Source organism: Alteriqipengyuania sp., assembly GCF_964222115.1.
Lineage (GTDB): Bacteria > Pseudomonadota > Alphaproteobacteria > Sphingomonadales > Sphingomonadaceae > Alteriqipengyuania.
Genome location: NZ_CAXQBM010000086.1, coordinates 1 through 41,486 on the forward strand (window position 1 = coordinate 1; position 41,486 = coordinate 41,486).

A 41,486-nucleotide genomic window follows, 5' to 3' on the forward strand; every position below is an offset into this window, starting at 1 on the left:
GCCAAAGCCAACAATCGCCAAGAAAGAAGCCCCGGCCCGGATCAAGTCCGGGCCGACGAGGGGAGTGTGGCGAGGAACACCCCTACCGCCCCCGCAATTCCTCCCGCACATGCACCCTCACCGAGACCGCCCTGCCCAGCAGCACCTCCTCGTTACGCATCTGGCGCAGCAGCCACGCAGGATCGGGCGCAGCGCGCTTCCCGATGCGGCCTGCATCGACATGCGCCTGCCACGCATCGAACGCCTCGCGCTCGGTCAGCGTGGGGTTGGCCGCGAGATCGGGATGTTGTGGCGTGGGTTTGGACATGGGATGCCTCTCGGGTTCGTGGGTGCGGGGCCGGGGAGGCTAGTGGGGGAGAGGGGTGTAGGACAGCGAGATACATATAGTCCGTCGACTCAAGAGTATCGCAATGTATTGGCTATGGGGTGAGCAAAAATGACACCCTTAAGGGAATCGGCCTAAAACTCCGGGCTGCAAGAGAGGCGGCCGGCCTCTCGCAGGAGGGGTTAGCCGAAAAAGCAGGCCTAGATCGGACGTATATCGGGGGCGTCGAAAGAGGGGAAAGGAATATCTCAATCCTCAGCCTTAAAAAAATAGCAAACGCGTTGGACCTCTCACTGAAAGCCGTTTTCGACGATGATTAGCCCTCAGGATTATCACCTTGCGATCGGCCAATCGTTACGCGAAGCGCGACAATTAGCCAATATTTCTGTGAGCGATCTCGAGATAGAGTTTGATTTGGCGCCTGGCTGGGTAAACGAGTTCGAGGTCGGACACGCAATTCCGAAGGAATTGCTGTTGCCAATGCTCAATTATCTAAATGTTAACTTCGATAGTTTTTTTTCGAATATTGATGGCGCGTTCGACAAATCGATATCTCGAATCTTCTACGCAGAAGAGAACGGCGCCGATTTGATCCTCCGCTTCCCATATGGGTCTCATGACGCCACCTATAGATTGCCAAACGCATCTATGGATGAATTCAACGAATTGATGGGGTTATTTCGCGCTCAACTCATATTGGCGAAGCGTGAGGCGGTCGTTCAAACGTTTCTTAAGGCCGTCAATCTGTGGCCACACGCTAATCCATCTGATGTTTGGTGGTTCTTGGTAAGTCGCGCATACCTTGATATTTTGAACCACCCTGCTGGCAACGCACGTTTGAACCTCGAACAGAGTTGGAAGCGCACTGGTGGCTGGGCACTAGAAGAGATCGTTGTACGTTTTTACAGCGGTTTCCTTGCTCAGCACGATGTCAAAATCCAAATTTCAGATGACAGCGAGCGAAGAAAAATTGTCGAGCAAATCAATATTACAGACCGATTAGAAGCCGACAAAATCGACGTGACACTGCACGGTCGACACGGAGACGAATGGATATTTTTTGGGGTAGTCCACGTGAAAGCGAGCTTCGCTGAAAGGCGAACGGACGACATCCATATGAGTTCGTTGCTCAAATCAGCGGGCTACACCTCTCCGCTCTGGACGATGGACTGCAAAAGTTCTCCATCGGACAATCCGATTAATCGTGGTGAGCTCGGTGATCCGAACAGCGAAGGCCGCAGCGCAAAGCGGCGCGATATCGAGGACGAGGGCTATTTCACGCGATGCTTTTCGTACAATCGAAACACCATCCCTTCTCCAGATAATCTTCCAGCCGATCGTCGGATTTACACGGAGGACTTCGTATCACCTGACGACAATTTTTCGCGCTTCATTGTCCAGCGTTGGCGCGCATTCATGAGCTAGCCCACGTTCAATTGCGGCCTGTTCAATCCGCATCGATGCAGCGCGATGTTGATCTGCATCAATCTCAAAACCGATGAATTGGCAGTTGGCGTTGATCGCGGCAATCCCCGTCGTTCCGGAACCTGTAAAGGGGTCACAGACCAATGTCTCAGCGGTCGTTTCCCCAAAGGCCTCTATGCAACGCTTTGGAAGTTCCAAGGGAAAGCGTGAAAAATGTTTTTCCCCTCGCATACGCTCGCTCGGGAATTCCCAAACCGATGAGACGGGGGGCTGTACTCTGAATCTGTGACGCTCGGATTTTGATAGCAGAAAGATTGGCTCATGCGCCCTGTGCGGCCGCCGACATCTTCCCTCGGGCATTGGATTAAGCTTTTTCCAGATCACCTCTCCACGGAAATAATACCCGCGAGAGCATAATTCTTGTACTAAACGATGTGGCAGAGAGAGCAAATTCCCATATTTTAGCCATCCGGAAGACTGATCAATAAACGCTTTCCGTTTCGCCCTTGGCTTGGTGTAAGCTGTGTTGTCATCCGAAAGTCCGTCTCGTTCATGACCGAGGGAACTATACTTCTTATCCTCGAATCTCCAATTAATCGGTGTGTTATAGGCGTCACCAACATTTAGCCAGACGATAGCGTCGTACTTTAATTTTGGGAGAAGAATTTCGAATATTTCCCCGATACCGCTAATGTAATCTCGCGGGTCTTCTTCGACGCCATGCCCGAGCGACATTCGCTGCCCCCAATATGGGGGACTGGTTACAATGATATCGATACTCTCATCCGAGAGATTAGCGGCGAGTTTGGCGCAGTCGCCTTGTCGAACCTCAAAAAGCACTTACAGCCCCTTTGATACTTATACGTATCACTAGCCCGTCTTGAGAGCTATTGCAAGCGCGAACGGGCCGATACCCCCGCCTTCCAATTTGTGACGACGAGAGGTGAAAGATCATTCGGCAGCCTCTTGCCTAGATTGCGCGACCTTAGCCAGCATCGGCTTCAGATAGCTGCCCGTATAACTCCCGCTCACCCCGGCCACGTCCTCTGGTGTACCTTGCGCCACAATCTCTCCACCCCGGACGCCGCCATCCGGCCCGAGGTCGAGCACCCAGTCCGCGGTCTTGATCACATCGAGGTTGTGCTCGATCACCACCACCGAATTCCCCTGATCGACCAGCCGGTGCAGCACTTCGAGCAGCTTGCGCACATCCTCGAAGTGCAGGCCGGTGGTCGGCTCGTCGAGGATATAGAGCGTCTGCCCGGTGCTGCGCTTGCTCAGTTCCTTGGCCAGTTTCACCCGCTGCGCCTCGCCGCCCGATAGCGTGGTCGCCTGCTGGCCGACCTTGATATAGCCCAGCCCCACCTCGTTCAGCATCGCCATCTTGTCGCGGATCGGGGGGACGGCCTTGAAGAAGCTTTCCGCATCCTCGATCGTCATGTCGAGCACGTCGGCGATGGAGTGGCCCTTGAACTTCACCTCCAAGGTTTCGCGGTTGTAGCGCTTGCCGCCGCATTCCTCGCAGGTGACGTAGACGTCGGGCAGGAAGTGCATCTCAATCTTGATCAGGCCGTCGCCCTGGCACACCTCGCACCGGCCGCCCTTGACGTTGAAGCTGAAGCGGCCGGGTTTGTAGCCGCGCGCTTGGGCTTCAGGGAGGCCCGCGAACCAGTCGCGGATCTGCGTGAAGGCGCCGGTATAGGTCGCGGGGTTGGAGCGCGGGGTGCGGCCGATGGGCGACTGGTCGATCTCGATCACCTTGTCGCAATATTCGAGGCCGGTGACCTTGTCGTGCGCGCCCGCGATCACCCGCGCGCCGTTGAGTTCGCGCGCGGCGGCTGCATACAGCGTGTCGATGGTGAAGCTCGACTTGCCGCTGCCGGAGACGCCGGTGATGCAGGTGAAGGTGCCGAGCGGGAGCGATGCGGTGACGTTGTTCAGGTTGTTCGCCCGCGCGCCGTGGACGGTCAGATGGTGCCCGTTGCCCTTGCGGCGCTTGGCCGGGACTTCGATTTCGCGCGTGCCGTTCAGGTAGGCTGCGGTGAGCGATTTCTTGCTCTTGAGCACCTGCTTGAGCGTGCCCTCCGCCACCACTTCGCCCCCGTGGACGCCCGCACCGGGGCCCAGATCGACCACGTAGTCCGCCGCGCGGATCGCGTCCTCGTCATGCTCGACCACGATCACCGTGTTGCCGAGGTCGCGCAGGCGTTTGAGCGTTTCGAGCAGCCGGTCGTTGTCGCGCTGGTGCAGGCCGATGCTGGGTTCGTCGAGGACATAGAGCACGCCCGAGAGCCCGCTGCCTATTTGGCTGGCGAGGCGGATGCGCTGGCTCTCGCCCCCGCTCAGCGTGCCCGATTTGCGGTCGAGGTTGAGGTAGTCGAGCCCGACATTGTCGAGGAAGCCCAGGCGCTCGTTGATTTCCTTGAGGATCGCCTTGGCAATCTGATTTTGCTGGTCGGTCAGCTGGCCGGGCAGGTTCTCGAACCACACCTTCGCATCGCCCACGCTCATGCGGCTGGGTTCGGCGATGTCGGTGGCGTTCTCCGGGCGCCCGACGCGAACCGCCAGCGCCTTCTCGTTCAGCCGCTTGCCGCCGCAGGTCTCGCACGGCTGCGCGGTCTGGAACCTCGCCAGCTCGTCTCGCATCCACGCGCTCTCGGTCTGCAGCAGGCGTCGGTTGAGGTTGCCGACCACGCCTTCGAACGGCTTGTGGACGGTGTATTGCTTGCGCCCGTCCTTGAAGGTCAGCGGCACGCGCTTGCCCTTGGTGCCGTATAGGATAACGTCCTGGTTCTCCGCGCCCAGGTCTTTCCACGGGGTGGCCAGGTCGAACCCGTATTCCTTCGCCAGACTGCCGAGCACCTGCATGTAGTAAGGCGACGGAGGGGTGCTCTTGGCCCACGGCGCAACCGCCCCCTGCTTGAGGCTGAGCGCTTCGTTGGGCACGACCAGCTGTGGATCGAACAGCTGCTTCTCGCCGATCCCGTCGCACGTCGCACACGCACCCTGCGGCGCGTTGAACGAGAACAGCCGCGGCTCGATCTCCTCGATGGTGAAGCCGCTGACCGGGCAGGCGAACTTTTCGGAGAAAACGATGCGATTGGCAGGCACGCCCGCGCCCTTGAGGTTGCCCGCGCTGTCCGCGTCCTCCTCCCGCCCCGGCACCACGCCATCCGCCAGATCGACATAGGCCAGCCCCTCGGCCAGCCGCAGCGCGGTTTCGAAGCTGTCCGCCAGACGCGTCTCCAGCCCTTCTTTCACCGCAAGGCGATCTACGACCACTTCGATGTCGTGCTTGAACTTCTTGTCGAGCGCGGGCGCGTCTTCGATGGGATAGATCTCGCCGTCGATCCGCACGCGGGTGAAGCCCGCCTTCTGCCACTCGGCCAGTTCCTTGCGGTATTCGCCCTTGCGCCCGCGCACCACCGGAGCGAGCAGGTAGGCGCGCGTGCCTTCGGGCAGCGCCATCACGCGGTCGACCATGTTGGAGACGGTCTGCGCCTCGATTGGCAGGCCGGTCGCAGGCGAATAGGGCACGCCCACCCGCGCCCACAGCAGGCGCATGTAGTCGTATATCTCGGTCACCGTCGCCACGGTGGAACGCGGATTGCGCGACGTGGTCTTCTGCTCGATGCTGATCGCAGGCGACAGCCCCTCGATATGCTCGACATCGGGCTTCTGCATCATCTCGAGGAACTGGCGCGCATAGGCGCTCAGGCTCTCGACATAACGCCGCTGCCCCTCGGCATAGATCGTATCGAAGGCGAGCGAACTCTTCCCCGAACCCGAGAGCCCGGTGATGACGATCAGCGAATCCCTCGGCAGGTCGATATCGACGCCCTTGAGGTTATGCTCGCGCGCACCGCGTACGGAGATGTGAGTGAGTGCCATGGGGCGAGTTTGTTCCTGCGTTGTTCTTATTAGTCAAGGTCAGGGTTGCAGGTGGGCAATGTGCATCCCTTTGCCAATGCCCGCGACACGCAAATCGAGGCGCCCCACCTCAAGCCACGCCGGGACGGTACTTTAATAACTCATTGATCGAACGAAGGTTTGCTGTCAGACCCCTTCTGTCAACAGGGAACGTCAAGCGTGAGAATTCTGACTCTTTCGATAGCCGCAATCGCACTTGGGTCTTGCGGCGGTGGCGGCGGTTCGGGCGGCGGCGGCAATTCGGGCGGTGGCGGATCCACCCCGCCCCCTGCCCCCACGCCGACCTCTACCCCTGCGAGCTTTGCCATTCAGGTAGAGGAGGGCCAGCAGTCCACCTTCCAGATCCAGACGGTCTACGACGGCGCTGCGGGTGCGCAAATCTATCCAGAGTTTGTAGTGAACGGATCGGCATTCGCTATCGTCGGCGCCCCACAGATAAGTGGCAACACTATTTCGGCGACTTTCCGAACGCGGCCATTCATGCCTGGAGGCACAACTCAAAACACTGTCGATTTCAAGATTTGCGGGACGAGCGATTGCAGTACCGTGATTGCCAATTCGGCAAAATCGTACAACGTGCAAGTCGCCGTGAAGCTGGATGATTGGGCGAATTTCCAGCGCAACAATCATAACGACGGTTATGTTGCCGTGCGTTACAATACCGATGATTTTGCACACGCGTGGACCTGGAGCGACAGTTACGCCAGAGGCCGCATTTTTCCGGCCGCGGCAAATGATGGAAGGGTCTTCATCGTTGCTGGCCCTGATGGCGGTATTCCTTTCGCGGGTCCTACCAGAGTCATCGCACTTGCAAGCGATACAGGTACGCCCGAGTGGGCATATAACCTCGGAAATCAGAGATACGCGAGCGGACCAAGCCTGTCGGACGGCCTGCTCCATGTTACGTCGATGGAGGGTTCCAGCGCCGCCAATCCGCAATGGGCGCTGGATGCGCAAACCGGCACTCTCGTCAACAAGATGTCATTTGCATCGCAGTGGAGCCAGTTTAGCCAGCCCGCAGCCGTTGACGGGATGGTGTATGTGGCAGGTGGTTATTACGGCGGCTGGCTCTATGCATTCGACGCGGTTGCCGGAAATCTAAAGTGGTTCAAGCAACCGTTGAACGCGAATATCGGCAGCGGCCAGAGCATCGCGATCGATGATAACTACCTTTATTACTATGCTGGCATTTCGATCATGCGCTTCGATCGGTCTAGCGGGGCAGCTGCCGGGTCCATCCCGGACATGGAAAGCATGCGCACCATGATGGATTACGAAAGTGGCCCGCTTCTGGATGGCCGGGGCAACGTCTATTTCTTTAGCCAAGACACACGTTTTGGAGGTCGCAACCAGATTGTCGGGGCCTCCCTCGACAACATGGCCGTTACCTGGCGGACCGCTTCGTCCGAATACACAACGTCCTTCGCCTACAGGGACGGGATCATTTACGCGGGCGATCAGGAAAACCGGCGCCTCGTTGCGCTCGATGCGCGCGATGGGAGTATTTTGTGGGCGACCGATCTGCCGACTGCCTACCCGGAAGTCGGAACAAACGATGCGATTTACGGCAATGTCATTGCGACTGAAAACCACATTTTCGTATCATCGACCAGAAAGACGTGGGCGATCGATCTGGTCGGCAGCGATCACGAAATCGTCTGGGAGGCCGATACCGGGGGTTGCCTCATCATTACTCCGGACAATCACCTGATCACGGTCGGCTTCCGGGATTTCAGCAAGCTGACGGCCTATAGACTCGCTCCATGAAGAGCAGCCTAGGCAGAACACGATCCTGCCGTGTGCGGGGCGATGGTCCAGCGTGGCGAGGGGGTCGAACAGCAGTTATCATGGACACGCAGGTCGCACCGCCATCAACATAGTGTGCCAATTGGCACCTCTTTCGCGTTAACCTTTTTGCGAATCGGCTGATTCCGGCTAGGAAGTTCGCTCGAGGATGTGGCTGGGGGGTCGCGGACGTGAGCGAGGATATGGGGGCGAGCGACAGCGCGCTCGAACCTGCCGACATCGAAGCGCGCATCGCGGCTGCCGTGCACGAGGGGAAGGTCGCACGTTTCCCGCGCGGTGCCGACGGCACCCCGATCCACGCAGTCGATGCGCAGTTCTTGGCAGACCTGTGGCTCGACCGTAGCGAATCCGCGCTGCATCCACGCGGCATTGCGATCGATGGCTTGCGCGTCACGGGTTCGCTCGACCTCAACGGCGCGCGCCAGACGGGCCGCGGATCGCCCCACCTGCTCAGCCTGCGCGCTACACACTGCCGGTTCGACGGGGCGGTCAATCTGGGCGATATCAGCTGCGAGACGCTGGAATTTGCCGATTGCTACTTCGCCGCATCGGTCGTGAATTCGAGCAAGGTGGCCCTGGTGATGGACGATGCCGAGATCGCCGGGTCGTTCACCGCACGCCGGTGCAGGTTCGAGGCGCGGATATCGGCGGTCGGCTGCCGCACGACCGGCGCCTTCTCGCTACGCAGCTGCCATGCCCGCGAGACCGTTCAGCTGACTGCGCTGCACGTCGACAACAATCTCAACCTCACCGAATGCAAGATGGGGCTCAACGCGACCGAGCAGAATCCGCGTGTCATGCTGCGCAATGCCCGGATCGGCGGGCGCTTCAACGTGCGCGACAACGAGTTCGCGGGCAATTTCAGCGCGGGCGCGCTCAAGTGCTTCGAGGTGCGGCTGCTGCGCAACCGGTTCGATGGCAAGGGGCCGTGCGCGCTCGATCTGGCGCACCTGCGTGCCTCGGGCGTGGTCGATGTGGGCGATTGCTCGGCGCGCGGACTGGCCCAGTTCGACAATGCCGAGATCGATGGCGATATCAGCCTGCAGGCGTGCCGCTTCATGGGTGGCTGGCACATGGCCAACTCGGTGATCCGCGGCGATATCGAACTGCGAAACAGCTTTGTCTCGCGCGCCCCGGAAGATGGCTTCGCCATTGCCCTGCACGAGACCAAGGCCGCGAACGTCAAGCTGGAGCAGACGAAAGTGCGCGGCGATACGCAGCTCCGATCGCTCGATGCGCGTTCGAAGGTGCAACTGATCGATTCCGTGTTCGGGTCGCTTTCCGAAGGCGAAGCGGACAGCGATGGCACGGTCCCGCGGCTGCGCAGCCAGAGCCTGTGCGCGGGCGTCAATTTCGAGCTGATCCGCTGCATCGTGCGCGCCGATTGCGATTTCTCGAACCTGTCGCTCGGGATCGACCTGCTGGTGCGCGATTGCCGGTTCGAACGCACCGGCACCGGGCGGGCGGTCCGCCTGTCGGGATCGCGCGTGGGCGGCGCGGTGGAGCTGGCGCGGTCGCGCTTTGCATCGGGCATCCGGATGACCGGTACGCAATGCGACGAGATCCGCATCGAAGGCTGCCTGATCCTGCCCGCCACGCGGGATCGGCGCACCAATGTCGCGGTATGGGCCAGCGACAGCGAGATCGCCCGTCGGGTCCGCTTTGGCTTCGGCGATCGCGGGAAAGGCCGGGTGCGCAACAAGATCGTCGGCAAGGTGGATTTCTCGTCCTGCAAGGTCGGCGAAAAGTTCATCTTCCGGTCGACCGACCTGCGCCCATCGCAGCTCGATCTCGATCATCAGTCTTACGTGGTGCTCGACCTGGGGCGCAGCATCTTCGATGGCGACGTGCAGCTGGCGCCGACGCGCCCCGGCGCCACGGCGGAGAGCGAGCTGGATCGCATTCCGGCGAATGTGGTGGGCTGCATCGCGCTGGATAATGCGCGCATCGCGGGGCGGCTCCAGCTGGATTACATCAATATCACGGCCCTGCCGGTTGACCGCCCCTTTCCCGGCGGCGAACGCCCCCGGCGCAGGCTGTCCGACGACAAGCAGGTGCTGCGCAAGGAGCGTGTCGCGCTGTCGCTGCGGGATGCCAAGATCGAGGGTGAGGTGAACATCATTCGCGCGCCCGAGGACCTGCCGCAGAACCAGCGCTGGGCCATTGACGGGATTGTCGACCTCAGCGATGCGCAGGTAGGCCGAATCGCGGATGGCGGGGGCGATAACTGGGTGAGTGCAGGGCTGAAACACGGCGACCTGCGGCTGGACGGGCTGGTATACGAACGGCTCGACAGCAACGCCGCGCTCCCCTCTGCCACCGATCTGGCCGAACAGCGGATCAAGTGGCTGGAGCTGCAATATTTCAACAGCAAGCCCAAGGCGAAGCGATTCCTGCCGCAACCTTACGAGCAGCTGGCGGCCTATTTCGCCACGCAAGGCAATGAATACGCCCGGCGGCGGGTGCAGATCGAACGGCGCAACCTGCAACGCCGCTTCAGCGACATGGGCTGGTTCAACAAGTGGGTCCAGGGACTGCTCTACCTCGTCAGCGGCTATGGCTACCGCCCGCGCTTTGCGCTGCTGGTGGCAGTCGGCTACCTGCTGCTAGGCGCGGCACTCACCTGGCTGCTGGATGTCAACGGCGCCTTCATGCTGGCCGACAAGGACACGGTGGCCGTGCCGCTGAACCCGCTGCTCTACGCGCTCGATTCCGCCGTTCCGATCATCGATCTGGAGCATGAGAGCCTGTGGACCATCGACGAAAGCAAAGTCGGCGGATTCTGGCGCGACGTGCTGCAGGTGTTCGATGCCCTGTACGAAATACTGGGCATGCTGCTGGTCTCGATCATCGTCCTTACGCTGACCGGGACCCTGCGCGACGGCGACTGATCGCCCCTCCGACACGTTAACGGGACGCGGCGAGCCGTGGACCTTTTTGCCCGTCACCACCGTTGATCGATCGACAGGCTGCCGCTCCGGCGCGCAGCTGGCGACGCAACAGGAGGACCGGATATGATCGCCCCGGTGGCGATTGCAGACGTACAGGATGTTGATGCCCCGTGGGGCATCGGATGACCGGCGTCGCATCCTCTCACGGTACGGGGCGGCCCAGTGTTGCGTCCCCTACGGCCCGTCGCCGCGGCTCACGCCGCCAGCGCTTCATGAAACGCGCACCCATCGCGCTGGCCGCGGTATCGGTCGCCGCGGGTACGCTGGGCGCGCACCAGTCGCAGACGACCCGCGACGTGGCCGGATGGTCCTACGAAACCAACCTGAAAACCAACCCGAACTACACCCGCATGCATGCCTCGCTGTTATCGGTGAGCGAGCGCATGCGCCGCGCGCTCGCGCAGGAAGAAGGCATGCGGCTGACCGTCTATCGCGATGTCGCGGGCTATCCCACGGTCGGGATCGGGCATCTCGTGCGGCCGCAGGACGGGCTGAGAGTGGGCGACCGGATCACCCGCGCGCAGGCGATGGCATTCCTGAAAGCCGATCTGAAACATGCGGAAAAGGCGGTCGCCAATGTCGTGGGCGACCTGAAGCTGTACCAGCACGAATTCGATGCGCTGGTCGATCTGGCCTACAATGTCGGCGAAGGCACCCTATCTCCGGCGAAGAGCCCGGCACTTAACCGGGCCATCCGCACCGCCGATTACGAAGCTATCGCGGCGGAGCTGGACTACCGATATGCAGGGGGCGAAATTGCCGGCGGACTGGTCCATCGATCGAAACGACGCGCACAGATTTTCCTCGAGGCGAATTATGCGGATGTCCGCCCCGGCTAGGTTCGCACTGGCAGCCTCTATCGCCGTACTTGCCGCGTGCACTCCCTCGCAGGACGAGACCCCTGGCGCTCCCGAGCCTGACAGCGATGTGCTGGCGCAGAAGCCGGACAACTGCCTGTTGGTCGTCTGGCAGGAGCAGGACCGGCGCGACGAGCAATTCGACCTGGCGCACGACAGTGCCGATGGCGGCGCGATTTCCTGCGCCACCGGCACCAGCGCGAGCCAGTTTGCCGATGCGTTCTCGGCAATCCGTACAGCCGCGCGCAGTGAAGACCGTGCTGCCATCCTGCAGGAAGTCGGCCTCCCCCTGCTGTACATCGACGCAGAAGGCCAACGGCGCGAACTGACCGACCCCGGCGCGGTCGATGCGACCTTCGCGGAAGTCTTCGACGACGATGTGCTGGCACTGCTGCGCGATGTCGATCTGGATGCGCTGACTGTTGTGCCCGACGAAGGCGCGTTCGTGGAACTGGGATCGGTGTGGCTGGTGGTCGATCAGGATGGAGGCCGCCCTCGCATCGTGACCGTCAACAAGCAGGCGCTGGGCGAAGCGGCAGCCGCCGTCAGGGCCGAGGCGGAAGCCGGCGGCGGAACCGAAGCGCCTGCCAAACCGTCCGAATAGAACATGAACATCCTTCCAGCCACTGTTCAAGTGGCCGCTGCTAGGCCATGAGCCAACGCAATCACGAACTATGATACCAATGGAGAGCCTTCGATGCGCATTCTTCTCGCTTCCGCCGCAACCATCGCCCTTGCCGGCGGATTGAACGGAGCAGCCATGGCCCAGGACAGCACCGCCACCACCAGCGTCACCACTCAGGAGCGCCTGCAGGGTGCCAATTACTTCGAGCTGGAAAGCAGCCTGCCCTTCAAGGCGCCCGATTTCAGCAAGATTTCGGAAGACGATTACCTGCCCGCGTTCGAGAAGGCGATGATCATCCAGAAGGGCGAGATCCAGCGGATCATCGACAACCCGGAACCGCCGACGTTCGAAAACACGATCGTCGCACTGGAAAAATCGGGCCGGATGCTCAGCCGGGTGGGCGCGGTCTTTTTCCAGCTGACCGGCACCAACACGACCGACCGGCTGGACGAAATCAATACAGAGATCAGTCCCAAGCTTTCGGCGCACTCCGACAGCATCGTGCTCAACCCCGCACTCTTCGCGCGTGTGAAGGCGGTGTACGATAATCGCGCGGCGATGAGCATGACCCGCGAAGACGCCAAGCTGCTCGAAGAGACCTACAAGAGCATGGTCCACGCAGGCGCATTGCTGACCGATGCCGAGCGTACCCGCGTGAAGGAAATCAACACCGAGCTTTCGACAGTCACCACCGAGTTCGCGCAGGCTGCGCGCAACGCGATGGCGGACCAGCCCGTGTTCTTCGACAGTCGTGAAGAGCTGGCGGGCCTGTCCGAAAGCGACATTACCTCCGCCGCCGAACTTGCCGCCGAAGAGGGCCAGCCGGGCAAGTTCGCAATCGCACTGCAGAACACCACGCAGCAGCCGCTGCTGCCGAGTATGGAAAACCGTGCCGCGCGCGAGAAACTCTTCAAGGCCAGCTACCACCGTGCCGATGGCACAACGGATATCGATACGCGCGATCTCGTCGCGAAGATTTCCGCCTTGCGCGCCGAAAAGGCCGCGCTGTTCGGTGAACCGGACTGGGCGAGCTACACCATGTACGACCGGATGGTCGAAAGCCCGCAGGCCGCGCTCGATTTCATGGGCCAGATGGTCCCCGCACTCGCCGAGACGCAGCGGCGCGAAGCGGGACTTCTCAACGAGAAGATCGCTGCCGAAGGCGGCGATTTCGAAGTGAAGCCGTGGGACTGGTACCGCTACGCCAACCAGATCAAGGCCGAGCAGTACGAAGTCGATGAAGACGAGGTGATGCAGTATTTCCAGCTCGACAAGGTGCTGGAAGACGGCGTCTTCTATATGGCGGAAAAGCTTTATGGCCTGACGTTCGAGCGGCGGACCGACCTGCCCGTCTATCACCCGGACGTGTGGGTGTATGACGTGTTCGAAGAGGACGGATCGCAGCTTGGCCTGTTCTACTTCGACCCGTTCCAGCGGCCCTCCAAGCGCGGTGGCGCATGGATGAGCAATTTCGTGTCGCAATCCTTCCTGAGGGACGAACAGCCGGTCATCTACAACGTGCTCAACATCCCGAAGGCCCCGGCGGGCGAACCGCAGCTGGTCAGCTTCGATTGGGTGAACACGACGTTCCACGAGTTCGGCCATGCGCTGCACGGCTTCTTCGCCAACCAGCAGTACCCCAGCCTGTCGGGCACGGCGACCGCACGCGATTTCGTGGAATACCCCAGCCAGGTCCACGAAATGTGGATGACCTACCCCGAGGTGCTGCAGAACTACGCCAAGCACCACGAGACGGGCGAGACCATTCCGACCGCGCTGGTCGAGAAGATCAAGGCATCGTCCAAGTTCAACCAGGGCTATGATTTCGGCGAGGTGCTGGAAGCAGCGCTGCTCGACATGAAGTGGCACGCGCTCTCGGCAGACGAAGCCGCCGCGATCGACACCGAAGCGGAAGTTTCGCAGTACGAAGCGACTTCGCTGACGGAGCTCGGGCTTGAGATCGAGCTGGTTCCGCCGCGCTATCGCACGACCTACTTCAACCACATCTTCTCCGGCCCGGCGGGATATTCGGCAGGCTATTACAGCTATCTGTGGACCCAGATGCTGGACCATGACAGCCGCAACTGGTTCCTCGACAATGGCGGCCTGACCCGTGCCAACGGCGAGCATTATCGCCAGACCGTACTCAGCCAGGGCGGCACGCGCGACTACGGCGAAATGTACCGCGACTTCGCGGGCCGCGATCCGAACGTGCAATACATGCTGATCGCGCTCGGCCTGGCGGAAGGCCCGGTGGAAGGCGGCCCGCGGATTGCCGAGGGCGCTTCGGACGGGCAATTGCCGGACGAGCCGACCTCCAGCACGGTCGACTGATCCTGTCGAGGGGGCGGGTCAGTCGGTCTTGTAGACCGCGGCCCGCTCCTTCAGTTCCGTAAGCGTGGCGACCAGAGCATCCCCCTGCAAAGGCTGGGGCGAAGGTTCATCTGCGCCCATTTCGCACGGCGCCTTGTTCTCCATCACCGCGACGCACATTTGCGCAGTGCCCCGGCCCGTCTCGGCAAGCTTGCGTGCAATGTCGCGCGACCAGTCCTTGCTCGAGATGGTGATCTCGCCATTCTCCAGCGCCCTCGCTTCAACATCGTCCCAGAAGCCCAGCCCCCAGAGATCCCGCAGTTCCGCGCCGCTGGATTTGCGTCCCATCGTCAGGCTTTCGAGCACACGGTTCGCCATGTGCCATGCCTGCACATAGGCGTAGGCGCGCGCCTCTTTATACGCTTGCGCCCTCGTCACGTTCGGAAACTTGGCGACCACGAGATCGAGATCCGCCAGTTGGCCCAGTTTGTCGCCAGCCGCCCCGCGCGACACCGCCCGGTAGTTCAGCACCCGCGCGCGTTGCTCGTCGGTAAGGGTCTGGTCCGCGAGGATCTTCTCGTAGGCGGCGAGGTGCCATTCTTCGTTGCTCCACTTGGGCATCGCCCGAAGCTGGCTGTTGAGGTCTGCATCGTCCCTCGCAAGCGCGGGCGAAACGGCGGCAGTGGCAACAGCGGCGGCTAGAAGCAGTCGAAGCATGGGATATGTCCTGATGGGATGGGTCGTGAAACCCTATAAAGCGTGCCCTCCCCCGTCGGACAAATGACAATTCCCGTTATGCCCCGTCGATGGAGTGCGACAAGACCCAGGCTCCGGGTTCGCCTAGCCAGCGCGCCTGGATGCCGAACGCGGCGTGCAGGTTGGCAGTGGACAGCGCCTCTGGCGGCGCGCCTTCCGCATGCAGCCTGCCCTCTTTCAGCAGGATCACCCGGTCTGCGAGATTGTGCGCGAGCGCAAGATCGTGAACCACCACCACGACTGCCCGCCCATGATCGGCCTGCGCCCGCAGATGTCGTGCCAGCGATGCCTGGTGCGCTAGGTCGAGCGCGGCGAAGGGCTCGTCTGCCAGGATCGCGCGAGGCTCGCCCGCCAGCACCCGCGCCAGCAGCGCACGCGCACGCTCCCCGCCGGACAGCGTCGAGACGGGGCGGTCCGCAAACTCATCCAGCGCCATTGCTGCCATTGCCGCCTTGACCGGTTCGGCGCGCAGATCGCCATGCGGCAGGCGACCGAGTGAGACGAGGTTGCGAACCGACAGGTCCCAAGCGATTTGCGGTTCCTGCGGCAGGTAGCCGATGGCGCGGGCGCGGGCCCGCGCGGGCATCTCGTTCAGACAGACGCCATCCAGCAAAGCGTCGCCGCTGGTAGGCACTAGCACCCCGGCAAGCAGTCGGATCAGCGTCGATTTGCCTGCACCATTGGGGCCACAGATGGCGGTCACTTGACCCTCTGCAATTTGCGCGGAGACGCCTTGCAGCCGCTCGCCCAGCGAAAGGTCGATCGCTTCCATCATGTTAGGCCCAGCCCTCCCCCGCGCCGCAGGCGCAGCAGCAACCACAGGAAGAATGGCGCCCCGATCAGCGAAAGCGCAATGCCCAGCCGCAGCTCGCTGACCAGCGGCAGGGCGCGCAGCACGCTGTCCGCGACCAGCACCAGCAGCCCGCCCGCCAGCGCGCTCGGCACGATCAGCGATGACGGGCGCCGGTCGGTGAGCGGGCGCACGATATGCGGCACCATCAGGCCGACGAAACCGATGATCCCCGCGACCGCAACCCCGCTGCCGATGGTCAGACCGACGCCGATCACGAGCAGGGTAAGCACGCGATCCATGTTCACGCCCATGGAATGGGCAGCATCCTCGCCCAATGTCAGCGCATCGAGCGCGGGTGCGGCAAGGGCCAGCACCGCGATCCCCGCCAGCGTCAGCGGAGCAGCCAGCGCCACGTCGGCCCAGCTCCGGTCGGTCAGCGCGCCCATCAGCCAGGTCACGATCTCGCTGAGTGCCCACGGGTTGGGCGCAAGGCTGATGACGAGGCTGGTCAGAGCCCCCGCGAGGCTTGCGATCATGAGGCCGGCAAGAGTGAACAATGCGATCCCGCCGCCCCGCCCCGCTAACAGGGCGAGCAGCGCCATCGCCCCGCCCGCACCGACCAAGGTGAAGATCGGCAGCAGCCACCCGCTGGCGGCAAACCCGAAGGAGAAGCTCAGCACAGCACCCAGCGCGGCGCCGGGAGCGATCCCGAACAGGCCCGGATCGGCCAGCGGATTGCGCAGGTAGCCTTGCATCGCGGCACCGGCTGCGCCCAGTCCGGCGCCCACGGTGACCGCCAACAGTGCGCGCGGCAGGCGCAGCTCCGCAATGATGAGCAGTGCATCCGGCCGGTCGAGATCGAAAATCCACGCACGACCCGCGACCAGCGACAGGGGTATCGCGAGAAGCAGGAGAGCGATCAGGGCGATGACGGACCGGTTCATGCTGTACCGCCCCGGATCTCGGCCAGCCGCTCGGCCGCGCGGATCAGGCTCGGTCCGCCACAGAAATAGAGCTGCGGCGCAAACTCCGCACGGCTCGTGGGCAATTTGCGCAAGGCGGGGTGATGCAGGGTGCGCGACTGTTCGTCGCCGCGCCGGCCTGCATGCAGCAGCAGTTCTGGCGGATCGATCAGCACGGCTTCCAGCGGCAGGCGATCGCCCTGCCCCAACCCCTGCGTTGCGCTGGCAGGTTGCAGGCCAACGCGGCGCATCAGGTCCACCACCAGCGCGCCTTCGCCCGCTACGATGCCTCCCGGCTGCCACAGGATCGTCTGCGGTTGCGGAGTGTCAGGGGTTTGCGCTGCATCGGCTAGCGCTGCCTCGATCCGGGCGACCAGTGCCTCGCCCGCTTCCGTTTCGCCCACCGCCGTGGCCAGCTCGCGCACCAGCGCCAGGTTGCCGTCCACATCGCTCGCCATCCCGAAGGTGACCACCGGGATGTCCAGCCGGTCGAGCGCGGATCGGGTCGCGGGGGGCAGGAAGCTGGACGCGACCACAATGTCGGCCCGCGCAGCGATAATCTCCTCCACGCTGCCACCGGTCGCGGGCCAGCGGCGCGCCAGCTCCAGCGGCATCGAACTGGCAGAAGGATCGTGACTGTACTGGGAAACCGCGACCAATTTGTCGGGCGCGACCTCGGCCAGGATCGCATCGGTGCACGGGTTCAAGCTGACGATGCGCATGTGCGCTTCGCCATCACCGTGCGGTGCCGACGGGGCAGAACACCCCGCCAACACGCACGCCATCGTGAGCGCGAGGGCGCGCATGGTCAGAGCCCTACCCGGACCCCGGCGAACACGCCGCGCGGCGCCTGGTTGTAACCCGCTGCGGTCTGGTAGGTCTCGTCGAACAGGTTCTCGACCCGGCCGAACACCTCGACCGGGCGCTCGCCCTCGATCATGCCCAGCGGTACCGACACGCGCAGGTCGACCACGGTATAGCCATCGAGCCGGGTGAAATTGCCCGCATCGTCGAAGGCTTCGCCTACGATCCGCACATCACCGCCGATAACCGCTCCGCCCGCAGGATCGCCCGCCGTCGCCCAATCCAGCGAGAGCGTGCCTGCATGGCGCGGACGACGGGCCAGCTCGTAGCCGAAATTCGGGTCGCCCACGCTGCGATTGGTCGCATCGACGAAGGCGTAGGCAGCACGAATACTCAGCCCGTCGACCGGCGACGCGCCCGCCTCCACCTCGACGCCGCGCGCACGCGCCTGCGCCACGTTGTCATAGGTCCCGAATGGCCGGTTCGTGCAGATGCCGGTCAGCACGGGGCACCCGATATATCCGATCAGGTTTTCGCTATCGCGCTGGAACAGCGTGACCGAGGCATAGATGGGCGACAGCCGCGTACCGTAGGCGAGCCCGACGTCGTAACTGGTGCTGTCTTCGGGCTGCAGCGTGGAATTGCCGTAATCGGAAAAGAGCTGGAATAGCGAGGGCGCCTTGAACCCCTCACCCACGCTGGCACGCAGACGCAGGTTTTCGGCCACCTCGTAGGTCAGGTCGCCGCCGAAGCTGGTCGCCCCGCCGAAGTCGGAGTGGTCGTCCTGCCGCACGCCGAGATGGCCCGACAGCTTGCCGAACTCGATCCCCGCCTGCACGTATCCCCCGAAGATGCTGGCGTCGGCGGCGGTGGTCGTTCCGAAGGACGTGCTCTCGTAGTCCGACCACAGGTTGTCAGCACCGAAATTGACGATCAGCGGCCCGATCGGGCGCCACTCGCCGCGCACTTCAATGCGGTCCGACCGGCCTTGGCTCTCGAAGGTGGGTGCAAGCCCGCGATCGGGCAGGTTATCGCGCTGCGTATCGGAGAAGCTGTAGCCCCCGCGCAAGTACAGCGGGCCATTGTCATACAGCGCGCCAATACTGCCTGAAACCTGCTCGGTCTCCTGAATTTCGGGCGTGTCCGCCAAAGTATAAGCAGGGAACGGGAAGCCATCCACTTCCAGCTCGCTGTCGGCATAGCGCAGGCTGCCGATCAGCTCGAACTGGCGCGAGAGATAGGCGCGCGCACGCAGGTTGCCCGCGAACTGGCGGAACCCGTCGGGTTCGGTCCCGCTCGCAGCGGCAGAAAAGCCCTCGGTCGTCAGGTAGCTCGCCGATCCACCGATGAAGCCGATATCGCCGCCGATCCCGCCTTCGATGCTGGTGGACGCAGTGCCGCGCGATCCGGACTCGACAGATCCGGCCAGCCCGCTGCGTTCGAAAGTGGAAGCGACCAGCACGCCGCCGAGCGCGTCTGCCCCCCACACCACGCTGTTGGACCCGCGCAGCAGTTCGACCTTCGCGATATTATTCGCGGACAATGTGCCGAAATCGAAAGCGGTGGCGGGTGCGGCAGTATCTGCCACGCGCACACCGTCGATCAGGACCAGCAACTGGTCGTTCGCAGCACCGCGCACGGATACGCCGGTGGTCGAACCGATCCCGCCATTGCGGTTGATGGTGACCCCGGGCACGCGCTGGAGTACGCGCGAGAGGTCCGGCCCCTGGATATCGGCGATTTCCTCCGCACCGATGACCGTGACCGGCTGGCCGGTATCTTCCACCTCGCTCGGGTTGCCGGTGACGGTGATCGTGATCGATTCTGCGGGAACGCGATAGTCCGCGATCAGGATGCTGTCAGATTCGCCCGCCTCCTGCGCAATAGCAGGCGCGGCCAACCCCAGCAGAGAGCCACCAAGAAACAGGAATGTACGCATAAAAACTCCATCACAAGCATTGCTGTCGCTCATGACGGAAGGCTTCGCACCACGCGAAAAGCCCTTCCTCCGCTGCCCTCGGTACACCCCGCCCGTGGCCGAACGACGCATCACAGGCAGGTCTCCTGACTCCCGGATCGTCACGGTGTCGCCCACCTTCCCACCCCTCGGCTAGCGAGAGGCAGTGGCGTATCGGGCGGACCGTTCCCCGGTCACAGTTGCGGGGGCAGCGAGAGTTTTGCACTCTCTTCCCTCTTAGGTGACACCGACGCGGGGTTAACCCGGATCGAGGCCACACCTGCGATACTGCGCACGCCTCTAGGGGCTTCATCGCCGGCACGCAACACCGTGCCGTGCGGCAGCAAAGGCGGGTTAACCATAGGCGTTCACGCTTAAGTGCATGCTGTCTCTTTAGAATACGCTGCAATCAGCCGACCGCGCGCGCCAACCCCTTAACGCCTAGGCTATTCGCACCCGCACTTTCTGCCTGCACGCAAGGACCCGCTTGACCACCTTCCGCCACCCGTCCCCCTCAGGCAAACGCCCCGCGAGCCCCTTCAAGGCCGGTCGCGCGCTGCTGGTGCTCGGGGCAGCGGTGACCATCCCCGCAATGGCGGCACAGGCCGAATGGCGCCTGCCAGAGGTCGCGCCGCAAGCCAGCGAGATCGTCGCCGGCAATCTGGTCGAGCCGCTCGCGTTCGAAAAAGCGGGTGCGACATTCCCGGGTTCGGCGCTCTATTTCCTCGCCGATCCGCCCGCCGCGGCAACCACCGTCAATGTCAGTATCGAAGGGGGTACCGGCGTGAACCCCATCGCCGCCTGGAACGGCGACCCGGATGCGGCCATCGCCATCGAAACGGCAGGCCCTGCGGCGCGCGGCTTCGTGAGCCGCGGGACCGGGCTGGACAAGGCGCGCGCGCTCGATTGCCTCGCCAAGGCGGTCTATTACGAAGCGGCGAGCGAGAGTGTCGGTGGCCAGCAGGCGGTCGCGCAGGTCGTGCTCAACCGCGTGGCGCATCCGGCCTATCCCAAGACCGTGTGCGGCGTCGTGTACCAGGGATCGCAACGCAGGACCGGGTGCCAGTTCAGCTTTACCTGCGATGGGTCGATGGCGCGCAAGCCTTCCGCGACGTATTGGGCGCGCGCGCTTTCGGTGGCCCGACGCGCGCTTGCGGGAGAGGTTTACGCACCGGTCGGGCTGGCGACGCATTACCACACGACCTGGGTGAACCCCTATTGGGCGCCCAGCCTCGCGCATATCGGCACGATCGGTGCGCACCGCTTCTACCGCTGGCCCGGCGCCGCCAGTCGCCCTGCCGCGTTCAGCGATGTCTATAATGGCGGGGAGCCTCTGCCCGCGCCTGCACCTGCCGCACGCTCGGCACAGCCCGCGCCCGATCCGGTCGCCATCGCGCGCCAGTATGAAAGCGCGCCCGCGACTTCCCAGAACGTGCAACCCGGCTACGAAGCGCAGGCGCGGCCCGGCGCGGGGGCTCCGGCCCGGGCGCAGCCATTTCGGCAAGAGGCTCCCGCCCCGGTGGAGGGCCCCGGCAGCGTGCGGCCCGAGTACGCCAATAGCGGGCAATGGATCGCGCGCCCGAATTGATCGTATCGGGACGATCGGCCAAGCCTTTCTCGCGGCTTGGTTAATTCGTCGAAACCTTGCTTGTCCGCCATTGATTCACACGCGGGCCGTATTGAAGGCAGGGTAAGTAACCCTCCCTCCCCCAAGGGCCTTCGCAAGGAATACGTCATTTATGAGCCGCGGTCTCGCCCCCACCCGCCCCTCTTACCGGTTGTCTCGTGCCGGCTCCGCCCCGATCCGCATCCCCGAAGCGGCCAATGACAACGAAGCGCCCGGTCGGCCTGCGCAGAGCGAGGCGGAAATCCGCGCGGCGCTGGGCCATTTCGCGCGCCACCACCTGAATGCCGCGCACGATGCCCACGCCCGGGCGAGTGCAGCGCTGGAATCGGGTGACGAGGAGAACTTCGTATTCTGGGCCAATATCTGCCGCGCGCTAGACCGGCGGCTGGCAGGCACCTTGTCCAAAGCATGGGGCCAGCCCGCCTGACGATTTCCTCCACCATGCGGTGGGTACGATGCGTGTAGCAGCGCCGGACGGCACTCCTTAACGCAATTGACAGAAAATTAACCATGCGGCAGATTCTGCGGCATGGTTGCCCCTACCCATCTCCAGTCGCCAACTGTGCTCGATGCACCGGTTGAGGACGATGTCCGGTCCTTCCTGCTGCGCGAGGGCGGCGGCGATGAAGGCGGGACGCTCGGCCCCGATGTGCTCGTGCGCGACCTGGGTGACGGGCGGGTCGATATCAAGCCGCTCGTCCACCCGGACCGGGTGCGCCCCCGTCTGCGACCGCTCAAGGCCTTGCAGCACTTCAGCAAGGTCTTGAAAGACAAGGAACAGACCGACGAACTGATCGGAGTGTTCGATACGCTGCCGTGGCGTGGAGTGGGCAAGGCTGCGGTGGATTTCCTGCGGACCGAGCGGGGCCTCGCGATTTACCGATCCGAACCCTACCTGCCCGAGATTTTCGACGATCACGCGCGCCTGCGACAGATGCCGAAAGGCAGCTTTGCGCACGCCTATTGCGACTTTATGGAACGCGAAGGGCTGAGCGCGGCGGGATTGGTGGAAGCTTCCGGCGATACGCGCAATGGCATGGCCATGCTCGACGACGGGGTGGAATGGTATGGCGATCGCCTGCGCGATACGCACGATATCCTGCACATCCTGACCGGTTACGGTCGCGATACCTTCGGCGAGCAATGCGTACTCGGCTTTCTGTACCACCAGCGCCCCAGCCCCGGGCACCTGTTCGTCGCATGGGCGGGCACATTGCTGATGAAGGTCAAGCTGCGCACCAAGGCACCGATCCTGCGCGCTTTCCTGGAAGCGAGACGCAATGGGCGCCTGACACAACGCATCGTCGAACAGCCGATCCTCGACCTGCTGCCCCTGCCGCTAGAGGATGTCCGTGCGCGGCTGACCATCCCCGAGCCGACCCTGTAGTACGAAGTGCTGGAGAGATTCGGCGCCGAAGGAATTGATCCGCACGCATTTCTTGCCAAGCAGGAAGCCTAGGCGCTTTACGGGGCCTGTCGAGGTAGCGCTCACAGTGTTACCGGCGCGGTTCCAAGCCGATCCCACGGAAAAACCGGGATTTTAACCACTTGGTGACCATTTTCCGTCTAGCGTTCCTGCGGAAACAGCGGGAAAATGCACATTCTTGGCTCACGATCATTTTTTAAGGGCGAAACGCCGAATAGCGTAATCGACGCCAGGGTCCGCAAGACCCTGGTGGACTCGCTCTATTCCAACCCGATGAGCCTCATCATCGGCGCGGTTGCCGCCACTGGCGTCTGCATGACCGCGGCGCTGACCGTGGGGGATACGTGGCTGATTATCGCCGCTTCGGTGGTAGGCGCGATCGCACTGATGCGCACGGGCCTGGTCTTCGCGATCCACTATCTGCCACGGTGGAACACCCGCACCCTTGAACTGATGTTCGAAGTCGGCGCTTTTGCCTTCGCCGCGTCGCTGAGCGCGGTCGCTTCGATCGCCGTGTGGGGAGAGGTCCCCTATGACGCGCAGATGCTGCTGGTGGTCGTGGCGGTAAGCTATGCCACCGCGATTGCAGCACGGAACGCAGGCAGTCCGTTTATCGCGCTGGGTCAGCTGCTGACAGTGCTGGTACCGCTGAGCATCGCACTGGTCTTGAGCAAGTCCACCCTGATCCTGGTACTGGGTCTGGCGACGATCCTGCATATCCCGTCTGTCATTTCCATCACCATGAAGGTCAACCGCTCGCTGCGGACGTCCATCACCGAAGCGGAAACCAGCGAACGGCTGGCACGCAAGATGGAAGTTCTCGCCCACACCGATGTCGTCACCGGGCTCCACAACCGTGCAGGCCTGAACGAAATGCTGGTGACCGAGCTGATGCGGTGCGGGCCGGACCAGCACCTGGCCCTGTTCTGGATGGATCTGGACCGGTTCAAGGAAGTGAACGACCTGCTGGGGCACCAGATAGGCGACCGGGTCCTGTCCGAAGTTGCCAGACGTCTGCGCGAAAGCCTGCCAGACGAGGCAGGCATTGCCCGTTTCGGCGGCGATGAATTCGTGTTCTTCTGCAGCGTGCGCCACCGCGAGGATTGCGAGGCGCTGGCAGCCCGCATCCTGCAGCAGATCAAACGCCCGATGCGGCTTGACGGAGAGCGGCTGGAGATCGGCAGTTCGGTGGGCATCGCGATGATGCCCGACGACGGGATCGACGCCGATCGCCTGATGCAGGCCGCCGACCTGGCGCTCTACCATGCCAAGCAGGGGACACGCGGAGGCCACCGCTTCTTCGACCCTGCGATGACCCGCGAACTGGCCAGTCGCCGCGAGATCGAGGCGGAGCTGCGCCAGGCGATCAAGCGCGACGAGTTGTCGCTGTTCTTCCAGCCAATCGTCGACCTGCAGACCGGCAGGATCAAATGCTTCGAGGCGCTGCTGCGCTGGTTCCATCCGATCAAGGGCGAGTTGCGGCCGGGCGAGTTTATCCCCGTGGCCGAAGAAACCGGCGTCATCGTCACGTTGGGCAACTGGATCACGCGGCAAGCGGCACTCGCTTGCGCGCAGTGGCCCGAGGATGTCAGCGTCGCGGTCAACCTGTCGCCACTCCAGATCAAGGCGCCTGGCGCCGTGCTGGCGATCGAATCCGCGCTGCGCGAAGCCAATCTCGATCCCCGGCGGCTGGAGCTGGAGGTGACCGAAAGCCTGTTTATCGAGGATAGCGAGCAGACCGCCGCCTTTATCGACGAGTTGAGCGCCAAGGGCGTGCGCTTTGCGCTGGACGATTTCGGCACCGGCTATTCCTCGCTGTCCTACATCCACAAGTTCCCCTTCTCCAAGATCAAGGTCGATCGCTGCTTCGTGTCGGGCGACGATGTCGGCCCGCGTGCGCATGCGATTATCCGCGCCGTTGCCGCCATGGGCCGCGGGCTGGACATGGAAATCGTGGCCGAAGGGCTGGAAGAGCAGGAGCAGGTCGAAACCGTCCGCGATGCGGGCTGTACGCTGGGCCAGGGCTATTTCTTCAGCCGCGCTGTGCCCGATTACCTTGCCGCGATGCTGCTTGCGCAAGACCGCGACGGCGACGGACTGCGCGCCGCGTAGCCTGGTTTCAGGCTAGCTGAAACGATCCGCACCGGCCCGCTCCGCCTCCCGGCCACCCAATAGAGTACCCTGTGCGGTGGCCGGGAGGGGGAGCGGGCCGGTGCCGCAATCCCATTACACGGGAAAACCACCGATAATCGCTCTTGCGAATCATTATATAAAAGCTCTGATAACTTGCGTCTTTTGGCGGTTGCAATCCCCTTGAGCCGAGCCTAGGTCCCTTCGCCAGAACGCAGGGCAGTTCGCGCGTAATCCTTCGGGGACGCCGACGGAGCGCGAGAGCCCTTGCATCAGATCGGTAACCGCGGCGTCCCCGGCAAGAAGGACTGATACGCTCCCATGGCCATTCCCGCAGGACGCAGAAAAATCGCCCTCGTAGGCGCCGGCATGATCGGCGGCACCCTCGCCCACCTCGCAGCGATGAAGGAAATGGGCGATGTCGTCCTGTTCGACATTGCCGAGGGCATGCCTGCCGGCAAGGCGCTGGACCTCTCGCAGGCAGGCCCTGTCGAAGGCTATGACGCCACCCTCAAGGGCACCAGCGACTACAAGGATATCGCCGGCGCCGACGTGGTGATCGTGACCGCCGGCGTGCCGCGCAAGCCGGGCATGAGCCGCGACGACCTGCTCGGCATCAATCTCAAGGTGATGAAGGCGGTCGGCGAAGGCATCAAGAACAACTGCCCCGATGCCTTCGTGATCTGCATCACCAACCCGCTCGATGCGATGGTGTGGGCGCTGCGCGAATTCTCCGGCCTGCCGCACAACAAGGTGGTCGGCATGGCGGGCGTGCTCGATTCTGCGCGGTTCCGCCACTTCCTCGCGACCGAATTCGACGTGAGCATGGAAGATGTCACTGCCTTCGTGCTCGGCGGCCACGGCGATACCATGGTGCCGATCCTCGAATATTCGACCGTCGCGGGCATTCCCGTGCCCGACCTCATCAAGATGGGCTGGTCGACGCAGGAAAAGATGGACGCGATCGTCGATCGCACGCGCAAGGGCGGTGGCGAGATCGTCCAGCTGCTGGGCAATGGCTCGGCTTTTTATGCCCCCGCCACCAGCGCGATCCAGATGGCGGAGAGCTACATCAAGGACAAGCGCAGGGTGCTGCCCGCCGCCGCGCACCTGACCGGCCAGTACGGCGTAGACGACCTTTACGTGGGCGTGCCTATCGTGATCGGCCGCAACGGCGTGGAGAAGATCGTCGAGATCGAACTGGACGATACCGCGCAGAAAAACTTCCAGGTCAGCGTCGATGCGGTCAAGGAACTGCTCGAAGCCTGCAAGAAGATCGACGGCAGCCTCGCGTAAGTGAACGCCGCGCGCGCCCTCCTGTCCCTCGCGCTGGTCGCCGCCCTGCCCGCACCCGTTGCGGCGCAGGCGGACGACGTCGTGTTGCGGTCGCAAAAGGCGGAGCCGCGCGCGGTTATCATCCAGCGCGAAGGGCCCAACTTCGCCGATATCGATGCGAATCCTGAGAATGTCCGCGCCCACAAGCTCTTGTGGTCGATGCTTGCAGACAAGGGAGACATCCTCGCGAGCGGCGACCTCCCGACCGGCAGCATCCTCGCGCTGGCCGTGGTCGCCGGGGACGCGAACGAGCAAGCGGTCATGATCCAGCTGGGGAAGAGCCACCTGGTTCGCGACGGCGTCGTGACGCTGGAGCTCGTCGAGTGGTTCATCGACGAAGGCGCAATCCCGACCAAGGCGCCCGAGCGCCCGGAACCCGAACCGGCACGTTATGACGACGATATCCAGCTGGTGCTATTTGCCGTCCAGACCTGCAATCTCGCAGCGACATGGCAAGGCTTCAGGGAAGCGTACCTGCTGGGCCGCGGGTGGGAACCGGTGGCGGCGGACGCCGATAGCGGGGAAAGGGTTTCGTTTGCCCATCCGCGTGGTGGCCCGCTGATCACCCCGCTCGAAAACAAGGAAAATGGCTTCGGCCGGTGCCGTATCCACGGGCCGATGCCCGATGCGCGGGTGAAAAAGGTTCGCCTGATGCTCGACAAAGAATTCGCAGCGCTTGGCTATTACGCCTCGAGGAACCTCTACGAATGGGGTTCGCGCCACGACGACATTTTTGTGACCGACGACGTCGACAATCCGGTCGACCGCCTCGAAATCCTCATCGAAGACAACGGAGCAGGCTGAGCCAATGTCCATCCTCGTAGACAAGAACACCAAGGTCATCACCCAGGGGATGACCGGCGACACCGGCACCTTCCACACGCAGCAGGCGCTCGATTACGGCACGCAGATGGTTGCGGGCGTGACGCCGGGCAAGGGCGGCACCACCCACCTGGGCCTGCCGAACTTCAACACGGTGAAGGAAGCCGTAGCGGAGACCGGTGCGACCGCATCGGTCATCTACGTGCCGCCGCCCTTCGCCGCCGACGCGATCTGCGAAGCGATCGACGCGGGTGTGGAGCTGATCGTAACGATCACCGAAGGTATTCCCGTGCTCGACATGGTGCGCGCCAAGGCCGCGCTCGAAGGCAGCAATTCGCGCCTGATCGGCCCGAACTGCCCCGGCGTGCTGACGCCGGGCGAATGCAAGATCGGCATCATGCCCGGCTCGATTTTCAAGAAGGGCAGCGTCGGCGTGGTCTCGCGCTCGGGCACGCTGACCTACGAAGCGGTGCACCAGACGACCAATGCCGGCCTCGGCCAGACAACGGCTGTCGGCATCGGCGGCGACCCGGTGAACGGCACCAACTTCATCGACGTGCTCGACCTGTTCCTTGACGATCCGGAAACCGAGAGCATGATCATGATCGGCGAAATCGGTGGCAGCGCCGAAGAAGAAGCTGCGCAGTTCCTCGCAGACCAGAAGGCCAAGGGCCGCTGGAAGCCGACCGTCGGCTTCATCGCGGGCCGCACGGCGCCTCCGGGCCGCCGCATGGGCCACGCGGGCGCCATCGTCTCGGGCGGCCAGGGCGGCGCGGACGACAAGATCGCGGCAATGGAACGCGCCGGCATTCGCGTGGCGCAATCGCCCAGCGAGCTGGGCACCACGCTCGCCGCACTGTTGAAGGAAGACGCGTAAGGCTCTCGCGGGTCCCCGCATCGTGCGGGGACCGATTTTGCCCGTGAGTGCTTGTTTGAAGGAAGTCCCGGCAGATCGGGATGCGTAAGTGAGGGCCGATGGGCAACCAAGACCAGTCATTCCTGCCGGAGCTCGGCGATCAGGAAGCCGCGCAGGCGGGCCCCAGCTGGGCCAATCCGCGCTGGCCGCTGACCGATCTTACCAACGAGGCCGACCTTACGCAGGCGCTCGACCCGACGGCCATGAAAGTCGTGGTCAAGCAAGCGATGGAGAAGGCTGGCAAGCCAGCCGACCAGGCCAGCATCACCCAGGCGGCCGAAGACGCGATCCGCGCCATGCTGCTGATCCGCACCTTCCGGGTGCGCGGGCATCTTGCGTCCGATCTCGACCCGCTCGGCCTGTCGAAGCGCGAGCTGCCCGAAGACCTGACGCTCGAATGGCATTTCCCGCCCGATGCGATGGACCACGAGATCTTCGTGGGCGGGAACCTCAACCTCGAATGGACCACCCCGCGCGAACTCTACGACACGCTGAAGGCCAATTACTGCGGCAAGGTTGGCCTCGAATACATGCATATTTCCGACGTGGAGGAACGCCGCTTCCTGCAGGAGCGGATCGAGGGGCCCGAAGAGGTCATCCAGTTCACGCCCGAGGGCAAGCGCGCGATCCTTTCCGCGGTCATCCGGGGCGAGGAGTTTGAGAACTTCCTCGGCAAGAAATATGTCGGCACCAAGCGTTTCGGCCTCGATGGGGGCGAGGGGATGATCCCCGCGCTCGAAGCGGTCATCAAGTATGGCGGCGCGATGGGCGTGCGCGAGATCATCTACGGCATGGCGCACCGGGGGCGGCTCAACGTGCTCGCCAACGTGATGGCGAAGCCCTATCGCGTGATCTTCCACGAGTTTTCCGGCGGCAGCGCCAACCCGGAAGATGTAGGCGGATCGGGCGACGTGAAGTACCACCTCGGCACCAGCACCGATCGCGAGTTCGACGGCATTTCGGTGCATATGAGCCTGGTGCCCAACCCCAGCCACCTCGAAGCGGTGGACCCGGTGGTGCTGGGCAAGGCGCGCGCGCAGCAGGCCATCCGCGACGACCTGAAGCAGCACGAACAGGTGCTGCCGGTGCTGATCCACGGCGATGCCGCTTTCGCGGGCCAGGGTATCGTGTGGGAGACGCTGAGCTTTTCCGGCATCCCCGGCTACAATACCGGCGGCGTCATCCACTTCATCATCAACAACCAGATCGGCTTCACGACCAGCCCCAAATTCGCCCGTTCGTCGCCCTACCCCAGCGACGTGGCGAAGGGCGTTCAGGCGCCGATCCTCCACGTGAATGGCGACGATCCCGAAGCGGTGACTTTCGCGTGCAAGCTGGCGATCGAATACCGCCAGACATTTGGCCGCGATATCGTGATCGACATGTGGTGCTATCGCCGGTTCGGCCACAACGAAGGCGACGAGCCCAGCTTCACCCAGCCGCAGATGTACGCCGCGATCAAGAAGCACCCGAAGATCAGCGTGATCTATTCGGACCGGCTGCTGGAAGAAGGCGTGATCGAGGATGGCTTCGTCGAGAAATCGCGCGACGAGTTTACCGACCACCTGCAGGAAGAATTCGACGCGGGGAAGAACTACAAGGCCAACGAGGCCGATTGGTTCGGCGGTCGCTGGGCCGGGTTGAACAAGCCGGTCGATCCCGAAACATCGCGCCGAAACGTGGAAACCGCGATCTCCAAGAAGCTGTTCGACAGCCTTGGCCGCACGCTCACCACCGTGCCGGACGACATCACCACGCACCGCACGCTCAACCGCGTACTCGATGCCAAGCGCGAAATGTTCGACAAGGGCGAAGGCTTTGACTGGGCCACGGCCGAAGCACTCGCCTTCGGCAGCCTTGTATCCGAAGGTTACGGCGTGCGCCTGTCGGGCCAGGATTCGGGCCGCGGCACCTTCAGCCAGCGGCATTCGGTGTGGCACGACCAGAAGGTCGAAGGGCAGAAGTACATTCCGCTCACTACGCTGCCGCACGGCAAGTTCGAGGTCTACGACAGTCCCCTATCCGAATACGGCGTGCTGGGCTTCGAATACGGTTTCGCGCTCGCCGATCCCAAGACCCTTGTGTTGTGGGAAGCCCAGTTCGGCGATTTCGCCAATGGCGCGCAGATCATCATCGATCAATTCATCGCGTCCGGCGAGGTCAAGTGGCTGCGCGCCAACGGCCTCGTGATGCTGCTTCCCCATGGCTACGAAGGCCAGGGGCCGGAGCACTCGTCCGCGCGGCTCGAACGGTTCCTGCAGCTCTGCGCGAACGACAATATCCAGGTGTGCAACATCACCATGCCGCACAACTATTTCCATGTGCTGCGCCGGCAGATGCTGCGTCCGTTCCGCAAGCCCATGGTCATCATGACTCCCAAGAGCCTGCTGCGCCACCCGATGGCGAAGAGCAGCGCGGACCAGTTCATGGGCGACAGCCAGTTCAAGCGCATCCTGTCCGACCCGGCGATGGAGCCGGACAGCGCAGCGGACAAGAAGATCAAGCGCCTCGTACTGTGTTCGGGCAAGGTCGCCTTCGACCTGATCGAACGCCGCGACGAGGAAGGTCTGGACGATGTCTCGATCGTGCGGATCGAACAGCTCTATCCCTTCCCGGGCGAACCGCTGGCCCTTCGCATGAGCCGCATGACCAACCTCGAACAGGTCGTCTGGTGCCAGGAAGAGCCGCGCAATAACGGCGCGTGGTTCTTCGTGAACGAGAAGATCGAGGCCGCACTCAGCGATGCTGGCAAGGATGGAATGCGCCCCTGCTATGCTGGCCGCGAGGAAGCGGCATCGCCCGCCACCGGGCTCGCCAAGCGCCACCAGTGCCAACAGGATGCGCTCGTCACGATCGCGCTGGGTCTTGCCGATGGCGGCGAAGCAAAGCGCGCGCTCAAGAAAACCGAAAAAGCCGAAAAGAAGGTCTGACCCATCATGGCTACTGAAATCACGGTCCCGCAACTGGGTGAATCGGTCACCGAAGGCACCATTGCCGAATGGCTCAAGCAGCCGGGCGATGCCGTTGCGGTGGACGAGCCCATCGTCAGCGTGGAAACCGACAAGGTTGCGGTGGAAGTCCCCTCCCCCGTCGCAGGCGTGATCGAGGACCTGCGCGCCGATGTGGGCGATACGGTGGAAGTGGGCGCCGTGCTCGCCACGGTAGCCGAAGGCGGGGCGCCTGCTGCCAAGGGCAAGGAAGCCAATCGCGATAAGGGTGCCGGAAAATCGGCTGGCGGCAAGCAGGATGCCGAACCCGCCAAGGCGAAGGCTGCCGATTCCGGTCAGGCCGCTTACGGCAACCACGAGGATGGGTCGGGTGACGGCAACCAAACCCTCTCCCCCGCCGTACGTCGCGCGGTGCTGGAATACGGGGTCGACCCGAGCAGTATCAAGGGCACCGGCAAGGATGGTCGCCTGACCAAGGAAGACGTGATCGAGGCCGCAAAGAACAAGGGCGATGGAGGCTCAGCGCCTGCGCCCTCACCCGCTCCGTCTGCGCCTGCTGTGGTCTCTTCCGGGGAGCGCCGCGAGGAACGCGTCAAGATGACGCGCATGCGCCAGACCATCGCCAAGCGGCTCAAGAGCGCGCAGGACAATGCCGCGCTGCTCACCACCTTCAACGATTGCGACATGAGCGCGGTCATCGAAACGCGCGAAAAGTACAAGGACCTCTTCGCCAAGAAGCACGACATCAAATTGGGCTTCATGGGCTTCTTCGCCAAGGCCGCCTGCCTTGCGCTGAAGGACGTGCCCGCCGCCAACGCCTATATCGAGGGCGACGAGATCGTGTACCACGATTACGTGGACATCTCGGTTGCGGTTTCGGCGCCCAATGGCCTCGTCGTCCCCGTTATCCGCGATGCCGACAAGAAGGGCTTCGCACAGATCGAGAAGGACATTGCGGACTTCGGCGCGCGCGCCAAGGACGGAACGCTGACGATGGAAGACATGAAGGGCGGCACCTTCACCATCTCCAATGGCGGCGTGTTCGGATCGCTGATGAGCACTCCAATCATCAATCCGCCACAAAGCGCGGTGCTGGGCCTCCACCGGATTGAGGACCGCCCGGTCGTTGTCGATGGTGAGATAGTGATCCGCCCAATGATGTATATCGCATTGAGCTACGATCACCGGCTGATCGACGGGCGCGAGGCAGTGACTGCGCTCAAGATCATGAAGGAAGCGATCGAGGATCCAGCGCGGATGCTGATCGATCTGTAAGGTTTCGCCCACGTTCGCGGTTCGACAAGCTCACCACGAATGGGGTTAGACAGGACTTGAATTTCCGCCGTTCGTCCTGAGCTTGTCGAAGGGCGAACCGCACAACGGAGGCCACAATGGCTGACCACAACTACGACTACGACGTCCTTGTCATCGGCGCAGGCCCGGGCGGCTATGTCGCCGCGATCCGCGCTGCGCAGCTGGGGCTGAAGACCGCGTGCGCCGAAGGGCGCGAGACGCTGGGCGGCACCTGCCTCAACGTCGGTTGCATTCCCTCCAAGGCGATGCTCCACGCAAGCGAGTATTTCGACGCGGCGAAGAACGGCGCGATGAAGGAACTGGGCATCGACGTGACGCCAAAGCTCAATCTCGACCAGATGCACGCGCAGCGCCGCGACGCGGTGAAGGGCCTGACCGGCGGGATCGAATTCCTGTTCAAGAAGAACAAGGTCGACTGGAAGAAGGGCTACGCCACCTTCCAGGACGCACACACGATGAAAGTGGGCGACGAAACGGTCACCGCGAAGGACATCGTGATCGCGACCGGTTCTTCCGTCACGCCGCTGCCCAATGTCGTGGTGGACAACGACAAGCACGTGGTGGTCGACAGCACCGGCGCGCTCGAACTGCCCAAGGTGCCCAAGAAGATGATCGTCATCGGCGGCGGCGTCATCGGGCTGGAACTCGGCTCGGTCTGGCGGCGTCTGGGCGCCGAAGTCACCTGCGTCGAATTCCTCGACGAGATCCTGCCCGGCATGGACGGTGATATCCGCAAGGAAGCGCGCAAAATCTTCAGGAAGCAGGGGATCGAGTTCAAGCTCGGCACCAAGGTCACCGGCGTCACCGTCAAGGGCAAGACCGCGACGCTGACGCTGGAGCCCGCAGCAGGCGGCGACGAAGAAACGATGGAAGCAGATTGCGTGCTCGTGTCGATCGGGCGCAAGCCGAACACCGACGGCCTTGGTCTCGACGCGATCGGGCTGGAGACCAACAAGCGCGGCCAGATCGAGACCGATCACGACTTCCGCACCAAGGTGGATGGCGTGTGGGCCATCGGCGATTGTGTCCCCGGCCCCATGCTTGCGCACAAGGCCGAGGATGAAGGAATTGCCGTGGCAGAGAACATCGCCGGGCAGACCGGCATCGTGAACCACGCGATCATCCCCAGCGTCGTCTACACCTGGCCCGAGATCGCGGGTGTGGGTCTGACGACCGAGGAAGCCATCGAGAAGATGGGCGGCGACAAGAAAGCCGTGAAGGTCGGCAAATTCCCCATGTTGGGCAACAGCCGCGCCAAGACCAATCACGAGCCGGACGGCTTCGTGAAGGTGATCGCCGAAGCCGAAAGCGACCGCGTGCTGGGCGTGTGGGCGATTGCCGTACCCGCGGGCACCATGATCGCGCAGGCTGCCCAGGCGATGGAATTCGGCACCACCAGCGAAGACATCGCCTATACCTGCCACGCGCACCCGACGCATTCCGAAGCGATCAAGGAAGCGGCAATGGCGGTTCAGGGCAAGCCAATCCACGTCTGAGGGCACGAATATGGGCACGCGCTGGCAAGAAAGGTTTCCAGCGCTGCTTGCGATCGCACTGCCGGTGCTCGCCGGGCTTGGCTACATGGCGAGCGGCGACGCACCGCGTGACTACCTGATCGTGAACAGCGGGGCGCTGCTGCTCGCGGCGCTGATCGTCCTGATCGGACTGCCGAAACTTGGCCAGCGGGCGCGGCTGATTGCGGGTGGCGTGCTCCTCGCGCTGTTCGCCCTCCCCCTTCTTACCGGCCCATCGATGAACGGTATTGCGCGGTGGCTTCCGCTGTGGGACTTCATCCTCCACGCAGGCATGCTCACCATCCCGTCGCTGGCGGTGCTGGCTGCGCGCGAGGAAAGGCTCGGCCCACCCGGCATTCTCGCAGCGCTACTGGTCACATTCGCCCAGCCGGATTTTGCGAGCGCCTTCGCGCTCACCGGCGGCGCTATCGGAATCTACCAGGTGCGCAACGACTGGCGCGTCGGGCTGGTGATCATCGCAGGCTTCCTCATTGCCATTGCAGCTGCCTTGCAGGGCGAATTGCCCGCCGCCCCCTTTGTAGAGCGTATTATCATCGACGCGCTTCGCACGAACCCGGCAATGGCTGCGCTGCTCGCCCTGTCACTGGCCGGATCGATCCTTCTGATGGCTTTTGGCACAGGCCTGCCACGCATCACACGCTATCCGGTGGCGCTGAGCCTGTTCGGTTTCTGGCTCGCTGCGCTGATCTCGAACTACCCGACACCGCTCGCCGGATATGGCGCCGCAGCGATCGTCGGGTACGCGCTGGCCCATGCCCTTGCCTTCGCCCTGCGCGATGAGAGAGAAGGGACGCCATGACCATTCCGCCCTTCCATCTCGCCTTTCCGGTTCACGATCTGGACGCAGCGCGCAATTTCTACGGCGCGTTGCTGGGCTGTGAGGAGGGCCGATCGGACAGGGACTGGGTGGACTACGATTTCTTCGGGCACCAGATCGTGGCGCATGTCGCCCCGGCGGCCGTGGCAGCACGTGCGGCGGGCGAGGATCGCAATGCTGTGGATGGCGAAGCGGTGCCCGTGCCGCATTTCGGTGTCGTGCTACCGATGGACGAATGGCAGGCGCTGGCCGACCGGCTGACTGCAGCGGGGCTGCAATTCATCATCGAACCCACCGTCCGCTTCCGCGACCGGCCCGGCGAGCAGGCGACGATGTTCTTTCGCGATCCCAGCGGCAATGCGCTGGAGATCAAGGCGATGGCAGACCCGGACGCATTGTTCGCGAAAGACTAGGCCGCGCCCGGATTGTGGAGCGCGCCCATCCCCGCTAGCAGGCGCGGCATATGCCCGTACCCGACGCAACCGTGATCCTGACCCCTGTGCTCGACTGGCTCGACCTGATCGGCGTGGCAGTGTTTGCGTTGTCGGGCGCGCTGATCGCCGCGCGCGAGAAGCAGACCATCGTGACCCTGTCGTTCTTCGCACTTATCACGGGCGTGGGCGGCGGTACGGTGCGCGATCTGCTGATCGGGGCGCCCGTGTTCTGGATCGGCGACCCGTGGGTCGCGGCAGTCTGCTTGGGCGTGGCACTGCTCGTGTGGTTCACGCCCACGCGGCTCTGGCATCGCAAGCTGCTGGATTATGCGGATGGTATCGGGCTGACGGCTTATGCGGTGCTCGGCACGGCCAAGGCGCTGAGCTATGGCATCCCTCCCATCCCTGCGATCCTGATGGGGATCGTTACCGGTACGGTCGGCGGGATCATCCGCGATGTGGTCGCCAGCCGCCCGTCGATCCTGATGCGGCCCGAACTCTATGTGACCGCCGCCGCACTGTCCTCTGCGGTCTGCGCCATCGGCATGCTCATCGTGGGTGAAAACGAGAGCGAACGCTGGATCGTGTGGAGTATCGCGACGCTCGCCGGGCTGGTGCTGCGCAGCGCGGCGATCCGGTTCGAGCTGAGCCTGCCCGCCTATAACGAACGCGGCGTTGCCCAGGCCGAAGCGGAGGCACTGGAGGGCGCCGAGGAAAAAGGCCCCCGAACCTGAGGTTCAGAGGCCTTTGAAGGCGAAGGTCAGTACGGCTCGCCCTCGTCGCCGTAGGACGTGTCACCATAGTAATCGTCCGAATACTGCTGATCGCCGTCGATCGGCCCGCCCGGATAGGCAGGCTGCGCGTTGGTATCGGGCGTCGAGTAGGTATTCGCACGGGCACGCGCATAGGCATCGTCCGAAAATTGCGGATCGCCATAGGTGTTACCGCCCGTCTGGTACGACACGTTGCCGTAGCCATAGTTGACGCCAATCACGCGACCGGCGCCGGAAACCTCGCAGCTGAACGGGCTCCCGCTCGCCAGGGTACCGCTGACCGAATAGCCATTGCGCGTGCGCCCGACATTGTCGACCGTGCCGACACGCTGCTCCCGATCGACCCGGTCGACACAGGAATCGATTGCGGAATCGAAGGCGTTATCCTCGAAGCCGTCGCGGTCGTAGCGATCGTTACGGTTGTTATTGCTGGCCGAGAGGACGGCGAAAATCCCGCCGATGATCAGCGCCCCTGCAATCACGTCGCCCGCATCGACCCGGTCACGATGGTGCCGGCGATACCGATAGTGTCGGCGATATTCCGCTGTGTCCGCCCCATTTTCGAGTACGGTCGTGGTGGAATATTCCGCCTTTGTGGCAGGCGCTACCCGTGGCAGTTCGACTGCCTGGGCCGGGGAAACAGCCAGCGCAGCAACCGCGCAGGCGAGCGAAAGATTGGCAATCTGGCGCATGGTTCTCGTCTTTCTAAAACAGAGAGCCGCGACGGCCCTCTTGCGACCAAACCGAAAAATAGGCGGCCAGCCCTGTCGAAGGGCTGAACCGCCTACCCCTGTCGCCCCACCGGTGCCCCGGATCAGAGCGTGACGAACTCGTCCGATCAGTAGCGGCGCATCCCGCGGATGCCGTTATAGTCCATGTCGACAATACGACCGTTTCGGATCTGGCAGCTGAAGCGGCCCCGGTCGCGATTGTTGTAACCACGACGGTTGTTGTTGTAGCCGCGACGCTGATCGCGATAGCCGCGCTGGCCCTGGACCTCGAGGCGACCGGAAATGTTCCAGCCACGGCGGGTGTCACGCACGCGGTTTACATCAACGACATTGGCGTAGCGATAGCCTGAGCGGCGGGCATCGGTCTCGGCCGCGCGGATACAGCGATTGATCGCCGCACGCGGGTTGCCGTTCGAACGGTAGTAATTGTTGCGATAGCGATCACCGCGGCGGTCGCGGTTCGACGCCGATGCAATCGCGGCGATGCCACCGATGATCAGCGCACCGGCGATGACTTCGCCCGCGCTGATGCCGTCGTTGTCGCGGTCGCGATAGCGCTGCGCTTCGGCAGGGGCGGCAGAGGTGAAGGCCATGGCGCCCGCGGCGGCGGTGCACAGGGCGGCCTTTGTGAATGTGGTCATGGTGGGTCTCCTCACTTCGTGCACGAGCGCGATTGCCCGAACACCAGTGTTTCTAGGAGAGCCCCAGTGAGGTCCCACTGAATTGCCACGAAAGCTATTGTTAATACAAATAGCCACAAACCTGAACGGCCCTTAAGGCCCGGCTATCGGCCGTTTAACGGCGCAATTTCCACCCATCCCTGCCAAAATGCCATAGGCGGGGGGACTGCCCGCGACAGAACGCGACAGCCATTGTTCAGGCGAATCGCGCGCCGATACCTACCCCTCCCGTTCGCGGCGGCGGGGCCGATGGCCCCGCCACGTCACCGCATTACTCGCCCAGGTCGAGCCCGGTAAAGGCCGCGAGGAAGGCAAGGATATCGGCTGCTTCCTCGATCGCCTTGTCGGTCGGCTTGCCCGACCCGTGGCCCGCACGCGTTTCGATTCGGATCAGCTGCGGCCTCTCACCCAGGTCCGCTGCCTGCAGCGCGGCGGTATATTTGAAGCTGTGCCCGGGCACCACGCGGTCGTCCGTATCGGCAGTGGTCACCAACAGCGCGGGGTAGTCCACCCCGTCACGCACGTTGTGATAGGGCGAATAGGCGCGCAGCACCTTCCAGTCGGCTTCCTTGTTCGGGTAGCCGTAATCGTCGACCCAGTAGCGCCCAGCGGTGAACTGGTCGAAGCGCAGCATGTCCATCACACCGACCGCCGCATTGCCCGCCGCGAACAGATCGGGCCGCTGGTTGGCAACCGCGCCGACCAGCAGGCCGCCATTGGACCCGCCCTGGATCGCAAGCCCGTCTTCCGGCGTGATCCCTTCGGCGATCAGGTATTCACCCGCCGCAATGAAATCGTCGAACACGTTCTGCTTGTTATTCAGGCGGCCACCATCGTGCCACGCCTTGCCGTATTCACCACCGCCACGGATATTGGCGACGACATAGGCTCCGCCCGCCTCGATCCACGCGAGGCGCGAGGCGCTGAACGCCGGCGTAAGCGAGATGTTGAACCCGCCATAGCTATAGAGCAGCGTCGGCGCAGCCTCGCCGCTTGTCGCCACTTCCTTGCTGCGCACGAGGAACAGCGGCACGCGGGTGCCATCCTTCGAGGTGTAGAATTTCTGCTCCACCACGAAGTCTTCCGGGTCGAAGGCCACTTCGGGCTGCGCCCATACCGTGCTTTCGCCGGTCCCCGCATCGTAGCGGTAGATGGTCGACGGGCGGTTGTAGCTGGAGAAGACGTAGAAGGTTTCGTTCTGCTCGGGATCGCCGCCGAAACCGCCTGCGCTGCCGATCCCGGGCAGTGCGACTTCCCCCTGCGAAGTACCGTCGAGCCCGAACACCTCGATCTTGCTCTTGGCATCGACGAGGTAGCTCGCGATCAGCTTGCCACCGACCAGCGATACCCCGCCCAGTGTCTGTTCGCTCTCGGGTATCACCGTGGTCCATTGCGGATCGGCGGCGGTGATGTCGGTGGAGACGACCTTCTTGAGCGGCGCGCCGTCATTGGTGACGAAGAAGAAGCGGCTGCCAAGATTGCCAACATAAGAATAGTCGTGTTCGAACCCCGGTACGAGCGTCATAGGCTTGGCGTCGGCCCGCTCGAGATCGATCAGCGTGATCTCATAGCGCTCGTCGGTGCCGCTCGAACTGGTCACGATCAGCCAGCGGCCATCATCGCTCCCCTGCGCAGTGTGGTTGAGTTCGGGCTTGTCAGGCGTCTCGTAGACCAGCCCGTCCTGTATCTGTTCGGTGCCGAGCTTGTGGAAATAGACCTGCTGGTTGGTATTGAGCGCCTGGAAGGTCTCGCCCTCGCCCGTCGCCGGGAAGCGGCTGTAATAGAACCCGCTACCATCCTTCGCCCAGTCTAGGTTCGAGAACTTCACCCATTCCACGGTGTCGGCCATCACCTCGCCCGTGGCGCCATCCATCACCTTGACCGTGCGCCAGTCGCTGCCACCATCCTGGATGGCATAAAGCAGCTTGCTGCCATCTTCCGTGATCGCATAGTCCGCCAGCGCGGTGGCTCCGTCGTCCGCCCATGTATTGGGATCGATCAGCACGCGCGGCTCACCATCCAGCCCCTCGCGCACATACAGCACGCTCTGGTTCTGCAACCCGTCGTTGCGGGTGTAGAAATAGCGCCCGCCCTTCTCGGTCGGCAGGCCGAACCGCTCGTAGTCGGTCAGTTCGGTAATGCGTGCTTTCAGGTTCTCTCGTCCGGGAAGCTTGGCGAGGAAAGCGTCGGTGACTGCGTTCTGCCGCTCCACCCAGTCGGCCACCTCTTCATCGACGCGAACATCGTTTTCTAGCCAGCGGTAAGGATCGGCCACATCCTCGCCGAATGGCGTCTCCACGACGTCGCCCGCGCGGGTTTCGGGGTAGTCGGGTGCCGCCAGGTCTTGCGCGAAGGCGGGCACGGCACTCGCGACGAGCATGGTGGCGGCTCCGGTGAGGAGGGTGTTGCGGAACATCGGGGGGATCCTCTCTTGAATCGGTTTCGCACCACTTTAGCCGCACGCACCTTGCGTGCAAACGGGCTTGTGTTGGCAAGACCCCGGCCTAGGATCGCGTCGGGCGGCTGAGACCGCGAGGGAGGAAGGACATGCGATTTGCCACGATATGCGCGATGGTCGGCGCGGCGTTGGCCTTGCAGGGACCGGCGGCGGCACAAGTCGATGCAGAGCGTCTGAGCGCGTGGAAAGAACGGATCGACGACGCCTATGGACTTGAATGGGAGGAGCGCGAAGACGCTACCTCCCAGCTGCTTGCTGTAGCGCAGGAGGCAGAGGAATATCTCGCCTCGGGCACCTTCACGCAGGAGGAACGACTCGACCTCCTGAAAATCGTCGGCACCTCCTATTTCGGCGCGGCACAGCATCACGACAGCGAGTGGGACACACCGGAAGACGTTCTCGACCGGGAATGGCTGATCAAGACCGTCTCTGCACTGGAGCCGCTGCTGGCGGCGCGCGGCGCCTTCGACGCCCCGGCGTACGATTTTCGCGGCGCAGCCGGGCAATTGTTCGACCACGCACGCTATCACGATCTTCCCGAGCTGACGGACTGGTCGCGCATGCGGGTGCTCGGCAATCGCTACATGCTCGAACGCGCTGGAGGGGAGGACGAGTTCGAGCGCGAACTGCTCGCAGTGTCGCTCTACGAACATGGCTGGCTCACACAAAACGCTGCGCTGATTTCCGAGGCCGAGGAACTATACGCCAGCTTCCCTGAAGACGATAAGCCCTACGCGGTAGAGAGGGCCCGCGAATCCGTGATTACCGACTTCCAGTCCTGAACCGACGCGGGCGTGCTGTTCTGATGCAAAAAAGGCCGCAGGATTGCTCCCGCGGCCCTCTCGATAATCGTGATTGCGATCGGCGCTTATGCGTCGTCGAATTCGTCTTCCTCGGTCATTACCGGGCCCGAATCCTGCCCCTTGGCGTCTTCGTCGCGATCGACGAATTCGATGATCGCCAGCTGCGCGCTGTCGCTGGCGCGGTAGCCGGCCTTGATGATGCGGACATAGCCGCCGTCACGATCCGAGTAACGCTCAGCCAGAACGTCGAACAGCTTCTTCAGCTGCGTCTCGTCCTGCAGGCGCCCCATCGCAAGGCGACGGTTGGACAGCCCACCGCGCTTCGCCAGCGTGACCAGCTTTTCGACGTAGGGGCGCAGTTCCTTCGCCTTGGGGAGCGTGGTGAGGATCTGTTCGTGCTTGATCAGCGCAGCCGACATGTTGCGGAACAGGGCTGTGCGGTGGCCCGACTTGCGGCTCAGCTTACGCTGCGAAATTCCGTGACGCATATTCTTTATCCTTCGTTCGTAAGGGGGCCGTACGAGGTACCCCGGTACTGGCGGCGCTCAGGGTGCGCCGCCCCAACCCGATTAGCCCAGCAGCTCCTGTTCGAGCTTCTTGGCCATTTCCTCGATGTTTTCCGGCGGCCAGCCGGGGATGTCCATGCCAAGGCGCAGGCCCATGCTGGAAAGAACTTCCTTGATCTCGTTGAGCGACTTGCGGCCGAAGTTCGGCGTGCGCAGCATCTCGGCTTCGGTCTTCTGGACCAGGTCGCCGATGTAGATGATGTTGTCGTTCTTGAGGCAGTTCGCCGAACGGACCGACAGTTCCAGCTCGTCGACCTTCTTGAGGAGGTAACGGTTGAGCTGGTTGGTGTCGCTTTCCTGCGGCTCTGCAGCCTGACCGATCATGGCCGAGCTGGGCTGCGGGATGCCGTCTTCGAAGTGGACGAACAGGGTCAGCTGGTCCTGGAGGATGCGAGCGGCATAGGCCACTGCGTCTTCCGGGGTGACGGTGCCGTCGGTTTCGATGGTCAGCGAGAGCTTGTCGTAGTCCAGTTCCTGGCCAACGCGGGCGTTCTCGACCTTGTAGCTCACCTGGCGAACCGGCGAATACAGGCTGTCGACCGGGATCAGGCCGATCGGCGCATCTGCCGGGCGATTGGCAATTGCGGGCGAATAGCCCTTACCTACGTCAGCGGTCAGCTCCATGTTGAGCGTTGCGCCTTCGTCCAGGTGACAGATCACCAGATCC

34 protein-coding genes and 1 riboswitch are annotated in these 41,486 nt (G+C 63.2%); of the genes, 21 read left to right on the plus strand and 13 right to left on the minus strand.

The features are described from left to right. Nucleotides 1-82: 82 nt before the first annotated feature. Nucleotides 83-307 carry a hypothetical protein gene (locus ACEQXE_RS14220; protein WP_370030038.1) on the minus strand — a complete coding sequence of 75 codons (225 nt, stop codon included), beginning with the start codon at nt 305-307 and terminating at the stop codon, nt 83-85. Nucleotides 308-426: 119 nt separating this feature from the next. Between ACEQXE_RS14220 and ACEQXE_RS14225 the strand changes: the two genes are divergently transcribed. Both ACEQXE_RS14225 and ACEQXE_RS14230 read left to right on the plus strand, forming a co-directional pair. Continuing rightward, complete coding sequence (locus ACEQXE_RS14225) at nt 427-645, plus strand: helix-turn-helix domain-containing protein (protein WP_370030036.1); 219 nt, start codon at nt 427-429, stop codon at nt 643-645. Continuing rightward, nucleotides 638-1,750 (plus strand): hypothetical protein, encoded by a 1,113-nt coding sequence (locus ACEQXE_RS14230; RefSeq protein WP_370030034.1) that lies wholly within the window; start codon nt 638-640, stop codon nt 1,748-1,750. The genes ACEQXE_RS14225 and ACEQXE_RS14230 overlap by 8 nt, the downstream gene beginning before the upstream one ends. Here the strand turns inward: ACEQXE_RS14230 and ACEQXE_RS14235 are convergent. Continuing rightward, nucleotides 1,691-2,590 (minus strand): site-specific DNA-methyltransferase, encoded by a 900-nt coding sequence (locus ACEQXE_RS14235; protein ID WP_370030032.1) that lies wholly within the window; start codon nt 2,588-2,590, stop codon nt 1,691-1,693. The two genes, ACEQXE_RS14230 and ACEQXE_RS14235, sit on opposite strands and share 60 nt — an antisense overlap. 111 nt (nt 2,591-2,701) lie before the next feature. Further along, nucleotides 2,702-5,641 carry an excinuclease ABC subunit UvrA gene (gene uvrA / locus ACEQXE_RS14240; protein ID WP_370180328.1) on the minus strand — a complete coding sequence of 980 codons (2,940 nt, stop codon included), beginning with the start codon at nt 5,639-5,641 and terminating at the stop codon, nt 2,702-2,704. Nucleotides 5,642-5,839: 198 nt separating this feature from the next. Between uvrA and ACEQXE_RS14245 the strand changes: the two genes are divergently transcribed. The 5 genes from ACEQXE_RS14245 (at nt 5,840) to ACEQXE_RS14265 (ending at nt 14,253) form a co-directional block, all read left to right on the plus strand. Next, nucleotides 5,840-7,447, plus strand: coding sequence for a PQQ-binding-like beta-propeller repeat protein (locus ACEQXE_RS14245; RefSeq protein ID WP_370180330.1), 1,608 nt, complete (start codon nt 5,840-5,842; stop codon nt 7,445-7,447). 209 nt (nt 7,448-7,656) lie between these two features. Further along, nucleotides 7,657-10,377, plus strand: a complete 2,721-nt coding sequence (locus ACEQXE_RS14250; RefSeq protein ID WP_370180331.1) for a hypothetical protein — start codon at nt 7,657-7,659, stop codon at nt 10,375-10,377. Nucleotides 10,378-10,649: 272 nt separating this feature from the next. Further along, a complete protein-coding gene (locus tag ACEQXE_RS14255; protein ID WP_370180332.1) occupies nt 10,650-11,276 on the plus strand; it encodes a lysozyme in 627 nt (208 codons plus the stop codon). Beyond that, nucleotides 11,254-11,898, plus strand: coding sequence for a hypothetical protein (locus tag ACEQXE_RS14260; RefSeq protein WP_370180334.1), 645 nt, complete (start codon nt 11,254-11,256; stop codon nt 11,896-11,898). The genes ACEQXE_RS14255 and ACEQXE_RS14260 overlap by 23 nt, the downstream gene beginning before the upstream one ends. A gap of 93 nt (nt 11,899-11,991) precedes the next feature. Further along, a complete protein-coding gene (locus ACEQXE_RS14265) occupies nt 11,992-14,253 on the plus strand; it encodes a M3 family metallopeptidase (protein WP_370180335.1) in 2,262 nt (753 codons plus the stop codon). Between the two features lie 18 nt (nt 14,254-14,271). On the opposite strand, the gene ACEQXE_RS14270 is transcribed toward ACEQXE_RS14265, so the two are convergent. The 5 genes from ACEQXE_RS14270 to ACEQXE_RS14290 all read right to left on the minus strand — a co-directional run bounded on the left by ACEQXE_RS14270 (nt 14,272) and on the right by ACEQXE_RS14290 (nt 19,486). Next, nucleotides 14,272-14,949 carry a hypothetical protein gene (locus ACEQXE_RS14270; protein WP_370180337.1) on the minus strand — a complete coding sequence of 226 codons (678 nt, stop codon included), beginning with the start codon at nt 14,947-14,949 and terminating at the stop codon, nt 14,272-14,274. 76 nt (nt 14,950-15,025) lie between these two features. Next, the gene (locus ACEQXE_RS14275) at nt 15,026-15,763 is read right to left on the minus strand and encodes an ABC transporter ATP-binding protein (RefSeq protein ID WP_370180339.1); all 738 of its coding nucleotides are present in this window, start codon (nt 15,761-15,763) and stop codon (nt 15,026-15,028) included. After that, a complete protein-coding gene (locus ACEQXE_RS14280) occupies nt 15,760-16,725 on the minus strand; it encodes a FecCD family ABC transporter permease (protein ID WP_370180340.1) in 966 nt (321 codons plus the stop codon). Before ACEQXE_RS14280 ends, ACEQXE_RS14275 begins: the two co-directional genes overlap by 4 nt. Continuing rightward, nucleotides 16,722-17,465, minus strand: coding sequence for an ABC transporter substrate-binding protein (locus tag ACEQXE_RS14285; protein ID WP_370180342.1), 744 nt, complete (start codon nt 17,463-17,465; stop codon nt 16,722-16,724). Before ACEQXE_RS14285 ends, ACEQXE_RS14280 begins: the two co-directional genes overlap by 4 nt. Before the next feature lie 86 nt (nt 17,466-17,551). Then, nucleotides 17,552-19,486, minus strand: coding sequence for a TonB-dependent receptor plug domain-containing protein (locus tag ACEQXE_RS14290; RefSeq protein ID WP_370180343.1), 1,935 nt, complete (start codon nt 19,484-19,486; stop codon nt 17,552-17,554). 97 nt (nt 19,487-19,583) lie between these two features. Continuing rightward, nucleotides 19,584-19,799: riboswitch (cobalamin riboswitch) on the minus strand. A 192-nt stretch (nt 19,800-19,991) separates the two neighbouring features. Here ACEQXE_RS14290 and ACEQXE_RS14295 point away from each other — a divergent pair. From ACEQXE_RS14295 to ACEQXE_RS14355, 13 genes are all read left to right on the plus strand, one after another. Next, nucleotides 19,992-21,092 (plus strand): cell wall hydrolase, encoded by a 1,101-nt coding sequence (locus tag ACEQXE_RS14295; protein ID WP_370180344.1) that lies wholly within the window; start codon nt 19,992-19,994, stop codon nt 21,090-21,092. A 151-nt stretch (nt 21,093-21,243) separates the two neighbouring features. Continuing rightward, the gene (locus ACEQXE_RS14300; RefSeq protein WP_370180346.1) at nt 21,244-21,558 is read left to right on the plus strand and encodes a hypothetical protein; all 315 of its coding nucleotides are present in this window, start codon (nt 21,244-21,246) and stop codon (nt 21,556-21,558) included. Between the two features lie 102 nt (nt 21,559-21,660). Beyond that, nucleotides 21,661-22,518 (plus strand): Coq4 family protein, encoded by an 858-nt coding sequence (locus ACEQXE_RS14305; RefSeq protein ID WP_370180348.1) that lies wholly within the window; start codon nt 21,661-21,663, stop codon nt 22,516-22,518. A 288-nt stretch (nt 22,519-22,806) separates the two neighbouring features. Beyond that, the gene (locus ACEQXE_RS14310) at nt 22,807-24,669 is read left to right on the plus strand and encodes a putative bifunctional diguanylate cyclase/phosphodiesterase (protein WP_370180349.1); all 1,863 of its coding nucleotides are present in this window, start codon (nt 22,807-22,809) and stop codon (nt 24,667-24,669) included. 339 nt (nt 24,670-25,008) lie between these two features. Continuing rightward, the gene (mdh, locus tag ACEQXE_RS14315) at nt 25,009-25,983 is read left to right on the plus strand and encodes a malate dehydrogenase (protein ID WP_370180351.1); all 975 of its coding nucleotides are present in this window, start codon (nt 25,009-25,011) and stop codon (nt 25,981-25,983) included. After that, a complete protein-coding gene (locus tag ACEQXE_RS14320) occupies nt 25,984-26,826 on the plus strand; it encodes a hypothetical protein (RefSeq protein WP_370180352.1) in 843 nt (280 codons plus the stop codon). A gap of 4 nt (nt 26,827-26,830) precedes the next feature. Continuing rightward, nucleotides 26,831-27,721 (plus strand): succinate--CoA ligase subunit alpha, encoded by an 891-nt coding sequence (gene sucD, locus ACEQXE_RS14325; RefSeq protein WP_370180354.1) that lies wholly within the window; start codon nt 26,831-26,833, stop codon nt 27,719-27,721. A 98-nt stretch (nt 27,722-27,819) separates the two neighbouring features. Beyond that, nucleotides 27,820-30,690: a 2-oxoglutarate dehydrogenase E1 component gene (locus tag ACEQXE_RS14330; RefSeq protein WP_370180355.1), complete on the plus strand. Its 2,871-nt coding sequence runs from the start codon at nt 27,820-27,822 to the stop codon at nt 30,688-30,690. Between the two features lie 6 nt (nt 30,691-30,696). Then, nucleotides 30,697-31,983 carry a 2-oxoglutarate dehydrogenase complex dihydrolipoyllysine-residue succinyltransferase gene (gene odhB, locus ACEQXE_RS14335; protein WP_370180356.1) on the plus strand — a complete coding sequence of 429 codons (1,287 nt, stop codon included), beginning with the start codon at nt 30,697-30,699 and terminating at the stop codon, nt 31,981-31,983. Nucleotides 31,984-32,099: 116 nt separating this feature from the next. Next, the gene (lpdA, locus tag ACEQXE_RS14340; RefSeq protein WP_370180358.1) at nt 32,100-33,518 is read left to right on the plus strand and encodes a dihydrolipoyl dehydrogenase; all 1,419 of its coding nucleotides are present in this window, start codon (nt 32,100-32,102) and stop codon (nt 33,516-33,518) included. 10 nt (nt 33,519-33,528) lie between these two features. After that, nucleotides 33,529-34,356: a hypothetical protein gene (locus ACEQXE_RS14345; RefSeq protein ID WP_370180359.1), complete on the plus strand. Its 828-nt coding sequence runs from the start codon at nt 33,529-33,531 to the stop codon at nt 34,354-34,356. Then, entirely contained in the window at nt 34,353-34,787 is a 435-nt protein-coding gene (locus tag ACEQXE_RS14350) for a VOC family protein (protein ID WP_370180360.1), read from the plus strand. The genes ACEQXE_RS14345 and ACEQXE_RS14350 overlap by 4 nt, the downstream gene beginning before the upstream one ends. A 50-nt stretch (nt 34,788-34,837) precedes the next feature. After that, the gene (locus ACEQXE_RS14355) at nt 34,838-35,542 is read left to right on the plus strand and encodes a trimeric intracellular cation channel family protein (RefSeq protein WP_370180361.1); all 705 of its coding nucleotides are present in this window, start codon (nt 34,838-34,840) and stop codon (nt 35,540-35,542) included. Between the two features lie 26 nt (nt 35,543-35,568). On the opposite strand, the gene ACEQXE_RS14360 is transcribed toward ACEQXE_RS14355, so the two are convergent. The 3 genes from ACEQXE_RS14360 to ACEQXE_RS14370 all read right to left on the minus strand — a co-directional run bounded on the left by ACEQXE_RS14360 (nt 35,569) and on the right by ACEQXE_RS14370 (nt 39,408). Further along, nucleotides 35,569-36,273, minus strand: coding sequence for a hypothetical protein (locus tag ACEQXE_RS14360; RefSeq protein WP_370180363.1), 705 nt, complete (start codon nt 36,271-36,273; stop codon nt 35,569-35,571). 146 nt (nt 36,274-36,419) lie between these two features. Beyond that, entirely contained in the window at nt 36,420-36,953 is a 534-nt protein-coding gene (locus tag ACEQXE_RS14365; protein ID WP_370180365.1) for a hypothetical protein, read from the minus strand. Nucleotides 36,954-37,263: 310 nt separating this feature from the next. Next, nucleotides 37,264-39,408, minus strand: a complete 2,145-nt coding sequence (locus tag ACEQXE_RS14370) for a prolyl oligopeptidase family protein (protein ID WP_370180366.1) — start codon at nt 39,406-39,408, stop codon at nt 37,264-37,266. 131 nt (nt 39,409-39,539) lie between these two features. Here ACEQXE_RS14370 and ACEQXE_RS14375 point away from each other — a divergent pair, with 131 nt between their 5' ends. Then, nucleotides 39,540-40,232 (plus strand): hypothetical protein, encoded by a 693-nt coding sequence (locus ACEQXE_RS14375; RefSeq protein ID WP_370180367.1) that lies wholly within the window; start codon nt 39,540-39,542, stop codon nt 40,230-40,232. An 86-nt stretch (nt 40,233-40,318) separates the two neighbouring features. On the opposite strand, the gene rplQ is transcribed toward ACEQXE_RS14375, so the two are convergent. Together rplQ and ACEQXE_RS14385 are read right to left on the minus strand one after the other, a co-directional pair. Continuing rightward, nucleotides 40,319-40,741 carry a 50S ribosomal protein L17 gene (rplQ, locus tag ACEQXE_RS14380; protein ID WP_370180368.1) on the minus strand — a complete coding sequence of 141 codons (423 nt, stop codon included), beginning with the start codon at nt 40,739-40,741 and terminating at the stop codon, nt 40,319-40,321. 81 nt (nt 40,742-40,822) lie between these two features. After that, nucleotides 40,823-41,486 (minus strand): DNA-directed RNA polymerase subunit alpha (locus ACEQXE_RS14385; RefSeq protein WP_370180369.1); only part of this gene is annotated, 664 nt, incomplete at its 5' end.

Bases quoted from the DNA above. Each gene is read 5' to 3' on its own strand.
- ACEQXE_RS14285 (WP_370180342.1), bottom strand. From the start codon at position 17,465: ATGCGCATCGTCAGCTTGAACCCGTGCACCGATGCGATCCTGGCCGAG.
- ACEQXE_RS14290 (WP_370180343.1), bottom strand. From the start codon at position 19,486: ATGCGTACATTCCTGTTTCTTGGTGGCTCTCTGCTGGGGTTGGCCGCG.
- ACEQXE_RS14230 (WP_370030034.1), top strand. From the start codon at position 638: ATGATTAGCCCTCAGGATTATCACCTTGCGATCGGCCAATCGTTACGC.
- lpdA (WP_370180358.1), top strand. From the start codon at position 32,100: ATGGCTGACCACAACTACGACTACGACGTCCTTGTCATCGGCGCAGGC.
- ACEQXE_RS14305 (WP_370180348.1), top strand. From the start codon at position 21,661: ATGGTTGCCCCTACCCATCTCCAGTCGCCAACTGTGCTCGATGCACCG.
- ACEQXE_RS14350 (WP_370180360.1), top strand. From the start codon at position 34,353: ATGACCATTCCGCCCTTCCATCTCGCCTTTCCGGTTCACGATCTGGAC.
- ACEQXE_RS14365 (WP_370180365.1), bottom strand. From the start codon at position 36,953: ATGACCACATTCACAAAGGCCGCCCTGTGCACCGCCGCCGCGGGCGCC.
- ACEQXE_RS14375 (WP_370180367.1), top strand. From the start codon at position 39,540: ATGCGATTTGCCACGATATGCGCGATGGTCGGCGCGGCGTTGGCCTTG.
- mdh (WP_370180351.1), top strand. From the start codon at position 25,009: ATGGCCATTCCCGCAGGACGCAGAAAAATCGCCCTCGTAGGCGCCGGC.
- ACEQXE_RS14360 (WP_370180363.1), bottom strand. From the start codon at position 36,273: ATGCGCCAGATTGCCAATCTTTCGCTCGCCTGCGCGGTTGCTGCGCTG.
- ACEQXE_RS14275 (WP_370180339.1), bottom strand. From the start codon at position 15,763: ATGATGGAAGCGATCGACCTTTCGCTGGGCGAGCGGCTGCAAGGCGTC.
- ACEQXE_RS14300 (WP_370180346.1), top strand. From the start codon at position 21,244: ATGAGCCGCGGTCTCGCCCCCACCCGCCCCTCTTACCGGTTGTCTCGT.
- ACEQXE_RS14280 (WP_370180340.1), bottom strand. From the start codon at position 16,725: ATGAACCGGTCCGTCATCGCCCTGATCGCTCTCCTGCTTCTCGCGATA.
- ACEQXE_RS14220 (WP_370030038.1), bottom strand. From the start codon at position 307: ATGTCCAAACCCACGCCACAACATCCCGATCTCGCGGCCAACCCCACG.
- ACEQXE_RS14270 (WP_370180337.1), bottom strand. From the start codon at position 14,949: ATGCTTCGACTGCTTCTAGCCGCCGCTGTTGCCACTGCCGCCGTTTCG.
- ACEQXE_RS14345 (WP_370180359.1), top strand. From the start codon at position 33,529: ATGGGCACGCGCTGGCAAGAAAGGTTTCCAGCGCTGCTTGCGATCGCA.
- ACEQXE_RS14255 (WP_370180332.1), top strand. From the start codon at position 10,650: ATGAAACGCGCACCCATCGCGCTGGCCGCGGTATCGGTCGCCGCGGGT.
- sucD (WP_370180354.1), top strand. From the start codon at position 26,831: ATGTCCATCCTCGTAGACAAGAACACCAAGGTCATCACCCAGGGGATG.
- ACEQXE_RS14355 (WP_370180361.1), top strand. From the start codon at position 34,838: ATGCCCGTACCCGACGCAACCGTGATCCTGACCCCTGTGCTCGACTGG.
- uvrA (WP_370180328.1), bottom strand. From the start codon at position 5,641: ATGGCACTCACTCACATCTCCGTACGCGGTGCGCGCGAGCATAACCTC.
- ACEQXE_RS14330 (WP_370180355.1), top strand. From the start codon at position 27,820: ATGGGCAACCAAGACCAGTCATTCCTGCCGGAGCTCGGCGATCAGGAA.
- ACEQXE_RS14260 (WP_370180334.1), top strand. From the start codon at position 11,254: ATGCGGATGTCCGCCCCGGCTAGGTTCGCACTGGCAGCCTCTATCGCC.
- odhB (WP_370180356.1), top strand. From the start codon at position 30,697: ATGGCTACTGAAATCACGGTCCCGCAACTGGGTGAATCGGTCACCGAA.
- ACEQXE_RS14265 (WP_370180335.1), top strand. From the start codon at position 11,992: ATGCGCATTCTTCTCGCTTCCGCCGCAACCATCGCCCTTGCCGGCGGA.
- rplQ (WP_370180368.1), bottom strand. From the start codon at position 40,741: ATGCGTCACGGAATTTCGCAGCGTAAGCTGAGCCGCAAGTCGGGCCAC.
- ACEQXE_RS14370 (WP_370180366.1), bottom strand. From the start codon at position 39,408: ATGTTCCGCAACACCCTCCTCACCGGAGCCGCCACCATGCTCGTCGCG.